The sequence below is a fragment of the Haloarcula onubensis genome, assembly GCF_031624605.1.
In the GTDB taxonomy this organism is placed as follows: Archaea; Halobacteriota; Halobacteria; order Halobacteriales; family Haloarculaceae; genus Haloarcula; species Haloarcula onubensis.
Window position 1 is genome coordinate 1 of record NZ_JAMQOS010000002.1, and the last position, 53,959, is coordinate 53,959.

Here is a 53,959-nt window from a genome sequence, read left to right on the forward strand (position 1 = left end):
GGCGCTGTGGCGGCACTACGGAGCGCAGCGAGGTATCCGCCACAGCGCCCGCGAGCAGCCGAGGGCTTGCTGGGTATGCGTAGTAGGGGCAGTGATGGAGACTGCTAGCGAGCAGCCGAGGGCTTGCTGGGTATGCGTAGTAGGGGCAGTGATGGAGACTGCTAGCGAGCAGCCGAGGGCTTTCTGGGTATGCGTAGTAGGGGCAGTGATGGAGACTGCTAGCGAGCAGCCGAGGGCACGACCAGCCACGTGACCCCCGACGAGCCCTAGGCACTCAAGCGGGTCCCGCCACACGCCATAGACATGGAGGTCCACAACGTCACCGCCGACGCAGAGACGTTCACGTGCAACGCCTACCTCGCGCTGGGCGAGCGACCCACGCTGGTCGACGCGGGCGGGTGGGAGGGCGTCGTCGACGCCGTCCGGGAACACACCGACACCGTCGACGCCGTCGTCCTGACCCACCAGCACGGCGACCACGTCCAGGAACTGGACCGCGTCCTCGACGCCTTCGACGCGGAGCTGTACGCCTACGGCGACCACCCGCGCCGGGACCACGCCATCGCTGACGGCGACGAGGTGTTGGTCGGGTCGGAGACCTGCGAGGTGGTGTACACGCCGGGTCACGCCGACGACCACGTCTCGCTGGTCTCCGACCGGTCGCTGTTCTCGGGCGACGTGGTCGTCCACGACGACGGCGCCTTCGAGGGGGGCTCGTTCGGCCGGACCGACCGCCCCGGCCAGTCCCGCGAGCGCGAGATAGAGAGCATCCGCCGGCTGCTCGACAGGCTGCCCGACGGCGTCGAGGGGATGTACTCGGGCCACGGCGGCGTCTTCCACGGCGACGTCCGCGGTATCGTCGAGAAAGCCCTGGAGCGGGCCGAACGGCGCGAGCCCAAGTATCAAGAGTGACAGCCGGCGCGTAACGCCTTAACGGGATGCCGCTGATGTCGAAGTATGCATCGGCGGACACTCGCCGGGGCGGGTCTGGGTGCCGCCGGACTCGTCCTGGCCGGCATCCAGCTCGTACACGCCGTACAGCAGACGGATATCCCGGTCGCAATCGCGGTCGACGGCCTCCCCTTTGCCGCGATGGGGGTGGCGCTCGTGTACGCCGGCTACTGGCTGGCCCGCGACGACGCCTTCGAGGCGACGGCGACGCGGGTCGTCGTCTGGGGCGCCGGCGCGACGGTCGCGTTCGCAGCCGTGGCCGCCCTCCTGCTCTTTAGCCAGCAGGTCACCATGGGGGGACTCGACCGGGCCGCCTTCCTCACCGTCGACGTCCTCACCGTCGGCGCGCTCACCGGCGTCCTCGTGGGGCTGTACGACGCCCAGAGCCGACAGCGACGGCGCGAACTCGAAGCCGAACGGGACCGCGTCGAAGCGTTCGGCCGGAAGGCCGCGGACGTGAACAACTACGGCCGGGCCATCGCCACGGCGGGCAGCGACGACGCCATCGCCGCATACATCACGGAGGCAATCAGCTCGCTGACCGGTATCTCGGAGACTGCGGTCCTGCGGGTCCGGGACGACGAGGCGGAACTGCTCTCGAACACGGTCCGGACCGCGGACGCCCAGACGGTCGCCGAACTCGCCAGAGCGGTCCGCGAGGAGCCACGCGGCGACGTGGTCGCCCACGAGCGCTCGCCGCCGGTCGCCCTCGGTGAGGGGGTCAGCGACGTGCTCACGGCCGTCGTCACCGAGGACGGCGAGACCACGACCGTCGTGGTCGCCGTCGACACGGGCGACGCGCCGACCGACGAGCAAGACCGGAAGCTCCTGGAACTGGTCGTCGCTCACGCGACGGTGCGGCTGGACAGACTGGCCACGCAGCAGGTGGCGTGAGAAAACCGCCGGAGCGGGTTATGCGGACCGCGCTTCCTTCGCCTTCGGGCGGAGCTTGCCGTAGCCACATTTCCGGCAGCGCTCGGCGCGCTGCGGGTTGCGGGCGTTACACCGCATACATATCTGCTTGTTCAGGATTCGGTCTGACGCTTGCTCGAAACTGGCCATGCCTGCCGGTTGCCCGTCTGGGCGTTTAAGCTTTGAGTTTCGGGTTGCGGTCGGCTTTTTGACGCTGGCGCCCCTCTATCGGATATGTACGACCGCGTCGCGGACCTCCCGCTCACCGTCGAGGACTGTACCTTCGAACTGCGCGAACGCGCCACCTCCAGCGGGTTCGACCGGGCGACGACCACCATCGCGCTGTCGGGCGACGGCGAGACGGGCCACGGTGAGGACGTGACCTACACGAACGCGGCCCACCACGCGCTGGTCGACCACGCCGTCGACCTCGCCGGCGAGTACACCGTCGACTCCTTTTCGGACGCCCTCGGCGACGCCGACATCTGGCCCGACCCGCCCGACGAGGAGCGCTTTCGGCACTACCGCCGGTGGGGGTTCGAGAGCGCGGCGCTCGATTTGGCGCTCAAGCAGGCCGACACCTCGCTGGGAGCGGCGCTCGATAGGGCCTACGACCCCGTCGACTTCGTGGTCTCGACGCGGCTGTCGAACCCACAGGACGACGACCCGCCGACGACAGACCGGCTCGACGAGCTCCTGCGGATTCACGACGACCTCGCGTTCAAACTCGACCCGACGCCCGAGTGGGACGACGAACTCCTCGAAACGCTCTCCGACTACGACGTGCGCGTGCTGGACCTGAAGGGGCTCTACGAGGGGACCGAGGTCGACGTCGAGGCCGACCCCGACTTTTACCGCCGGGTCGCCGACGCCGTCCCGGACGCCTTCCTGGAGGACCCGAAGCTCACCGGTGAGACCCGCCCCGTCTTCGACGGGCGCGAACAGCGGGTCACCTGGGACGCCCTCATCACCGGCGTCGAGAGCATCGAGTCGCTGCCCTTCGAACCCGCGTGGCTCAACATGAAACCCTCGCGCTGTGGCTCCGTCGAGTCCGTCCTCGACACCGTCGCCTACTGCGAGCGCGAGGGCATCCGGCTCTACGGCGGCGGCCAGTTCGAACTCGGCGTCGGCCGGGACCACATCCAGGCGCTGGCGTCGCTGTGCTACGCGGACTCGCCAAACGACGTGGCGCCGGGGGGCTACAACGACCCGGAGGCGGGCGTGGGGCTGCCGGCCAGCCCGCTCGCGCCGCCGGCCGACCCCACGGGTATCGGCGTCGGCTTCGGCCCTGAGAACTGATGGTGTAGCTACATTATCGCCGGCGTGGTACTCCCACGTATGTACTGTCCGTCCTGCAACAGGACAATCGAGGACGAACTCGAAGCCCACGCCAGACACGCCTGTCCGTACTGTGACGCGGGGTTGCTCGAACCGACGGCGCGCTAGTCCTCGACGAGGTAGTCGTCCTGGACCGCCACGACCTCCGTCGAGTCCGCACAGTCTGCGTACCGTTCGAGGGGTTCCTCGTTGAGTTCGAGGAAGGTGTGGCCCCACGAGAACTTCGCGAGGATGTCCTCGGCGTGGGCTCGTTCGCCGAGGATACAGAGCGCCCCGGCGAAGGCCTCGACCGTGTTGAGCTGGAACGGGGTGCCGTAGTTGACGGGGTTGCCCGCGACGAGGAAGGGGAGCGAGCGGTGGACACCCTGGAGGTCGAACGCCTCGCGCTCGGCGGTCTCCCACGAGCAGTCGAGCGCGACCAGGCGGTCGTGGCGGGCGCCCGACCCGACGGCGTCCGCCGGCGAGAGCGCCTGCTCCGCGAAGGGGTTACAGACGATGCCCGGCGGCGTCGAGCGGGTCGCTCGGTGGAGCTCGGCGAGGTCGAACCGGGCGAGCTTCCGGGCGCTACACTTCTTGGGGTCGTCGTCGCCCTCGTACCGGACGTGCAGTTCCACAGCGACCGTACCGTGGCGGTGGGCAAAAGGCGCTCGGTACACGCTGTGACCGCGCCGTAGCGGTGGTCCCGGGTTTTGTTCCTCGATTTCGCACCAGTGTTTAAGTAGTGACAGTTCGATTACCGGCCTGTGCTTTCCGAGGGGGCGACCGCTCCGGGGTTCGAGCTACCGGCGCTAGTCGACGGTGAGCGGCGCCGCGTCGCGCTCGACGAGTATCTCGGCGACGACGTCGTCATCCTCGCGTTCTACCCGGCCGATTTCAACCCCGCCTGCGACGAGGAGTCCTGTGACCTGGACGAACTCGACCTCTTTACGATGCAGAAGGACGTGACCATCCTCGGCATCAGCCCGGACTCGGTGTACAGCCACCGTGCCTTCGCCGAGTCCTACGACCTCAAGGTCCCGCTGCTGGCCGATACGGACGGCGAAGTCGCCGAGCGCTACGACATCGGCCTCGTCGACGACATCGGCCAGCGCCTCATAGAGCGGGCCGTCGCCGTCGTCGACCACGACGGCACCGTCACCTACGCCTGGAGTACCGACGACATGAGCGAGCTACCCCGGGTCGACGAACTCAAAGACGCGCTGGCCGAGACCGGGGGCGACGACACTGCCTTCGCCCGCTACCGGGTCGGTCACGCCCACTACACCGAGGGCCGTCGCGCGTTCACCTCCGCGATGGAGGCCTTCGAGAACACGGAGTGGGTGATGGCCCAGCACGACTTCCAGCAGGCCTGCGAGGAGTTCGAAGAGGCCGCCGACCGGTTCGACACCGCCCTGCGGTTCGTCGACGACGAGGCGCTGGCGCCCATCTACGAGGGGGCCAACGAGAAGGCCACCGCGCTGTGGCAGGCCGCCGACTGGCTGACTCGGGCGGCCAGCGCCTACTCCAGTGGTAGCGGTGCCAAGGGGCAGAAGCTGCGCGACGACGCCGAGGTGCCGCTGTCGACGGTCCGGGAGTACATCGAACCGCCGGACCCCGACGACCCGTGGCCGCCCGACGTGGCGGACCTGGAGAAGGCGGAGACGGAGGACTACAGCATCCTCCCGACGGACCCCGACGTGGGAGACGCCGCGCTGGACGTCGACATCGACGCGGAGGTCACGGACGAGGGGGCGACCGCGTCCGACCCGGCCCCGGGGCCGGCCGACTCCGGCGAGGACGGCGCCGCGAACGACGGCGAGGCTGGCCCCGCCACGGCGAGCGACGGCGACGGCGGTGCCGCCGACGCGGACTTCGACGACGCGGAACTGGCCGAGATTCAGGCCGAACTCGCCGCCAACAACCCGGAGTCGGAGCCCTCCGTGGAGGAGGTGACCGAGGAGTCGACCGCTATCGTCGAGGCGCCGCCGATGGGCGACTCCGACGGCGAGGGCGAACCGGCGGACGCCGACGTCCCCGAGGAGTCGACGTCCATCGTCGACCCCCCGTCGACGGATGCGTCCGAATCGGCCGACGATAGTAGTGACGACGGGGCTGGCGCTGTCGACGAGACCGCTACTGACGAGGGGGGCGCCGCCGACGAGACCGCTGTCGGTTCGGGAGACGGTCCGACCGAAGCGGACGCGTCCGGGACGGCCACGGCTGCCACCGACGAGGGAGTGGCCGACGGCGAGGAGGCGGCGGACGTGACGAGCGGCGGGGAACTGCCCGCATCGGCCGACGCGGAGACGGACACCGCCGCGGACGGGACCGACGGAGCGGACGAGCGCGACGGGACGGACGACGAGGACGGGACGGACCTCCAGTTCGAACTCGCGGAGCCGGACCCCGACCCCATCGACGCCGGTCCGCCGGCACCGCCGGTCGAGGAGGCCGACGGGGAGTCCGGTCTCGATGAGTGAGCCGCCGACGGCGCCGGCCGACCAGGCGCGGGCGTACTACCGCGCGCTCGACGAGGGCGACTACGACCTGCTCGGGGCCCTGCTGACCGAGGGGTTCGTCCACGACCGGCCCGACCGGACGCTCGACGGCCGGGCGCGGTTCGTCCGGTTCATGCGCGAGGAACGCCCCCAGACCGACACCACTCACCCCGTCGACGCGGTGTTCGAATCCGAGGGAACCGTCGCGGTGCGCGGACGCCTGCTCGACGCCGACGGCGACCCCATCGCCCGCTTCGTCGACGTCTTCGAGTTCGCCGCCGGGCGCATCGACCGCGTCGAGACGTACACCCGGTAAGCGGGAGAAGACATATACCCGGGCGTCCGCGACGGTAGGTACTGTATATCATGTGTATCGACAGCATACCACGGCCGGCTACCCGCGGGCGACCGGTCAGACGGCCGATTAGGGCCCGAGTAGCTATGCCCCCCAGACCGGAGTACTAAGTCCATGGTGAACGGGTCTGCGTCGCGACAGGAGTCCACGGGTGAGTTGCTTACCGGACGGTTCGAGCCGCGCTCGGGTGCGAAAGCGCTCGTGACCAGCGGCCACGCGGTACTGCTGGTCAGGGAGCGCCACAGCGACGGCACGCCGTTCTGGACGCTCCCCGGTGGTGGCGTCTGCGCTCACGAGAACCCCGTAGAGGGGCTGCGCCGGGAACTGGTCGAGGAACTCGGCTGTCGCTCGCGCGTCGACGACCCCGTCTCGACGTTCTGGTACGCCCACGACAGCCACGAGGCGACGGTGTCGATGTACACGGTCTTCGAGTGTTCGCTGCTCTCGGAGCCGGTGCCCAACCACGGCGAGGGCGTCTTCGAGGCGCGCTGGGTCGAGCCCGATTCGCTCCCGCCGGCGACGCTCCCACAGGTCCGCTATCTGTGTCAGGCGGCCGTCGATAGCGCGACCGGCAAGGACTAGCTACTCGCGGGCGAGTTCGCTCGCGTCCGGGCCTACTCGCGCTCGCCGGCCCCGACGGCGCTCTCGCCGATGGGCGCCGACCCCTCGATGACCTCCTGGCCGCCCATGTACGGCCGCAGTGCTTCGGGGACGGTGACGGACCCGTCCTCGTTCTGGTAGTACTCCAGAATGGCGACCATAACCCGGGGGACGGCCAGCCCGGAGCCGTTGAGCGTGTGGAGGTAGTCGGCCGACTCGTGCCGTTCGGGCCGGTAGCGCAGGCCTGCTCGCCGGGCCTGGAAGTCCTCGAAGTTCGACACCGAGGAGACTTCGAGCCACCGCCCGCCCACGTCGGGGCCCTCGTCCATGTCGTCGCCCGGCGCCCACACCTCGATGTCGTACTTCTTGGCCTGGGTAAAGCCCATGTCGCCGGTACACATGTGCAGCACCCGGTACGGGAGTTCGAGTTCGTCCAGCACGGCCGCGGCCTCCTCGAGCAGCGATTCGAGCCGGTCGTAGCTCTCCTCGGGCCTGACGAAGTTGACGAGTTCCACCTTGTGGAACTGGTGCACCCGGACGTACCCCCGCGTCTCCGTGCCGTGTTCGCCCGCCTCCCGGCGGAAGTTCGGCGAGAACGCCTGGTGTTTCACGGGGAGGTCGTCGTCCAGCAGAATCTCGTCGCGGTACATGTTCGTCACCGGCACCTCCGCCGTCGGCAGCAACCACAAATCGTCCTCGTCGATGTCGTCGTCCTGGCGCTTGCCCACCCGATAGGCGTCCTCGTCGAACTTCGGGAGCTGACCGGTCCCCTCCATCGACGCGGAGTTGACCGGGATGGGCGGCAGGATATCCTCGTAGCCCTGCTCGCGGTGGACGTCGAGCATGAACTGCACCAGCGCGTGCTCCAGGCGCGCGCCGTCGCCCTTGACGAACTGGAAGCCGCCGCCGCTGACCTTCGCGCCCCGCTCGAAGTCGAGGATGTCCAGTTCCTCGCCGAGGTCGTAGTGGGGGACGACGTCGTCGGGCAGTTCGCGCAGGTCCGAAAAGCCCTCGCGGTAGCGTTCGACGTTGTCGCTCTCGTCCTCGCCCGTCGGCACCGACTCGTGAGGGACGTTCGGAATCTCAAGCAGCGCGGCCTCGAGCCGGGACTCGAGTTCGTCGGCCCGGTCCTCGACGTCCTGTAGCTCCTCCTTGAGTTCGCTGGACCGTTCGATGGCCTCCTGTGCGGCCTCCTCGTCGCCCTCCTGCTTGAGTTTCCCAATCTTCGAGGACACCTCGTTTCGCTCCTGTCGCAGCCCGTCGCCTTTCGCCTTCAGCTCCCGCCACTCCTCGTCGATAGCCAGAATCTCGTCGAGGTCGACGTCCGTGACGCCCTTGCGCTCGATGGCATCCCGGACCGTCTCGGGATGCTCCCGGACGAACTGTCTCGATAACATGGTCGGCGGTTCTCGCGGGCGGGAATTATGCGTGTCGGTCCTCACAGCTATCGCTGTCTGAACTGTCGACTGTTTCGACTGCAACCAACACAGCCAGAAAGCCCCCGCTCCAGTCACTGGTGACGAGTCTCTCGACAGCCAGAAAGTCTGCCGGGGCTTTCTGACTGTACACGGATACCATCGCGCTCTCAGTGTCAGCAGTTCTGTCTCCTCCTAGCACAACCGTTTTCCACGCCGACGGCCACCTTCGAGTATGGCAATTGGCGACGTGTACGAGGCCGCGGAGTGCGAGGACGTCCACTACGTCGATACGGGGATGTACGACGTGGCCGAATACGGCTCGGTGTACGTCGTCGACGCCGAGCGGCCGGCGCTCGTCGATACGGGCATCGGTGCCAACTACGAGCGGGTTCTCGACGTGATGGCCGAGGTCGGCGTCGCTCCCGAGGACCTCGAGGCGATCGCCATCACGCACGTCCACCTCGACCACGCCGGGGGCGCGGGCTATCTGGTCGAGGAGTGCCCGTCGGCGACCGTCTACGTCCACGAAATCGGCGCGTCCCACCTGGTCGACCCGACGCGGCTCTGGGAGGGGACAAAGCAGGCCGTCGGCGACCAGGTGCAGTACTACGCCGAGCCGAAACCGGTCCCGGAAGACCGAATCGTCGAACTCACAGACGGTGACGAAATCGACCTGGGGGACCACACCCTCAGGGCCCACCACGCCCCGGGCCACGCTCCCCATCAGGTGGTCTTTCACGACCCCGCCATCGACGGGGTGTTCACGGCCGACGCGGCAGGCATCTTCACCCCGTCGACAGACGCGGTCAACGTCACCAGCCCGCCGGTGAACTTCGACCTCGACCAGGCGCTCGACGATGTCGAGACCATCCGCGAACTGGACCCCGAGACGCTGCTGTACGGCCACTTCGGTACCGAGCCCGCTGACGACCGGCTCGACGAGTACGCCGAGAAACTCGACGACTGGGTCACCGCCGTCCGCGAGAAACGGGCCGAACTCGACGACGACGACGCCGTCGTCCAGCACTTCGCCGAGACGGTCGAGACCCCCGACGTCTGGGGCGAGCACAAGGCCCGCGAGGAGGTCGCACTGAACGTCCGAGGCGTGCTCGTGATGCTCGACCGGGCCGACTGATACTGCCGGCTGTGACGAACTGAAGGAGTTCGCGGTGGCGAACGTCTTTCCGAACTCACAGCCGGCAGTATGGGACGCTGGCAATTTCTGCCACGCGTTCGCGAGAGAAACCGACAGGGACGCCACAGACTCCCTGTCGCGCGGTTTTCGCCCGGAGCAAGTAAGTGCGTTTATAAGGGCCGATACCGTTGTCCGGGATAGATGGACAGTGGCTGGTAGCTCTGGACTCCTGATTCCGCTGGTGGCCGGCATCATCGGACTGGGCGTGCTCGCACAGGTGCTCGCCGCCCGCCTGCAGGTCCCGAGTATCATCTTCTACCTGCTGGTGGGGGTCATCATCGGTCAACCGGGGCTGGGTATCGTCGGCCGGGGCACCTTCGGCAACGCGCTGCCCGGCATCGTCGGGCTGGCCGTCGCCATCATCGTCTTCGAAGGGGCCTATCACCTCCGGTTCGAGCGGATTCGCGAGGCCCCGGCCGCCACCTTCCGGTTGGTGACGCTGGGCGCGGCCATCGCGCTGGTCGGCACCGCCACGGCCGTCTACTTCGCCTTCGATTCGCCGGCGGTCACCTGGAAGCTCGCCTTCCTCATCGGCGCCCTGCTGGTCGCGACCGGACCGACGGTCATCACGCCCATCCTGAAGGTGGTCCCGGTGCGGGACCGCGTGGCGACGGCGCTGGAGACCGAGGGTATCGTCAACGACGTCACGGCGGCTATCATCGCCGTCGTCGTCTTCGAGACCCTCAACCCCGCCGCCGAGAGCGACGGGCTCCTGGTGGCCTTTGCCGAGCGACTGGGTATCGGACTGCTCGTCGGCCTCGTGGTCGCCGGCGCTCTCTACTACGCGCTGCGGTTCGTCGACCTCTCGCCGGGGGACGCGCCGCGTAACGCCCGCCTGCTGACGCTGGCCGGCGCGCTCGTCGCCTACGCCGCGGCCAACTCGCTGGCGACGGAGGCGGGCGTCGCCGCGGTGGCGACCGCCGGGATGGCGCTTGGCAACTCCGACCACCCCTACGAGGCCGACATCGAGTCGTTCAAGGGCGACATCACGCTGCTTGTCCTCTCGTTCGTCTTCATCGCGCTTGCGGCCCAGCTCAGCCTCCAGTCGCTCATCGACGTGGGAGTCGCGGGCCTCGTCGTCGTCCTCGCCGTGGCGCTGGTCATCCGCCCGCTGCTGGTGTTCGTCTCGACGGTCGGCGACCGGTTCACGCGCCCGGAGAAGCTCTTCATCAGCTTCGTCGGGCCCCGCGGTATCATCCCCGCGTCGGTCGCGACGCTGTTTGCCGTCGAGTTGCAAAACGAGGCCACCGTCCTCCGCGAGGAGGCGGCGGAGCTGAGCGGCGCCGAGGCGGCGCGGCTCACCGCCGAGGCCGGCGCCCTCTCCAGCCAGGCCGATATCCTGCTAGGCACCGTCTTCCTGGTCATCTTCGCCACCGCCATGCTGGAGGGCGGGCTGGCGCGGACGATTGCGGAGAAACTGGATGTGATACCAATGCGAGTCATCATCGTCGGCGGCGGAAAGGTGGGCCGGTCGCTCGCCACGCGCCTCGAAGACAGAGGCGAGAACGTCGTCATCATCGAGGAGAACGAATCGATAGTCGAACGCGCCCGCAACGACGGGTTCACCGTCGAAATCGGGGACGGAACGGACACTGACGTGCTCCGCTCGGCCGGGGCGGAGAACGCCAAGACGGTGGTCGCGGCCACCGGCGACGACGACGCGAACCTGCTGGTCTCACAGCTCGCGAGTTCGAAGTTCGACGTCGAGCGAATCATCGCCCGCGCGAACAACCCGGACAACGTCGAGGCCTTCGAGGACCTCGGGGTGCGGACCATCTCCTCGGCGATGGCGACGGCGTGGGCCATCGACAACCAGATAGAACGCCCCGCCATCGCCCACTGGATGACCGACGTGGGCCGTGTCGGAGACGTCCAGGAGGTCGAGGTGAAAAACCCGGCCCTCATCGGCAAGCCGGTCCGCGAGGTGGGGCCGATGCTGCCCGAGGCCTGTCTCATCGCGCTGGTCAGCGGCAACGGCCACACCGACGCCGAGGTGCCGACCGCCGACTACGTCCTCCAGGAGGGCGACATGGTGACGCTGCTGGGCCGGCGCGAGTCCGTGCGAGACGGGATGGAACTGGTCGCAGAGGAGTAGGGAGGGTCCGACTGTGGGGCGGCCCCTCGAAGCGACCCGTGCCGGCTAGCTCCTTTCTCACTCCCGGTGGAACTCGATAGCGGCGCCCTGGCCGAAGCCGACACACTCGGTCGCGAGTCCCAGGTCCGCGTCCCGCCGGTTCATCTCGTGGACCAGCGTCACGGGCAGCCGAGCGCCCGACGCGCCCAGCGGGTGCCCGATGGCGATGGCGCCGCCGTTGACGTTGAAGGCGTCGGCGTCGAAGCCGAGTTCGCGCCGGCAGTACACCGTCTGGGCGGCGAAGGCCTCGTTGAGTTCGACGAGGTCGTAGGCGTCGGTCTCGCGGCCGGTCCGCTCGGCGAGCGCCCGGACCGCCGGCACCGGGCCGATGCCCATCACCGTCGGGTCGACGCCGGCGACCTCGTGGGCGCCGATTTCGGCCAGCACGTCCAGGCCGTTCCGGTCGGCGAACTCGCGGCTGGTGACCACGAGTCCCGCCGCGCCGTCCGAGACCTGCGAGGCGTTGCCGGGGGTGACGGTGCCGTCCGATTTGAACACCGTCGGGAGCCCCGCGAGCGTCTCCAGGGAGGTGTCTCGGCGGATACCCTCGTCCTCGGTGACGGTGCCCTCGTCGGTCTCGATGGGGACGAGTTCGTCGTCGAACCGGCCCGAATCGGTCGCGTCGGCGGCCCGTTCGTGGCTCCGGAGCGCGTACTCGTCCTGTGTCTCCCTGTCGATGTCGTACTCCTCGGCGACCTTCTCGGCGGTCATCCCCATCTGTAGCTCGCCGATGTTGTACTCCTGTGCGAGCCGTGGGTGGACGTTGTGGGTGTTCTCGCCCATCGGGACCCGCGACATGGACTCGACGCCGCCGGCGACGAGCACGTCGCGCTGGCCCGCGGCGACGGCGTCGGCGGCCCGCATCAGCGCCTCCGCCGAGGAGGCACACCAGCGGTTGACCGTCGAGGCGGGGACGCCCTCGCCCAGGTCCGACAGCAGCGAGATGACGCGGGCGACGTTGTTGCCCTGTTCGCCCCGTTGCTGGGCACAGCCCCACAGCAGGTCGTCGACCGCGTCGGGGTCGATACCCGTCCGGGAGAGCAGTTCGTTCACGAGCGGAATCGAGAGGTCCTCGCTGCGGACGCCCGAAAGCGCCCCGTCTTCTTTGCCCTGGGGCGTCCGGACGGCGCCGACGATAACCGGTGTTGGCATGGCCGCGTCAACGACCGCTGTCGTGTTAAACCCTCACAAACTCACGGCCACGGACGAGGCGTTGTCGACTCTCAGGTTGGCTCGTCCACGTCGAATCCCGGCGGGAGCCCGGTGTGTTTGTACCCCGTCCACGCGTCGACGGCGAATCGGTAGACGGTCACGTCCTCGGTCTCCATCGCCGCCTCGATGACGTCCGGGCGCCAGGCCGCCTCCACCACCGGCAGGATGTCCTCCCACTCCTCGTCCGGGACGGCCTCGACGGTGCCCGACAGGAGGACGCTCTCCCAGCTAAAGGGGCTCTCGGCGGCGTAGGCGAGGAACCGGGCGCGGTCGGTCCCCTCGATGAGCCCGCGCTTGCGGCTGTCGGGGCCGCCGACGAACGTGAAATACAGCGTCGACTCGTCGTCGTACCCGAACGACATCGGAAGCAGGTAGGGGATATCGTCGGTCGGGAGGCCAAGCACCCCCATCTTCCGGTTCGTCAGGAAGGCCCGAATGGACTCGTCGTCCATCTCCGTCAGCTGTATCTCCTCAACTGTCATACGGCTGTAAGTTCGTGGCAGCGGCGAATAAGTCGTTCGGCGATTCCCGTCGCGCGAGAGCGTTCGGTTAGCTTCGAGGCACTTATGCCCGTCCCGAGGTAACCTGCGTGGGAATGAGCAATCCGGAACTGGACGTCGTGGAGTTCCTGCTGACGACGACTATCTACAGCGAGCGACGGGACCTCGACGCCGACGACCTGCCGCCGGCCTACCGGACGGTGTTCTGGAGCGAGGGGGACATCGAGCGCCCGCTGTCGGCGACCACGACGACGGCGCGGGAGGCGACCGGCGTCGAGCGGCCGTGGAACGCTGTCTCCGGGCTGATGTTCACCGACCGCGACGACTTCTCCGGGACTATCTCCTTTACCGACCAGAGCCTGGCCGAGGAGTGGTTCCTGGAGCGTGCCGACGCGGGCATCATCGAGGCGAACCCGGTGCTCGCGGCCGAGTACGGCGACGAGTTCGACGTCGACTACGACGCCGCCCGACAGGGCAACCGCCCGGCCCGGGCCGACCGCGCGTTCATCGACGCCCGCCTAGAGGAGGCCTTCGACAGCGACGACGAGGACGACGAGGAGATGCTCGACCTCGTGGACGTGCGGGCGCCCTCCGAGGTCGAGATGACGCTCAACGACCTCGTCTTGACGCCCGACCAGGAAGGCGAGATACAGAAGATAGTCAAGGCCATCGAACACCGCGACTACCTGGCCCGCATCGGACTGCGCGAAATCGGGAAGCTCCTCTTTGTCGGCCCGCCGGGCACCGGGAAGACGAGCGTCGCGCGGGCGCTGGCCCACGACCTCGACCTCCCCTTCGTCGAGGTGAAACTGTCGATGATTACGAGCCAGTATCTCGGCGAGACGGCCAAGAACGTCGAGAAGGTCTTCGAGGTCGCCAAGCGACTGTCGCCGTGTATTCTCTTCATGGACGAGTTCGACTTCGTCGCGAAGACCCGCTCGTCGGACGAACACGCCGCCATCAAGCGCGCGGTCAACACCCTGCTGAAGAGCATCGACGAGATTTCGCTGATTCAGGACGAGGTCCTGCTCATCGGCGCGACGAACCACCCCGACCAGCTAGACGCCGCGGCGTGGCGGCGCTTCGACGAAATCGTCAACTTCCCCAAGCCCGACCGGGACATGCGCGCGGACATCCTCCGCATCGTCACCCGGCAGATGGACATCACGGAGTTCGACCCGCAGGCGCTGGCCGAACTGACGGAGGGCCTGACCGGCAGCGACCTCCGACTCGTCCTGCGCGAGGCGGTGCTCGAGGCCCTGACCGAGGAGCGCACCACGCTCACCCAGCAGGACCTCGAAGACGCTATCAAGGACTTCGAGGAGCGTGACAACCTCAAGAACATGGACATGATAGACGGCGACCACGACGCGCTCGTCGCCGGCGGGGACTTCACCGAGGGCGACGGGGCGGCCTCCGACGGCGGCCACGACCACGCACACGACCACGACGACTGAGACGGCCGGCAGTGCGAGCGGCCTAGTTACTTCTGACGAGCACCACGTCGTAGGCGCCGTCGGTGGCGATGCGACCGCCGACGCTCGAGGCCGTCGTCAGCAGCCGACCGGCGTTGTCAGAGCCGATGAACACCATGTCGGCGTCGTTGCGCTTAGCGAATTTCCGGATGGGTTTCGCGATGCGGTTCCCGCTTACGCTCCGACTGCACCGCTCCCATTCGAAACCGGCGTCGGGTGCGACCGACGCCACCTGCTCGCGGAGCGTCGAGACGATTGTCCGGATGTCGAACGCCTCGCCGGCGTCGAGCCATCCCTGCTCGCGCGCGTATGCGGCGTTCCGGTCCGGGATGACAGTGATGACGAGGACCGACTCGTCGAGCGCTGCACCGAGTTCGTGGGCCCGGACGAGCGCGGTCTCGGCGTGTGCGGTGCCGTCGAACGGAACGACGAACGTCATACCGGTCACACGACGAGTACCGAGAAATATCCCCGGGCTCGTCGCGTGTCGCGTGCGCGCTCGGCTCAATCTACTGTTATATCGACGCCCGTCGATGTAGAACCATGACAGACGACGTGTTCACGGAACCCGACGACCCGACCGACGGCTGGATAGACGTCCGGATGACCGACCCCGACGCCGGCGAGTGGGACGTAGACGTGGTCGTCGCCGGTGGCCGGGTGGAGTTCGTCGACCTCCGAATCAGACCGGCCCTGCTCGCGGGCTTTATCGACTGTCTCGCGGCGGACCTGGGCGAGACGCGCGCTCGTGACATCCTCGCGACGGCGGCCCGCAGGCAGGGCGTCGAGCCGGCCGACCTGGCGACCGGGGAGTAGCGAGGCCGACCGTAGGTAGTCAGCGCAGTCGGGCACACGGCGCCCGACGACGGCCTCGAAAGAAGCGCCGAGCGAAGCGAAACGCGACACTTAGGGGCGTCGCCCCGTGAGTGTCACCCGATGGAGGTCACGCTGCTGGGGACCGGCGACACGACGGGCACGCCGACCGTCGGCTGTGACTGTGACACCTGCGAGCGCGCTCGCGACCCGGACGCGGAACTGCGCGAGCGCCTGGCCGAACGCGGCGTGGACGCGGCCGACGGCGTCGAGCGGTCGCGCTTCTCGGTGTATCTGGAGAACGACGCCACCGGCGAGACGCTGCTGGTCGACGTCAGCCCCGACTTTCGCCACCAGTTCCTGCGAGCGGGCGTCGCCTTGCCCGACGCGGCCATCGTCACACACGTCCACTTCGACCACCTCGACGGGCTGGGCAACGCCTACCGGCTGTTCGACGACCTGCCGGTGTACGCGGCCGACGAGACCGACCCCGTCACCGGCGAGAGCGTCGCCGAAGGTATCAGAAGCCGCTACGACTACCTCGACACCGTCTCGGTCTGCCCCCGGACGCCCTGCGAGCCCTTCGAGGTGGCGGGCTTCGAGGTGACGCTCGTCCCTGTGACCCATCCGCCGCTGCTGTGCTACGGGCTGTGCATCGAGGAGCCACAGAGCGGCGCCGTGCTCGCTATCTCGGGCGACACCTGCTACGAGGTACCCGAGCGCTCGCGCGACCTGCTCTCGGGCGCCGACCTCGCGCTCGTCGAGGGGCTCGTCCACGCCGAGGCCTGCGAGTTCCACCCGAAAGGCGGGGCCCACCACGACGACGAGGGCGTCCCGCGGACCTTCGGTACCAAGCACATGACCCTCTCGGGCGCCCGGGACTTCGCCGCGGACATCGACCCCGACGACCATCGTATCGTCCACACGGCCCACTATGTCCCGGCCGAGCGGGCCTTCGCCGACGACATCGCCGTCGACGGCGAGCGGTTCTCGCTGTGACGGTCACTCTCACGAACTGAGGCGGCCCGGGCACCTTTGTACGATGCGTGTGAAGACGGGGGCAATGGAACGGCGTGGAATCGCGGAGGCCGGCGGTGCGGCGCTCGCGAGCGCCCTGCTCGCAATCGGTGCGCTGTGGCTCGCCGTCGGCTACATCGACTGGGTACTGGTCGTCGGCCTCGCCGCCGGCGTCGCTATCGCCGCCGCGGCCAACTACCGGGCCCGGACCGGCCACGCCGACGCCGTCGCCACGGAGGCGCCCGAGGTGACCGCCGACAACTTCGAGAACTACACGCCGGTGAAAGCCGGCGACGGCGGCACCGAAGGGCTCGATGCCGAGCGCGACGACGAGTCGACGTAGTCAGCGAAAGCGGTCCAGCCCCGACTGGCGACGGCGGAAGCCGTCCGGGTCGGGGTCCCAGGGCGAGCGGGCCGCTCGCAGTTCGTCGGTGTCGACCCCCGGCGGCTCGTCCGCCTCGTAGCCCCCACAGTCCGTGCCACACTCCTCGCTCGCCCGGACGGGCCGGCCCTTCCACGCACACTGTGGAAGCCCGTCGTCGTCGGGCGAACACCGCGCACACGCCGGGTAGTCGAACGTCCGCCACCCCTTGGCGTAGGCCCGCTCGGCCAGTCGCGTCCGGGCGCTGGCCGTCTCGCTCGCCGTCACCGGCCGGACGTCGGTCCGGCCGGGGTGGCCCTCGATGCGTTCGATGCCGGGCCCGTCGACCGGGAGTCGGGTCGGCTCGCGGACCACCTCGCGCTCGCCGCTGTCGGGGTCGAACCGCCAGACACCGACCCCCTCGGGGATGCGGTTGAGGTGGGCCCGGGTGACGTAGTCGGCCGTCGCCAGCACCACCTCGTCGACCAGCGCCAGCGACACGTCGGTCCGTAACTGGGCTTCGAGGTCCCCCGGCCGGTCCAAGTCGGGCTTGTTCTCGACGGCCGTGATGCGGTCGACCCAGTCGGGATAGCGGGCGGTCTGGCGGACGTACGTCCGGCCGCCCCGTCGCTCGCGCTCGAAGAAGCCCCGCTCGACGGCGAGTGTCCGGGCCCGCTCGGCCCGGTCTGGGTGGCAGTCGAAGGCGTCTTTCCAGTAGCGGGCCCGACCCGTCCCCACGTCGGCCTCGATGGCCGCCGTCGGGATGCGCTCGGGCGTGATGGCGGCCCGGGCCGGGATATCGCCTTCGACGACGACGGTGTCGAGGATGCGACGCCCGTGGACGTGGCCGCCGAGCTGGCGGCTCACCAGCCGGTCAGCCCCTTCGAGGTGGGCACACAACGCCAGCTCGAACCCGAACTCACGCACATCGGGAGAGAGGGACGGACTGGACAAAAACCGTGTGTTCGTCGGGCGTGTGTCGGTCGTCGCCGAACGCGTTTTCAGCGCGTGAACACGCTAACGGCGGTTTATGCGCGGGGGGACCCGACTGCTGCACGAACGGGGTGTGTCGATGTGACGGGTGGGAGTTCGGGCGCTGGAGCGCCGTATCACGTACTGGTAGTGGACGACAACCGAGCGCTGGCGTCGGTCGTCGCGGAGTCGCTGGAACACGTCGACAGCGAGTTTCGGACCGCATACACCACCGAGCCAGCGGACGCGCTAGCGCGACTGCGCCGGGGCCGCGTCGACTGTCTCGTCACCGACTACGAGATGCCCGACGTCGACGGGCTGGCGCTGGTCGACCGGGACGGGACGGATACACCGTTCGTCGTCTTCACGCAGCGCCGCGACGAGCAGGTCGCGAACGCCGCCGCCGACCGCGGCGGCGCCTACCTCCGGAAGGGCGCCGGCCGCGAGCAGTACCGCCGTCTGGCGGCGCTGGTCCGTGAGCAACTCGGTAACTAACCGGCCCGAAGGTCCTGACCGCGGGTCGAAACAGTAGGTTTATCAGTCGCACGTGGCGAATCTCCACCAAGATTACTCCCGAGATGACATCACACAACCAACCGGAGGTGAACATCGGACTCGTCGGCCACGTCGACCACGGGAAGACCACCCTGGTACAGGCGCTGTCCGGCGAATGGACCGACCAGCACTCCGAGGAGATGAAGCGCGGAATCTCTATCCGGCTCGGCTACGCCGACGCCACCTTCCGTCGCTGTCCCGAGGAGGACGAACCCGAGGCCTTCACCGTCGAGGAACACTGCGAGGCCCACGACGTCGACACCGACCACCTCCGGACGGTGTCGTTCGTCGACGCTCCCGGTCACGAGACGCTGATGGCGACGATGCTGTCGGGCGCGGCCATCATGGACGGCGCCGTCCTCGTGGTGTCGGCGACCGAACCCGTCCCGCAGGCCCAGACCGAGGAACACCTCTCGGCGCTCGATATCATCGGCATCGACAACATCGTCATCGCCCAGAACAAGGTCGACCTCGTCGACGAGGAGCGAGCGATGCAGAACTACGAGCAGATACAGGAGTTCGTCGAGGGGACCGTCGCCGAGGGCGCCCCCGTCGTCCCCATCAGCGCGGGCCAGGAGGCCAACATCGACCTGCTCATCGACGCCATCGAGCGGGAGATTCCGACGCCGGAACGGGACCCCGACGCGGACGCACGCATGATGGTCGCCCGGTCGTTCGACATCAACCGCCCCGGCACCACGTGGGAGGACCTGCTGGGCGGCGTGCTGGGTGGCTCGCTCGTCGCCGGCAAACTGGACGTCGAGGACGAACTCGAACTCCGGCCCGGCCGCGAGGTCGAGGAGGGCGGCCAGACGGAGTGGCGCCCGGTCGAGACCGACGTGCGCTCGCTGCAGGCCGGCGGCGACTTCGTCGACGAGGTCACGCCCGGCGGCCTGCTCGGCGTCGGCACCGGACTGGACCCCGCCATCACGAAGGGCGACGCGCTGGCCGGCCAGGTCGCCGGCCCGCCCGGCAGCCTGCCGCCGACCCACGAGCAGTTCGTCATGGACGTCGACCTGCTCGACCGCATCGTCGGCGACGACGGCGGTGAGGTCGACGAGATATCCACCGGCGAGCCGCTCATGTTGACTATCGGCACTGCCACCACCGTCGGCTCCGTCACCAGCGCCCGCGGGGGCGAGTGCGAGGTCGCGCTCAAACGGCCGGTGTGTGCCGAAGCCGGCGCGAAGATAGCGATAAATCGGCGTGTCGGGACCCGGTGGCGCCTCATCGGCGTCGGCACACTGCGTGAATGATAGTGCTGGATACGAACGCACTCATGATGCCGGTCGAATGCGAGGTCCGCCTCTTCGAGGAGATAGAACGGCTGCTGACCGACGCCGGCGACTACCTCGTCCCCGAGGCCGTCCGGAACGAACTCGACAAACTGGCCGACGGCGCCGGGACGGAAGCGACCGCGGCCGCCGTCGGTCGGGACCTGCTCGACCGGTGTACGCTCGCGCCGACCGACGCCGACTACGCCGACGACGCCGTCCTCGAACTCGCCGCGCGCGAGAACGTGACACACGCCGTGACGAACGATAAACCCCTCAAACGCCGCCTGCTCGACGCGGGGATTCCAGTAATTAGTTTAAGGGGCCGGAACAAACTGGGTATCACTCAACCATAACATGTACAAACGGGTACGCCTACGCGATACAGTCGAAGTGCCGCCGCGCCACCTCGCGGACGTGAGTCCGGGGATGGTCAAGAAGCTCCTGCAGGACAAACTGGAGGGCCGGATGGACGAGGACGTCGGTAGCGTCGTCTCCGTCATCGAGGTCCACGACATCGGTGACGGCGCGGTGCTCCCGAACAAGCCCGGCGTCTACTACGAGGCCGAGTTCGACGCGCTCACCTTCGACCCCCAGATGCAGGAAGTCGTCGACGGCGAGGTCGTCGAGGTCGTCAACTTCGGCGCGTTCGTCGGCATCGGCCCCGTCGACGGCCTGCTACACGTCTCTCAGATTTCCGACGAGTACCTGGCCTACGACGAGGAGAACCAGCAACTGGCCTCCCGCGAGTCCAACCGCACGCTCGGTGTCGGCGACCCGGTCCGGGCCCGCATCGTCACCAAGAGCATCGACGAGCGCAACCCCCGTGACTCCAAGATAGGCCTCACCGCGAAGCAGGTCGGTCTGGGCAAGCACGGCTGGCTCAAGGAGGAGCGCAAGAAACGCGAGGGCACCGCGGAAGTCGGTGATAGCTGATGGCCGACCGACTCGTCTGTCGCGACTGTCACCGCGTCCAGGGCGCCGAAATCGAGAGCCAGTGTGAGGCCTGTGGCGGGACCTCCCTCACGGAAGACTGGGCCGGCTACGTCGTCATCGCCCACCCCGAGGAGTCGGACATCGCCGCCGAGATGGAAGTGACGAAACCGGGCCGCTACGCGCTGAAAGTCCGCTAACGTGGCCGACGTTTTACTGGACCTCCCCCGAGACCTCCGGAGCGACCTCAAGGCGCCGATGGGCGCCATCTACACCGACACAGCGGCGCTGCTCGCCGACGCCGGCGCCCCGCTCGTGGCCGTCGGTGACATGGTCACCTACCACCTGCTGGAAGCGGGCCGGGTCCCCGACCTCGCGCTGGTCGACGAGCAGACCAAGCGCTCGGCCGTCGACGAGACGGTGACCGCGGCCATCACCGGATTCGACCGGACCGTCGCCGTCGACAACCCCGCCGGGACGCTCACCCGCGAACTCCTGGCCGCGATGCGGGACGGACTCGCCAGCGACGCGACGACGCTCGTCGACGTCGCGGGCGAGGAGGACCTGGCCGCGCTGCCCGCCGTGCTCATGGTCCCGGAGTCGGCCAGCGTGGTCTACGGCCAGCCGAACGAGGGGATGGTGCTCGTGACGCCTGCGAGCGAGGTCCGGGAGCGCGCACGGTCGATTCTGACGCGGATGGACGGGGATTCCGACGTGGTTTTCGAACTCGTTGAGCGTGTCGAGTGACGCGACGACGCGGACACAGACACCGTTACGGGTGACTGACGACACTGTTGCGAACAGCCGAAAAGCCCCGGGCGGCTACGGTCCCGCGAGGGACCGGAGGTCCCTCGTCTTGACGAGCGGCGAAGCCGCGAGTCAGAGCCGAGAGCGCGGGGATTTGCTGGCAGTGAGCGGTGCTGTGCGCTCCGATTGCTAGCGGGGATTTCCAACTGTCCACAGAGAGCCCACCAACTGCACAGCCCGTTTCGAACCCGGAGACTGAATCGACTACTGCGGTCGCGGGACCGAGAGGTTCTGCATCTCGACGCCGCAGCGGTCACAGCTGACCGACGAGAGCTCGCTACAGAGGCGCTTACCGCAGTCCGGGCACTCGAAGAGCCGTTCGTCGTCGTCGCAGGGGGCGGGGTCTGACCACCGTGGCATATTATCCACATATGCCCATCCCGACAGCTTAAACCTTGTTACCACTCCGCAACGATGGACGTTCGTCCAGGAAAACTGGACGAACGGTCACCGAAGTGTGCGGGCCTGTCATTGCACAATCAGGTCGGGCCTGTAAGTGAACGTCCTGCCCAAGTCCAGTCACGTTAGCACGTGTACGTGCCTGCCCAACGTCCAGTCACGCCAGCACGTGTACGTGCCTGCCCAACGTCCAGTCACGCCAGCACGTGAACGTGCCTGACCAGCGACCGGTGGACGCGCCGTTCGAAGCGGTCGGCGACGGTCCAGTCGGCCTCGCGGGCCAGCGCCGACCAGTCGCGGTCGGCGACCAGCACGCAGCGGGGCGCGAGACGGCGGGACTCGGCGAGCGCACCGGAGACGAGGGGGGCGAGGTCGCCCTCGATGCGGGACTGTCGGCCGTAGGGGGCGTCGAAGACGACGGCGTCGGCGGCGTCGTCGGCCAGCGGCAGTCGAGCGGCGTCCGCGCGGACGAGCCCCCAGTCGCCGGGGTCGGGATACCGGTCGGGGGCGGGATGGCCCGCGCCGTCGAGGACGTGCCGGAGGTTCCGGCGGGTGCCCCGGACCATCTTCGCCTGTGCGTCGCTCCCGACCACGCGGGCGCCGACGAGGCCGGCCTCCAGCAGCAGGCCGCCGGTGCCACACATCGGGTCGACGACGGTCCTGTCGGGGCGGGCGCCGGCGATGTTCACCAGCGCCCGCGCTTCGAGCGGGGCCATGCTGCCGGGCTGGAAGAAGGGACGGTCGGTCGGCTGACGGCCGCCGAAGTCCCGCAGCGAGTCGACGACCGCCCAGCCGAGCGCACAGCAGGCCTCGCCCGGCGCGTCGTCGCCGGTCTCCTCGTCGCCCGCGGGGTCGGAAAAGTACGCGTACAGCGTGTGGTCCGGAGCGTCGAGGTCGACGGCGAAGCCGCGGTCGGTGAGGACGCCGCCCAGCGCGCGCTCGGCCCGCTGGGTGTCGACCTGCGTGCTCGCTCGGACGTCGACGGCCCGCACCGCGACGGTCCCCTCGCGGTCGAGACTGGCCGCCTCGAGGACGGCCCGCGCGCTCTCGATGTCGGGGTCGCCGGTCCCGACGAGTTCGCAGGCCCGGTGGGTGTAGGCGAGGTGGCGGGCGCGGTCGGTGACGCCGCGGGCGGCGGCGAGGCCGGGCGCGAGGGGGGACACGTCGCTGGCCGCGCTCGCGGCCTCGCGGCGCGCGAACGGGTCGTCCTGGCCGCCGAGTTCGAGGACGTACACGCTCGCTCACTGTTCCCGGGGCGGTATCAGCGTGCCGGTCCGCTGCGGTCGCTCCGAACCCGGAGACGGCGACCCGGCCCGCCGACCGGCCGTCCCGCGGGGTCCGCCGGAGCCGACCGGGCGATACCACCGGCGACTCGGCGTGACGAGCCGTATTTAAAACGATTTATAGTCGAGATGCTGATAGTTTTTACCCGTTGACTGTCAGTCCATGCCATGAACCTTTATAAAGGTTAAATACGTGTTTTAAGTCGAGATATGGTTGACCCCAAGGAGACCATCAACATCGAAAACGTCGTCGCCTCGACCGGTATCGGCCAGGAGCTCGACTTACAGAGCGTGGCGATGGACCTCGAGGGTGCCGACTACGACCCTGAGCAGTTCCCCGGACTCGTCTACCGCACGCAGGACCCCAAGTCCGCGGCGCTGATCTTCCGTTCGGGCAAGATCGTCTGTACCGGCGCGAAGTCGACAGACGACGTCCACCAGAGCCTGCGCATCGTCTTCGATAAGCTCCGCGAGCTACAGATTCAGGTCGACGACGACCCCGAAATCGTCGTCCAGAACATCGTCACGAGCGCGGACCTCGGCCGGAACCTCAACCTCAACGCCATCGCCATCGGGCTGGGGCTGGAGAACATCGAGTACGAGCCCGAGCAGTTCCCGGGTCTCGTCTACCGACTCGACGAGCCCGACGTGGTGGCGCTCCTCTTCGGTTCCGGGAAGCTCGTCATCACGGGCGGCAAGAAGCCCGACGACGCCAAGGAGGCCGTCGACAAGATAGTCTCCCGGCTCGAAGAGCTCGGGCTGCTGGACTGACGGTCCGGAGCGCCGAGCGACCGCACCGCGGAGCACAACGCACAAACGCTGGCACGCCCAACTGTCGGGTATGCTCCAGGCCGGAACGCCGAGTCTGACGGGCGGTGGCGTCCTCGCAGTCATCGTCACGCTGTTGCTGACGTGGCTGTTCTACGCCGTCACGCTCCATCTGGCGGCGACCTTTTTCATCGGTGACGCGCCGACACAGCTGGCGGCGAAAGCCGCTCTCGTCCCCGCCGTTGTCTCGATGCTGCTCCAGCAGTGGGGCGTCGCCTCGGGGCTGGTCTCGCCCAGCCTCGGCGTCCTGGTGGTCGTCGTGGCGACGCTCGTCGCCGACGGCATCGCTATCAGCCTCTCCTACCGGCTCTCGACGAGTTCGACGGCGCCGCTCGTGGCGCTGCATCTGGCCTTCGCCGCGGTGCTTGGCTTCGCGTTGAACAACATCTTCGGCCTCCTCTGATGGACGGGAACGACCGCGCTATCGTCTCGTTTACCGGGCTGGCCCACGCGCTCGTCCACACCTACGAGCTCTCTATCCCCATCTTCGTCGTCGTCTGGCTCGCCGAGTTCCCCGTGACGACCGCCACGCTGGGCACCGTCGTCGCCGTCGGCTACGGCCTCTTTGGTGCGGGCGCCCTCCCCGGCGGCGTCCTCACCGACCGCTACGGTTCGAACACGCTCGTCACCGCCTGTCTCGTGGGGATGGGCGCCTCGTTCCTGCTGCTTTCGGTCGCGCCGACCGTCCCAGTCATCGCCGTCGCGCTGGGGCTGTGGGGCCTCTCGGCCAGCGTCTACCACCCCGCCGGGCTGGCGCTCATCTCGACGGGCGTCGAGGCCCGGGGCAGCGGCTTCGCCTACCACGGGATGGCCGGCAACGCCGGTATCGCCTTCGGCCCGCTCGTGACCGCGCTGCTCCTCCTCGTCGCCGACTGGCGGGTCGTTGCCGCCGCGCTGGTCCTGCCGGCCGTCGCCGCCGTCGCCTACGCCCGCACCGCCGAGTTCGACGAGACGGCCGCCGTGAGTGCGGACGGCGGGGTAGAGGCCACTGACGACGGCCCGCCCGCTTCCCTCCGCGAGTTCCTCGCCGACAGCCGGGCGCTGTTTACCACCGGCTTCGCGCTCGCGATGCTCGTGGTGATGGCTAACGGCCTGTTCTACCGCGGCACCCTGACCTTCCTCCCGGACGTACTCGGTCGGTTCCTCCCTCCAGTGGGAGACGTCCTCGGCCTCTTTGCCGACAGCCCGCTCGCCGCGGAGTTCGACCTCGCCTTCTACCTCTATGCGGCCCTGCTGACCGTCGGTATCGGCGGCCAGTACGTCGGCGGGAAGCTCACCGACCGCATCGACACGGCGACGGGACTGGCCGCGGCATTCGCCGGCCTGGCGGTGGTCGCCGTGGCGTTCGTCCCCGCCGCCAGGGCCGGCATCGCCCCGCTGCTGGTTGTCAGCGCCGCGCTCGGTTTCCTCCTCTTCATGCTCCAGCCACTCTACCAGGCCACCATCGCCGAGTACAGCCCGCCCGGTGACCGCGGCCTCTCCTATGGCTACACCTACCTGTGTTCTTTCGGCGTCGGCGCGGCCGGCGCGGCCATCTCGGGCTACCTGCTGTCGGCCGTCGGCGTCTCCGGCACGTTCCTGGGGCTCGCGGTGTTCCCGGTGCTGGGACTGGGCTTCGCGCTGGCGCTGTGGCGCCTGGGCGGGGACGAGTGACCCGCGCTACCGACCCGCACGCAGGTACGAGACGCTCCCGACGACGGTCACGAGGACGACAACAGTGAGAGCGAGCACGCCCGCGAGGACGTTCAGCGCCATCACGGCGAAACTCGCCACCACGAGACTCAGGAACGCCCAGCCGCCCAGCAGGAGCACCAGGATATCGATTCGCTGGCGGAGAGCGGCGTCTACCATACGTCCCGATGCGCACCACGGGAGATAGCTATATCGGCGACAAACGGCCTGTCGCGGGCGTCGATGGCGTCGCGACGACTCGGGGAGGCAGGGCCACCGGAGCCAGCATACCGCGCTTCGCTACGCCCAGCGCGGTTTCACTTTACGCCAACGGTGCGCGACGAACGGTGCGCAGCACCGTGAGTCAGTGAGTGTGAACGGTGTTTTTAGCGTAGATTTTTGCAACGGGGGGTTCCCGCAGCGCCGACGGCGAGAGGCCCCCCGAAGTAACAAGGGACTATTCGACTAAACGTTCGATTTCCGTCACCAGCACGTCGCTCGCGCCCACGTCCTTGAGGTCGTTGATGGTCTCGAAGACGTCGCTGTCGTCGACGACGGCGTGGACGGCCACGTCGTCGCTGCCGGCGATGTCCATCACCGTCGGGCCACCCATCCCCGGGAGTACGTCTTTGACCTCGTCGAGCGCGCTCTCGGGGGCGTTCATCATCAGATAGCGTTTCCCCTCCGCCGAGAGCACGGAGTGCAGCGCCATCCGCACCTGCTCGACCTTCTCGTCGTCGGCCACGTCCTCGCGGGCGAAGAGTCGAACCGAGGAGGACAGCACCTCGTCGATGATTCCCAACCTGTTCATCCGCAGGGTCGTCCCCGTCGAGGTGATGTCGATGATGCCGTCTGCGATGTCGACGTGGGGCGTGAGTTCTGTCGCGCCGGAGACCTCCGCGATATCGACGGAGACGTCGAGGTCGGCGAAGTACCGCCGGGCGATGTTGGGAAACTCCGTGGCGACGGTGCCGCCGTCGAGGTCGTAGACGGTCTCGATGTCGCCGTCCTCGGGCGCGGCCAGCACGAGCCGACAGCTCCCGAACTCGAGGTCGAGTAGCTCCGCCAGGTTACTGACCTCGGACTCGCGGACCTGGTCCAGTCCGGTGATGCCGATATCGGCCGCGCCGTCGGAGACGTATTCGGGGATGTCCGCGGCCCGCGCGTACAGCACCGTCACCTCCGGGTCGACAGTGTCGGCGTATAGCTGGCGGTCGGCTCCGTCGACGATGTGGAGGCCGGCCCGTTCGAGCAGGTCTTCGGCCGGTTCGTGCAGGCGGCCCTTGTTGGGGACGGCGATTCGCATACTGGAGAGTCGACGGCGCGGGCCTACTGTCTTTCCCTCTAGTAGGGGTCAGCGAGGCGAGTCTGTTGGCTCCCCGTCGAACAGCCAGACCGAACCGGAAGCCGTCTGCAGCCGCCTTTCGCTGTACGCTGTGCAGTCTCGACGGTTTATGTCTGCCCGGTGCTGCTGCTACTACGAGAGCGTATCCATGGATACACGACCGTTCACGGCCGACGACGCCGAGGCCGTCGACGAGGTGCATCGGCGCGCGTTCGACGGACGGACCGAAGAGTCACGCATCGTCCAGCGAGTACACGACGCGGACGAGGCCGTCGTCTCGCTCGTGGCAGTCGAGAACGACCGCGTCGTGGGCCACGTCCTGTTTTCTCCAGTTTCCGTGAGAACTCACGGAGAGCCTGTCGAACTTGTCGGGCTCGCACCGGTCGGCGTCCTCCCGGAACACCAGAACGAGGGCGTCGGCTCGGCGCTGGTTCGACGGGGGCTACTGGCGTGTCGTGAGAGCGCTGTGGACGCGGTGGTGGTTCTGGGCGACCCGGCGTACTACTCCCGCTTTGGCTTCGAACAGGCGAGCGAGTACGGGCTCGGTAACGAGTATGGTGCTGACGACGGGTTCAGGGTCAAACTGTTGACTGACGGAGCTCTAGACGACGTGGACGGAACCGTCAGCTATCGCCCGGAGTTCCGACAGTAGCCCGGTCTGGGCGTCGCGTTTTCGCTCACGCGTACCGCGAGGTGGGTGCTGCCCGTCCTCATTCCCTCCGCGGCAACAGTAGAAACAGCACACCGGCCACCAGCGTCAGCCCGGCCATCAGGTAAAACGAGAGGTCGAAGAGGCCGCGGTCGGCGAACAGGCCGACGACCACCGACCCGAACGAACCCACGGCGAAAAACCCCGTCCGGAGCAGTCCCCAGCCGGTCCCCTCGACGGCGTCGGGCAGCAGGTCGACGATGTAGGCGTTCGTCAGCGGCCCCGAACTCATCCGGAACCCGATTGCGACCGCGGCCAGCCCCAGCAGGAGCCGTCCCTCCAGCGTCGGGACGAGCGCGAGCGGGACGGCGCTGGCGACGCAGACGCCGACGAGCACCGCCGGCGAGCCGTACGCGTCCGCCAGCCGCCCCGTCACCGCCTGCGAGACGGCGCCGCCGACGAACAGCCCCGAGAGGATGGCGCCGGCGGTCCCCTGCGTGAAATCGCGCGTGGAGACGAGGTAGGTCGTCAGGAAGGCCGTCACGGCCTGGAACACGAGCAGCATGACCATCGCGCCAAGCACCGCGAGCGCGAGCCGGCGGTCCCCGAGGCTTGCGAGGACTTTCCGGAGGTCGGCCTGCAGCGAGCGGTCGTCGGTGGCCCTCTCGCGGTCGGAGACGCTGACGTAGAGCGCGGCGGCGACGAGCGCGAACAGGGGCGCGACGGCGGCTAGCCCGACGCGCCAGCCGTAGCGAACAGTGACGACGGCGGCCACCAGGGGGAGCACGGCGGAGCCGATAGAGCCGGCGGCCATCACCGTGCCGAAGGCGACCCCCTCGCGGGCGTCGAAGGTCCGTGAGAGCAGGGTGCCCCGCGGCGGGCCGTACAGCCCCGTCCCGAGGCCGAAGCCGGCGGTCGCGAGGACAAAGAGCGCGTAGGTCGGCGAGACCAGATAGCCGACCAGTCCGGCGCCCGACAGCAGCGCCGACCCGACGAGCAGCGTCCGCTCGCCGACGCGGTCGATGTAGACCCCCGTCGGGAACTGCATCGCCGCGTAGGTGAGCCAGAGGACGGTGACGGCGACGCCGGCCCGGGTGTTCGAGATGCCAAACTCCGCGCGAATCGTCGGGAGGACGGCGGGGACGACGAAGCGCATCCCCAGCACGAGGAACCAGCCCGCGGCGACGGCCCCGAGCAGGCGGTAGGGGTTGCCCGCCCGGGACGCGGCGACGACGCCCCGGAATCGGTCGGTGACACCCATCGGATACCGGACAGAGGCGTTCGACCGGAAAGACGCTGACGGAAGGGACAACGCGGCCGGGCGGAGGCGAGCCGGCGGAACGGACCCGGCCCAACTAAGAGCGGGCGTTCCCAACCCCGTCCCATGACCGACCTCCTCGTTGCCGGCGGCCAGGTCCTCCGGCCCGACATGACCGTCGAGCGCGCTGACGTACTCGTCGACCAGGACAGCGGCGACATCGTCGCCGTCGACGACCCCGGCGAACTGGGCGGCGACGGCGAACTGGACGCCAGCGGCGGGCTCGTGATTCCGGGGCTCGTCAACGCCCACACGCACGTCGCGATGACGCTCCTCAGAGGCTACGCCGACGACAAGCCGCTGGACGCGTGGCTCCAGGAGGATATCTGGCCCGTCGAGTCCGAGTTGACCCCCGAGGACGTGCGCGTCGGCGCCGAACTCGGCCTCGTCGAGATGATTCGGTCGGGAACGACCGCCCTCTCGGACATGTACTTCCACGTCGACGAGATAGCGACGGCCGTCGGGGACGCGGGCCTGCGGGCCGTGCTGGGTCACACCGCCGTCACCGTCGCCAAGGACGACGAGGGCGCTCGCGCTGACATGCAGGCCAGTCTCGACACGGCGCTGGAACTCGACGGCGCCGCCGACGGCCGCATCCGGACGACGTTCCAGCCCCACAGCCTGACGACGGTGGGCGAGGAGTACCTGCGCGAGTTCGTCCCCGAAGCCGCCGCGGAAGGCCTGCCGATACACCTGCACGCCAACGAGACGACCGACGAGGTCGCCCCCATCGTCGACGAGAACGGGATGCGACCGCTCGAATACGCCGAGGACGTGGGGCTGCTGGGCCCGGACACATTCGCCGCACACTGCGTCCACGTCGACGAGACGGAAATCGACCTGCTCGCGGAGACGGGGACCGGCGTGGTCCACTGTCCGGCCTCGAACATGAAACTCGCCAGCGGGATGGCGCCGGTCCAGGCGATGCTCGACGCCGGCGTCACCGTCGGCCTGGGCACCGACGGCGCGGCCTCGAACAACGACCTCGACATGTTCGACGAACTGCGCGACGCCGCCATGGTCGGGAAACTCGCCACGGGGGACGCGAGCGCGGTGCCCGCCGCCGCGGCCGTCGAGATGGCCACCGCGAACGGCGCCGACTTGCTGGGCTTTGACTCCGGACGGGTCGCGGCCGGCGCGAACGCCGACCTCGCCGTCGTTGACCTCGACGCCGCCCACCTGACGCCGGCCCACGACCTCGTCTCGCATCTGGCCTACGCGGTCCGTGGCAGCGACGTGCGCCACACGGTCTGTGACGGGCGGGTACTCATGCGGGACCGCGAGGTCACCGTTGTCGACGCGGCGGCGGTCCGCGAGCGCGCGGGCGAGCACGCCGCGGCACTGGTCGGCCGGGCGAGTGAGAATTAAACGCTCAGAGAAAGTTATAAACGCTCCAAACGTCGCTGCACCCGTCATATCACGGCGGAGAACCACCTGAACGGACTGAACGGGATGGGGGGTTTAATCAGATATCCCGCAAGGGTGGATGTGTGATACATACCAGATTGTTCGCAGTTATGGCCACAGTGGGGTTGGTCCTGTTCGCGCTGGGACCGGGGGCGGCGACCGCCGCGGCCGACGGCGCCGGTAACGACGCGCTCGACGACTCGCTCGACGTCTCGGTCAGTCAGGCGGGCAACGCCGGCCCCGTCGTGACGGTGACGGACAACGACACCGCCGTCGAGAACGCCACCGTGACCGTCGAGGCCCTCGACAACGGCACGTACGCGGCTGTCGGCGAGGACTACGCGACCGACGCGAACGGGACGGTCACACTGCCCGAACCCGAGGAGAACGTCTCCGTCGAGGTGACCGCGACCGCCGGCGACGCGACCGGTTCGACGACGGCCGACCTGACCGTCGCGGGCGACTCCGAGGACGGGTCCGCGAACTTCGGCCTGCGCGTCTCGTCGTTCGTCGATTCGCTGCTGTCGGGCAACGCGACCGCCATCGGCCAGCAGGTCGCCCAGTTCGTGACCGAGCACAACCCGGGCAACGCACCGCCCTGGGCCGGCCCGCCGGCGGATGACGACGACAAGCGTGGCCCGCCCGCACACGCCGGACAGGACGACGACAACGAGACCGACGACAGGCGTGGCCCGCCCGCACACGCCGGACAGGACGACGACAACGAGACCGACGACAGGCGCGGCCCGCCCGCACACGCCGGGCAGGACGACGACAGCGAGGAGACGAATGAGACGGCCGAGGATAGCGAGGAGACGAACGAGACGGCCGAGGACAGCGAGGAGACGAACGAGACGGCCGAGGACAGCGAAGAGACGAACGAGACGGCCGAGGACAGCGAGGAGAGCGACGACGCCGAGGACGACAGCAACGGCCCGCCGGCCCACGCTCGCGGCGGCGGTAACTGAGCGGCTTCGGTAGCGTTTTACGAACGCTGTGTCTCCCCTCGGGCATGACAGCGCCCATTTCGGACCGACTGGCGGACGCCGACGCGGCCCGCGAGTCGGGCCGCCGGAAGATGGACTGGGCAGCCCAGCACATGCCCATCTGCGACGCGCTCCGCGAGGAGTTCGAAGCCGACCAGCCCTTCGCGGGCGAGCGCATCGGCATGGCGATGCACGTCGAAGCGAAGACGGCCATCCTCGCGGAGGTTCTGGCCGCCGGCGGCGCGGAGGTGGCCATCACCGGCTGTAACCCCCTCTCGACCCACGACGACGTCAGCGCCGCTCTCGACGCCGTCGACGGGGTCACCTCCTACGCCGAGCGCGGTGTCGACGACGAGGCATACTACGCCGCCATCGAGGCCGTCATCGACCACCAGCCCACCGTCACGGTCGACGACGGGATGGACCTCGTCGCGGCCATCCACGAGGACTACCCCGAACTCATCGACACCATCGTCGGCGGGGCCGAAGAGACCACGACGGGCGTCCACCGCCTGCGCGCGATGGACGCCGACGGCCAGTTGGAGTACCCCGTCTTCGCCGTCAACGACACGCCGATGAAGCGCCTGTTCGACAACGTCCACGGCACCGGCGAGTCCTCGCTCGCCTCCATCGCCATGACGACGAACCTCTCCTGGGCCGGCAAGACCGTCGTCGTCGCCGGCTACGGCCACTGCGGGAAAGGCGTCGCGAAGAAGGCCAGCGGCCAGAACGCCGACGTGGTCGTCACCGAGGTCGAACCCCGCCGCGCGCTGGAAGCGCACATGGAGGGGTACGACGTGCTTCCGATGGCCGAGGCGGCCGCCGAAGGCGACGTGTTCATCACGACGACCGGCAACCGCGACGTCGTCGTCGAGGAGCACTTCGAACGGATGCAGGACGGCGTGTTGCTCGCCAACGCCGGGCACTTCGACGTGGAAATCGACCTCGACGCCCTCGCCGACCTCGCGGTCGACAGCTACGAAGCGCGCGACGGCGTCCAGGCCTACGAGATGGCAGACGGCCGCCGGCTGAACGTGCTCGCGGAGGGCCGACTCGTCAACCTGGCGACCCCCATCGCGCTCGGCCACCCGGTCGAAGTGATGGACCAGAGCTTCGGCGTGCAGGCGGTCTGCGTGCGCGAGATGGTCGAGAACGGCGAGGCCTACGGGCCCGGCGTCCACGACGTGCCCGACCGGCTGGACAGGGAGGTCGCGGAGATTAAACTGGACGCCGAGGGCGTCGAGTTCGACGCGCTGACCGAGACGCAGGCCGAGTATATGGACTCCTGGCAGCACGGGACATGACATCCTCCACGCCGTGAACGGAGAGGGAGCAAAGCTCCCTCAAGCAGTCGGGCTACGCCCGACGACGGCGCGGTTTCCTCCGTGGGAGTCTCAGTCGGTCTAAGATTTTCAGGAGGCAATATTCCCGCCCTTGCGAACGGTACTCGGGTCTGTGCGCTGTTCTTTCGAGGCCACGAGCTTGCGAGCAGGTAGGACGACCCGAGGAAGCCGAGAGTGAGCCGACGACCTTCTACCCAGACCTTATACCGCCACAAATAACGCCCTACGGGCCGATAATCGTGGGTTACGACGCCAGAGGCGGCTTCTTGGAACGCCCGCTCGAAACCTATCGGCTGGTAGGACTGTCTTGTAGAGAGTAGTATTTGCCATCGGCGGGACGGCAATTTTATTCGGGCCGGCCCGCAACGGCGTCCCATGCAGCCGCTTCATGCCCGGTATCCGTTCCTTGCCGCCGCTCGCGAGGCCGTCGAGACAGCGGCGGTCGACCTGGGGGATGTCGTCGCGACAGACGACGCGGTGACGGACCGGGCCGTGGCGCGGGTCGAACACGCCATCACGGACGGCAGCGTCGGTGAGCCACACCGCCGCACGCGCGTCGAGTTGCTCTCCTATCCGGTGGCGCGCGTGCTCGTCTCGCTGGTCGACACGCACGTCTGTACCCGCAAGTACGCTCAGGCCGAGGCCGAGACGGCCCAGGAGCGGTTCTCACAGGAGTTCGCCGCGACGACGGAGTTCAAGTCCACCAGCACCGAGCGCGTGACGCTCGACCAGTTGCTCGCCGAGTTCGACCTCGCGACGGCGGTCACGGACGCCGACGACGGGTACCGGGTCGAGGTGGGGACCTACCTCGACCTGGCGGCCGACCAGCGGGGCGACCGCTGGCGGCTGGTCAACCGGCCGCTGGCCGACGGTCGAGTGCGCATCGCCGCCGACGAACTCCACGTCCTGCTGAAACAGGCCATCCGACACCGGGTCGCCGAGGGGCTCCCTTTCCAGGTGCCCGACGCCATCGCGGCCGAACTCGACGACGAGGTCGAACACCTGACCGAGGTGCTCGCGGAGCTGGACCTCACCAGGGAGATAGACACCGTCGTTCCGGAACTGTTCCCGCCGTGTATGCAGGCGCTGCTGGACCAGGTCCAGAAGGGCGAACACCTGGAACACCACTCCCGATTCGCCATCGCCGCCTTCCTGACGAGCATCGGGATGACGACCGACGAAATCGTGGACCTGTTCCAGGTGAACCCCGGGTTCGGCGAGGAGGCGACCCGCTATCAGGTCGACCACATCCGCGGCGACACGAGCCCGACGGAGTACTCGACGCCGGCCTGCTCGACGATGCAGTCCTACGGCGACTGCGTCAACATGGACGACCTCTGTGAGCGCATCTCGCACCCGATGGCCTACTACGAGAAAAGAATCGACGACGCCGACGACGACGAACTGGACGACTGGCGCGACGAGAACGCCGAGGGCGACGACGAGGCGGCCGAGGCCTAGAAGTCCTGTCGTTCCAGCCAGATGCCCGCCCCGAGCATCACGACGACGAACAGCCCGATTGCACCGACCAGCGCCGTCCCGCCCCGCGGGCTGAGCCCCCCGTTCGTCGAGTAGGTCGTGGCGACGTACACCGTCGCGGCCACGAACGTGACGAAGGCGATGGCGGAGACGACGACCTGCAAGATGGCCTCCCGCTCGATTTCCATGCTCCGCGGTTTCCTCGGGGCGGGCAAAAGGGTGTCGAAGCGCTCTAGACGCAGTTTCTGTCGCTGATGTGACCGCATCTGGCCGGTCGAATCGACGAGCGCGTCGTCGACTCCCCGTCCCGGCCGAGAGATTTAGGGCCGTTCGGACCCTACGTTTCTACTGGACACACCGTGGAAAACAGCCGTGTCCGCCCGCTATGACACTGATTACCCCCTCGGACGACACCGAGCCGACTGCACTGGCACCCGACCCCGACCGCCTCGACGCGCGCTCCCGCCGCGCCTGGACCGAGCGGATGCTGGTCGACCGCCGTCCGGACGACACCTACGCCGTCACCACCGAGAGCGGCCACACCTACCGCGTCGACCTGCGTACGCACGACTGTAGCTGTCCCGACCACCGCATCCGCGGCGAGCAGTGCAAACACCTGCGGCGGGTCGCCATCGAGATAACCGCCCGCCGGGTCGCGCCGCCGGGCCGCGAGCGGGCGCGCTGTGACCTGTGTGGCAGTGTCACGTTCGTCGGCCGGGACGCGTCGCCGCCACACCGCTGTCGGCACTGCGAACTCGTCCCCGGCGACGTCGTGCTGGACCGCGAGACGGGCGACAGGCTCGTCGTCGCCCGGGTGACCGACGAGCGGGCCGACGAGTGGGTCATCCGGGCGACCGGCGAGACCGTCGCCGAGTACGAGCGCAACGACGGCTATCCGACCGACGACCCCGTCGTCGAGGCGACGTATCTGAGCGCCCGTCGCCGGTCGTCGCCGCGTCGCTACGCCTTCCCGCGGTCGCGTCTGGAGCGGACGGACGAGCAACTGGTCGAGTGAGCGGAGACGCCGCCGTCGGCCGCGTAGCGGCCCCCAGGACGGTCGCTACGCGCGGCGTGCCCCGACGGCGGCGTTCCGTTCTGGCGCCGCTATCACGGATAAACTCCCGCACGGGCCACCGTGACTCACTCCAGCATCTCGGCGGCCTCCGCTTTCGAGAGGTCGCCCCGTTCGAACGCCGAGAGGACGTCGAGGACGGCCTGGTCCGGGCCGCTGTCCTCCCCGACTTCGTCGAGCGTTACCTTCCGCGTGTTGCCGACGAACTCCTCGAAGTCGGTCCCGTCGGCGATGGCGGTCTCCTTCTTGACGCGGTAGTTGCCGCCGTCGGTCGTGTAGAGGTCGCCCGGGTGGAAGAAGTACCAGTCCTCGCGGTCGAAGCGGGCGGCGACGCGGGGTTTCGCGCCGAAGTTTCGCGCGAAAAAGAGCAGGGCCTCAATCTCCTCGCCGTCGAGATAGATGGGGTCGCCGGCGCTGGATTTGGCCTCGATAGCGTAGAACGTCTCCCCGTCGCCGGTCAGCACGTCGGGGAGTTCCCGCTCGGTGGCGCTGCCGCTGGCGGGCGCCCGCATGACCGCGAAGCCGGCCTCGTCGAGTGCGTTGACCAGCTCCCGCTCGCGGCGGTCCCCCTTCGCGTTCGAGTTTGCCATTGCCACTCGTTTCGCCGTGGCACGTAAAAATGCCCGTCGGTCAGTCGCCGGGGACGGCGCGGCCTAGCCTGTGGCGGTCCGGTCGGCGCGACCGACCCGCCTGCGCCGCCGCGCTGGTACGGGGACCGGCAGTACAATCAAGGAATCGGCGGTCCAAGCTCCTCGCGTTCCTCCATGGCACGACTGTCGACGCCGCTCACTGACCTACTCGACCTCGACGTTCCCATCGTCCAGGCGCCGGTCGGCAGCGCGACCTGTCCCGCGCTGGCCGCCGCCGTCGCGGACGCCGGCGCGCTGGGGATGCTCGCGGTCACGTGGCGCGACGAGGCGGCGACCCGCGAGGCCGTCGCCGAGACCGACCGCCGCACGGACGGCGCCTTCGGGGTCAACGTCGTCGTCGACCCGGACGCGAAGACCGTCCCGACGGAGACGCACGTCGATATCTGCCTCGAGGAGGGGGTCGACGTGTTCTCGTTTTCCTTCGGCGACGCCGCGCCCTTCGTCGAGCGGATACACGCCCGCGGCGGGGTCGTCATCCAGACCGTGGGCAGCGCTGGGGCGGCGAGCGCGGCGGTCGACGCGGGCGTCGACGTCGTCGTGGCACAGGGCTGGGAGGCGGGCGGCCACGTCCAGAGCGAGGTCGCGACGCTACCGCTGGTGCCCCGCGTCGTCGACGCCGTCCCGGACACGCCCGTCGTGGCCGCCGGCGGTATCGCGGACGGACGCGGGATTGGCGCCGTCCTGACGCTCGGTGCAGCCGGCGCGTGGCTCGGGACGCGGTTCCTCGCGACGACGGAGGCCCGCGTCCACCGGCTGTACCGACAGCGGCTCCTCGACGCCGCCGAGACGGAGACGGTCTACGCGACGCTCTTCGACGAAGGCTGGCCGGAGACGCCACACCGGGTCGTCGAAAACGAGACAGTCAGGGCGTGGCAGGCGTCGGGCGACGGCGAGACGGACCACCCGGGTGCGGGCGACGTCGTGGCGGAGACGCCCGACGGGACGCCCGTTCGACGGTACGAGGATTCGCTGGCGGTGCCCGAGATGCGGGGGGACGTCACCGAGTTGCCGCTGTACGCCGGACAGAGCGTCGGCGGAACACAGACGGTGCAACCGGCGGGTGACCTCGTGACAGAACTCGCCGACGAGGCGCTCGACGCGCTCGAACGGCCCCGGTGAAAACGGCCGTCTCGATGGCGGCGTGCGCTCAGTCGTCGCCGCGTTCGCTCTCGCCCAGTTCGGCACGGGACTCCAGTTCCCGGATAATCCGCTCGGTCTCGCCGCCGTCGCTGCGAATCGCCTCCGCGTAGCGCTGGTACTCCTCGCGGGAGACCGTCACCGTCCGTTTCGTCCCCTGGCGGGTCAGCTCCAGCCTGACCATCCCCTGTGGGTTGTTCCGTGTGCGGAAACTCGCCATCGCGGTGAAGACGAACCAGAACGCCAGACAGGTGCCGAGGAAGTAGGCCATCGAGGTCTCGAACGCGAGCGTCTCCGCGCCGGTCGTCCACCGCTCGGGGTAGGCGACCTGAAAGAGGCCGACACCGACCAGACACAGCGCCGCACCGACGACGACGCCGACGTTCTCCCGTCGCGAGGAGGGCAACACGGCGACGACGCCCAGGAACATCGCGGGGATGCCCAGCCCGCCCAGCGTGCCGGCGAGTTTCTCCGCGGCCCGGAGGTCGCTCGCGCCCAGCCAGCCGCCGACGGGCGTCGTCACGACCAGCAGGCCGAGGACGACCGCCAGCGCGCCCAGCCCGCCGAGCGTGGCCCCGGCGAAGACGCGCCGCGGGTCCCGCCCCTCGAAGCGGCGGCGACTGTACGCGTCTCCGAGGTTCTCCATGCCTGGCCGTTGTATCCCATCCCACAAAACGCTACGTCAGACGGGCGTCGGACCCCGGAGCGCGCGGCCGGCGGCCACACAGAGGCTCCCCAGGTGGTCGCTGTCGACCCGTTCCAGCGTCGCCTCGGGGAGCCGGCGGGCCAGCGCCGCGCCGGTCTCGGGCGCGACGTTCCGGTCGCGCCGGCCCTGGAAGACGGTGACCGGGACCGACACGTCCCGGAGGTCGACGGGCCACGGTTCGGCGAGCAGGCCGAGTTCCCGGACGACGGCGCTCGGCCCGCGAGCCGTCGCCGCCAACACGTCCGCTTTCACGAGCCGTGCCACCTCGTCGGTCGAGAGGGCTTCGGTCTCGGGCGGACGCTGGGCCACGAGGTCCAGCGCCGCGTCGGGGTCCCGCCGAGCGAGCGCCCACCGCTGGAGGCGGACGAGCGGCGAGCACAGCCACGGGACGTGTCGCGCCAGCGCCCCCATCGCCCGCTGTGCTCGTCCCGTCTCGCCCACGCCCGGCGGTCCCGCCCCGCTGACGAGCGTCACCGACTCGACGGCGGCCAGCCGGTGACAGGCCAGGGCGTACGGCGCGCCGCCGGAGAATCCGAGGACTCCGGCTCGGTCGGCGTCGAGGTGCGAGAGCAACGCGGCGGCGTCGTCGGGCCAGTCGTCGATACCGACGGCGGCGCCGTCGGAGTCACCGATGCCCGGCCGGTCGGGGGCGATGACACGGATGCCCCGTTCGGTCGCGGGCGCGTCGAGCAGGCGCCCGAGCAGCCGCGAGCCGGGCGTCCCGTGACAGAAGAGGACGGGCCGCCCGGTCGGGTCGCCGTAGGTCGCGTAGGCGAGGCGTCGCTGGCCGACGGTGACGTACTGGGCGGTGTCGGTCGACTCCTCGGCAGTCGCTGCGGCGGGGACCATGTTCGGGCTACCGGACGGCGGCGGAAAAAGGCTGAGCCTCGCTGGTGCGGCCTAGTCGCTCTGGATGCGCGGCGCGAGCATGTAGGTGACGCGGCCCTGGCCCTCGGCGAAGTCGAAGTGCATCTTGACGGGGAACTCCTCGCCCAGTTCCATCTCGACCTCCGCATCCTTGGGGATGGCCTTGTTCATGTTCTTCAGGTAGTCCAGCGAGAACAGGGAGTGAGCGTCGCCCGGGGTGAGGTCGATGAGGTCCTCCTGGGTGAGTTCGAGGTGGACGTCGTCGGTGTCGCCCTCGGCGTCGACGTAGAACAGTTCGTCGGCGGCGTCGACGCCCAGCGCGATGTGGTCGCTGACCATGTCCGCGGCGGTGACGGCGCGGTTGATATCTTTCCCCTCGATGACGATGTGGGCGGAGAGGTCGAGGTCGGGGAGGTCGGGTTCCTGGCGGATGGAGTCGGGGTCGATGAGCGCGAGCGTGTACTCCAGGCCGTCGATGGCGATGTGGAGCTTGCGCGTCTCCTCGTCGAGTTCCAGGTGGACGAGCTGGCCCGAGTCGGCCATCCCGGCGATGTCCTCCAGCCGCGAGAGGTTGACGCCGATGAGGCCGCCGTCGGTCTCGTAGGACTCGAAGGCCGCCGCGTCGAGTCGCAGGTCGACCATGCCGACGTTGGCCGGGTCCACCGCCCGAATCTCCAGGCCGTCGTCTTCGAGGTGGATCTTGCACTCGTCCACCAGCACGCTCACTGAGTCGAGAGCCGCCTTGAGCGTGTCCGCACTCACGATGGCGTTGAACATCTTGAACCGGGCTACGCCCCCATGCATTAAAAAGTCCCTCATTGAATCCGCGTGCGCGCGAGGGGCTCGCGGCCGCCGCCGACGCGGCGAAACCGGGATACGACGGCCCGGTTGCACACGCAGGCACCGCCCGTATCCGACCGGCTCGACAAACGAGAGTGATATGAACGACGAAGCAGCCGGCGGGGAGCGCCGCCGATGGAGCCGGCGAGCGGTGTTGCGGTCAGTCACTGCCGGCGTCGGCGTCGTCGGCACGGCCGGCGTCGTAGCGGGCCAGACGGGAACCGACGGCGCCGCCCAGGGCGGGCAACGCAAGGCCGTCATCCCGGAACAGCAACAGTACGGCCAGTCGGTGACGGGCTTTTTCCTCCACATCGGGGCCGAGGTCGACCCGACGGAGGCCAGCGTCTCCGACCGGTGTGACTTCGTGGACTGGGCCGACGACGAGACCCTGGCCTACGACGCCCAGCTCATCGACCGGAAGGCCGACCCCGAGACGCAGTCGATAACGCTGTATCTCGACGAGCGGGCCGACCCCGGGACGCTGTTTATCATCAACGACCGCGAGCAGTGCGAGAGTGGCTATCTGGGCATCTACCTCGAACAGACCGGCGTCAACCTCGCACAGCTCCGGAGCCGCGATTTCACGCCCAACGCCGAGAACCAGGACGGTGGGGCCTCGGGCGGGGGCGGCCCGGGGATGGGCGTCGCGAGCGGCCTGGCCGGGCTGCTGGGAGCCGGGTGGCTGTTCGGGCGGCGGGGAGAGTGAGGCCAGTGTCGTCGGCCGTGCTTGCGGCCTGTGCCCGTTTGTACGCACGCGGCGACACGGGCTGCTCCGGCCGGCGGCGAGTCGGCACCCATTTGAGCGTCCGCGGCCTCCGAGCGTGTATGAACGGTTCTTCGCGCGAGCAGCGAGAGGTGCGCTGAGATGGCCGGCAAGGACGAGTACTACAACAAGGCCAAACAGCAGGGCTACCGCGCCCGCTCGGCGTACAAGCTCAAACAGTTAGACGAGACGGCCGGGCTGCTCGGCCAGGGCCGCACCGTCGTCGACCTCGGCGCGGCCCCCGGCGGGTGGCTGCAGGTGGCCGCGGAGGCAGTGGGCGAGCGGGGCACCGTCGTCGGCGTCGACCGCCAGCGTATCGACCCGCTGTCGGACCCGGAGCCGACCGTCGAGTACGTCCGCGGGGACATGACCGACGACAGCACCAGAGACGAGATTCGCGAGGTGGTCGGCGGGAGCGACGGGCGGGGCGGCCCCGTCGACGTGGTCGTCTCGGACATGGCGCCGAACATGAGCGGCGACTACGACCTGGACCACGCCCGGTCCGTGCATCTGGTCCGCCAGGCCCTCGCGGTGGCGACCGACCTGCTGGACTCGGGCGGGGACTTCTGTGCGAAGGTGTTCGACGGCCAGGACTTACAGGACCTCAAGGCCGACATCGAACCGGAGTTCGAGTACGTCCGCGAGGTCCGACCGGACGCCTCGCGCGATTCGTCCTCGGAGCTGTATCTCGTCGCGAAACACCGCCTCACCGGGCCGGTGCGAGCGGGCGACGTGGTCGAGGTGACCATCGAGGACATGGGCGAGGAGGGCGACGGCATCGCGAAGGTCGACGGCTTCACCGTCTTCGTCAGCGGCGTCGACCAGGGCGAGACTCTCGACGTGCGAATCGACGACGTGAAACCGCGGTTCGCGTTCGGTCAGCCGGCCGAGTGACCGAGCAGCGAGCTCCCGATTGCTGTCTCGCTCTCCACGGCTCGCTTCGCTCGCCGTCGTCGGGCGGCCGTGCCGCCCGACTGCCCGAGGGACCTCCGGTCCCTCGCTGCTCATCGTCTCGCTACTACTCGCGGGTCGCTTCGCTCCCCGCTCGCAATCCGAGACAGCTCCTTTCAGTCGATGTCTCGCTTACCACGGCGTCGGCCGGGCCGCCTGCTCGCGTCCGCGGGCGAACGCGACGATGGCGTAGACGAGGGGGGTATCGACCAGCGCGATGGCGAGTTTCAACAGGTACTGACCGACGACGAGCACGAGCGCGCCGGCCAGGGGTGTGCCCTGAAAGAGAACGAAGCCGACGCCGACGAAGATGACCGTGTCTAGAAGCTGGCTGGTGGCCGTCGAGCCGACGTTGCGCAGCCAGAGGTGGTCACCGCCCGTGGCGTCGCCCAGCGCGTGAAAGATGAACACGTCTAAGTTCTGGCTGACGACGTACGCCGACAGGCTGGCGACGACGATGCCAGTGCTCGCGGCCAGCACCGAGCGGAACGCCGACGGGTCGACCGGCTGGGCGGCCGGCGGGAGGCCCGGAGCGAGGACGGTGCTCCAGACCAGCGCCAGCAAGACGAAGTTCATCGCGAAGCCGACGTTGACGACGACCGTCGCGGCCCGACGGCCGTACAGTTCGGCGTAGCAATCCGAGGCGAAGAACGTCAGGGCGTACGCTAACGCCGCCCCCGGCAGGACCAGCGTGTCGCCGGCCACCGGGAGCGAGACGGGCAGCGGGAACGCGAGTAGCTTCGAGGCGGTGACCTGCGCGACCACCAGTGCGGTGATAAACAGTGCCACCAGCCCGATTCGCAGGGGGTCCTCGCCGCTACTGCTCATCGTCCAGCCGTCCCTGCCGCTCGTCGATGTCGTCCAGCATGTCCAGCGTCTTGCGGATAGAGGCCCGGATGGCCTCGCTGCGGTTGACGAACTTCCCGTCCTCGCCGACGTGGTCGTCTAGGTCCGCCAGCAACTCGGCGGGCACTTCCACGCTTATCTTGGGCATAGTCGGGGAATATCGCCGGCGGGCTTAAATCGCCCGCATCCGGCTAATCGGCCGGCTCGCCCTGCCGTTTGGGCGTCCGGCGCCCGCCCAGGGTGTACACCCAGAGGATGGCCAGCCCGAACAGATACGCCAGCGAGACCGGGATGCCGACGAGGAACATGGTGAAGATGCCCTGCGGGGAGAGAATCGCCGAAAGGGTGACGATGCCGATGACGACCTCGCGCCACCGTTCGTACATCAGCGAGAAGGGGACGATGCCGCCGCGGTGGAACAGGAACATCGTGATGGGAATCTCGGCGAGCAGGCCGATGCCGACCGTGAGGAAGAACACGAGCCAGCCGAAGCTGCTGATGCGATAGGAGATTATCATGTTGGCCTGCAACTGGTCGCGAGCGATGGCCGAAATCGTGACGGGAGCGACGTAGAGAAAGCCCACGAGGCTGCCGACGACGAGCGCGCCAAAGAGGGAGCCGCCCCAGACGAGCAGAATCTTCCGGTCGCCGACGACGAGCCCGCGGTCTTTCATCGCCGGCCACGCGAAGTACGCCACCAGCGGAATCACGGAGACGGCGCCGACGATGGTCGAGAACTTCACGATGAAGACGAGGTGTTCGACCGGGTGCAGGGTGACGATGCTGACGCCCGACTGCATCCCCTCGGGGAGGCGGCTGACGAACACCCGCTGGATAGTCCCGATACCGCCCGAATACAGGAAGATGAAGACGCCGGCCAGCACGGCCCCGAACAGGCCCATTATCCAGAACGCCTTCGAGAGCAGCGAGTCGAGGATGAAGCGGATGTCGTAGTAGTAGCCGCCGATGTCGTCCTCGGTGGTCTCCTCTTCGGTGAAGGCGTCGGCCATGCCGGCGGTGGTCGAGGCGAAGACGTTGCCGCCGTCCTCGGACTGGTCGCTCGCTGCGGCCGCGCCCCCCTCGACGCTGTCCGCGCCGGCGTCGGGCCCGCCGTCCTCGTGGACGGCGTCCCAGCGGTCGAGGACGGCCTGGGCCTTCTCCTGGTCGCCCGCCGAGAGCGCGCTGTCGGCGTGGCCAAGCGCCGCTTCCTCGGTCATGACCTCGAAGGCTTCCTCGGGCGCGACCCTGACGGCGCCGGCGTCCAGTTCGCCGATGTCGATGGCGGTCGGGTCGCCGTGGCGCCGGCCGGCGGGGACGGCGCTCTCGGAGAGGGCCTGCAGGACGTGGTAGTAGAGCGCGCCCGCCGCGGCCACGAGCCCGACGACGGCGCCGATGGCGAGTGCGGTCTCGGTCGTCGAGAGGCCCAGCAGGGCGGGCCGGGCGAGGTTGCCCGCCAGGCTGTCGGAGTACGGTGCGGCGGCGGCGTCGACGGCCCGGAGGGCGCTGAACGCTGCCGTGGTCAACAAGAGGTACACCGCGCCGCCGCCGACGACGGCCGCCCCGAGGACGGTGTTCCACTGCTCGCGGGCGACCCGGCGGGTGCTGATGAGGTCGCCCGACCGCCTGACCGTCACGGCGAGTTTCGAGAGCGCGAGGCTGATGCCGTAGAGGCCACACAGCGGCAGGGCCCACATAATCTGGGTGAAGGGGTCCGGCGGTGAGAACAGCGCCCCGAAGCCGAAGATAGCGACGACGGCGATTCGCCACTTCTCGCGAAACGTCTCGTAGGGGACGATACCCGTATAGGAGAGTACCGTCATCAGCAGGGGCAACTGGGCCGCCAGGCCGAAGGAGACGGCCAGCAGGAAGACGAACTGGAACCACTTGACGATGGAGTACTGCGGGGTGAACCCGGCGTCGAGGGCGTTGCCGGCGAGGAACTGAAACATTATCGGGAAAAAGAGCTCGTAGGCGTAGGCGACGCCGACGGCGAACAGCCCGAGCGCGACGAGGACGAACAGCGCGCCCTTCCAGGCGGGGACGTGCTCGGCGGGCCACCAGCCCCGGCGCCGAAGGCCGTCGCGGCCGAAGAAGACCAGCAGGGGCACCGACATGAGAATCCCGATGACGGCCCCTATCTTCACCTGCAGCAGGATGACGTCGAAGGGGGTGACGGCGACGATGCTCGTCGCCTGCTGGGTCGTCAGGTCCATCTGGGAGTACAGCAGGTCCGCCCGCAGGCGCTCCCAGACTCCGTACTGGAGCGCCAGGATTGTTCCTATCATGCCGACGACGAAGACGATAAAGACCTTCTGGAGGTTCGACTGGGCCGCCGAGAGCATCTCCCCCAGCGTCTCACGGCCGCTCTGGACCGTGCGGACGGTGTCCTCGTCGATGGCGCTCGACATCTCTCGTGAGGGTAGCCGACTGACCGTTATCAATTTGTTCATGACCCGCGCCCGCCTCCGCTCGAAAAGAAAGTTTACAACGACCTCCTTCCAAGCCCGTCACAGATGGCCGACGGGACCGACGGGGACGACCGTGACTGGGAGGTGCCACGCCGCGAGAGCGACGTCTACCCGAGTCTGGAGATGCCCGGCTCCCCGACGCCGGCGGGCGACGCGGGGTCGACCGCCGGTACCCCGAGCGCCGAGGGCGCGTCGACGGCCACGTCCGGCGAGGAGTTCAGCGGCGCGCCGGACGACGAGGAGATGCCACTGGCCGACCACGTCGAGGAGATGGCGACGCGGCTGTTCATCGTCCTCGCGGTGATGGCCGGCGTCGGCGTCGTCACCCTCCCGTACTCGGACGAACTCATCAACTTCCTCTGGTACTCCTTCCTCGACGGGCCGGCGGAGAACTGCGCCCGCATCGCCGTCGACGCCGCCCAGACCGGCCAGGCGGCGGGTCCGGCCGGCGCGGACTGCCCCCACGTCTACAGCCCGCTCGCGCTCATCCTCGCGCGGCTGAAAGTCGCCTCGCTCGTGGGGCTGGTCGTCGGGCTCCCCGTCTTCGTCTACGAGACGTACCTGTTCATGCGCCCGGGGCTGTACCCCAGCGAGCGGCGCTACTATCTGGCCGCGGTGCCGACGAGCCTGGTGCTCGCGGCCGTCGGCGTCGCCTTCGCGTACTTCCTCGTCCTGCGGGCGATGTTCGACTACTTCATCACTTACTCCGACCGCGCCGCCGAACTCGCCTTCGGGCTGAGCGAGACGTTCAACCTCATCATCCTGATGTTGGGCTTTTTCGCCATCGTCTTCCAGATTCCACTCTTTGTGATGCTGGCCATCATGATGGGCATCGTGACCCGTCGGTGGCTGGTCCAGCGCCGGCTCTACTTCTGGGCCGCCTTCGCCGGCATCGCCTTCGTCTTCAGCCCCGACCCGACCGGGATGGCGCCGCTGATGGTCGCGGTGACGATGATAGGGCTCTTCGAGGGGACCTTGCTCCTGCTGAAGTGGACCGGCACCAGTTCGCCGGTGCCGACGGGCGAGGACCTGGCGGACCGTCGGCCCTACGCCTACCTCCTCTTTGCGCTCGTGGGCTACGTCCTCAGCCCGCTGCCGGTGCCGACGGGCTACTACGGCGCCCTGCCGACCGCGGTGACGGGCCCGCTCGCCGAAATCGGCTTCGCCCCCTCGATACTGGTCGGCGGCGGCATCATCCTCGCCTTCGAACTGACGGCCTACCTCAACAAGAACTACTACGGGAGCCCGAAACTGTGGCGCGGCCTCCGTCGGGTCCGGTTGCCGGTCTGGGTGGTCGCCATCGTCGTCGGCTACCTCTCGACGCCGGACCCCACGCTGTTCCGGCTCATCGACCAGTTCGGCCTGCCGCTTGCCGCGGCCGCCGGGGTCGCCGTCGCCCTGCTGTTGGTCTTCGAGGGCGGACTACTCGTCGCTCGACGTGGTGCGAGTGCGGACGAGGGGGACGGCGGCAAATGACGACGCTACTGTTGGCCCGCCACGGCGAGACGGCCTGGAACCGCGAGGGACGGGTCCAGGGGTGGGCGCCGACGGAACTGACCGACACCGGGCGCGACCAGGCCGAGGCGCTGGGCGCGTGGCTCTCCGAGGCGTACGACGTGGACCGCGTCGTCGCCTCGGACTTGCGGCGGACCCGTGAGACCACCGCCCGCCTCCGCGAGGCCGGGGCGGACCTGCCCGACCCGACCCTCGACCGGGCGTGGCGCGAACGCGCCTTCGGCGTCTACCAGGGCTTTCTCGCCGAGGAGCTGTTCGAGCGCGAACCCGGCCACGAGCCCGGCGACAGCGTCTCCGCGCTCGCGGCCGCCCCCGAGGGAGCCGAGGCCATCGACCAGTTCTGCGCCCGCGTCGAGTCGGCCTGGAGCGGACTCCGCGAGCGCGTCGACGACGGCGAGACCGCCCTGCTGGTGACCCACGGCGGCGTGGTCAAGGTGGTGCTGTCGCTCGTCGCCGAGCGCTCGCGGGCCGCGGCGCTGACCGCCCACTCCCCGCCGAACTGCTCCGTGGCCGAGGTCCGACTGGACGGTGACGGGGCGGAACTGGTGGCCGAGGGCGTCACGGTGTGGGACCAGGACGGCTTCTAGAACAGTGTGGCGGCTGTGAACAGTCAGAACGCCACCGAGAACTGGTTACACTGGTACGAGGCGAAAGCGCACGGCTTCAGCCGTGGGAGGAGGTCAATCCCCGCCCGGATACTCCTGCCCGAACACGTCCGCCACCACGTCCTCGCCCTGCTGCTCGTCTTCGGGGCTGACACTCCCGGTCCGATAGCCGTGCAGGTCCAGCGTCACGTGGTCGAAGCCACAGTCGCCGATGTGGTCCCGCGCGGCGCGGACGAAGTCGGGGTCGAGCGCCGTCGCAAGTTCGTCCTCGCCGACCTCGATACGGGCCAGGCCGTCGTGGTCGCGGACCCGGAACTGCTCGAAGCCCCACGTCCGGAGCAGGCGTTCGGCCTTCTCGACGCGGGAGAGGCGCTCCTCGGTCACGTCCAGCCCCGTCGGGATGCGCGAGGAGAGACACGCCATCGAGGGCTTGTCGGCCACGGAGAGGTCGTACTCGCGGGCGATAGCGCGGACCTGGGCCTTCTCGATACCGTGTTCAAGCAGCGGCGAGTAGGCGTCCAGTTCCTCGACGGCGCGCAGGCCCGGTCGGTGCCCCTCGCCCACGTCGGAGGCGTTGGTGCCGTCACAGACCACGTCGATACCGAGTTCGCGGGCGCGGTCGAACATCGCGCCTAGGCGCATCGAGCGACAGTGATAGCAGCGCTGCTCGTCGTTCTCGACGAAGTCGGGACTACTGAGTTCGGAGAACTCCACGAGTTCGTGGCGGATGCCGATTTCGTCGGCGACCCGCACCGCGTCGTCGAGTTCCGCCGCGGGAAGCGTCTCCGACTTGGCGGTGCAGGCGACGGCGTCGTCGCCGAGGGCGTCGTGGGCCAGCGCCGCGACGACGCTGGAGTCGACGCCCCCGGAGAAGGCGACGAGGAGGCCGTCGCGCTGGGCGAGGTCATCGCGAACGGCGGCGACGGTCTCGGCGAGGGCGGACATACCCGTAATTCCGGCCGGACGGGCAAAACGGCTTCGCGTCCGGGGTCCGGGTCGCTGACCTGCGTCTTGCACGCGTCACACTCGGGATTTTTATCTGTGCGGTGTGAAAGAAAGGTGTATGCGGGGTCACTGTTACGCGGTAGCAAGCGGGAAAGGCGGCGTCGGCAAGACGACGACGGCGGTCAACACGGCGGCGGCGCTCGCGGCGCGGGGCCGCGACGTGGTCCTGGTCGACGCCGACCTGGCGATGACGAACCTCGGGCGGGTCGTCGGCACCGACCACGAGCCGACCGTACACGACGTGCTGGCCGGACACGCGGCGCTCGAAGCCGCGATACACACCGACGGCGACGTCGCCGTCCTGCCCGGCGCCGACGATATCGACCGCTTCCGGGACGCCGACCCGGCCGGGCTGGGAGGCGTCATCAAGCGACTGCAGACGGCCTTCGACGTCGTCGTCGTCGACACCGGGGCCGGCGTGGACCACGAGACGATGGTGGCCTGCGGGCTGGCCGACGACGTGGTGCTCGTGACGACGCCCGACGAGATGGCGATGACGGACACGGGAAAGAGCCGGGCGATGGTCGAGAAAGTCGGCGGGCGCGTCCGCGGTGTGGTCGTCACGCGGGCCGACGAGTCGACCGCGAGCGGTGTCGCCGACGACCTGGGGACGGACCTGCTGGGGGCCGTGCCCGACGCCCCGGCGGTCGTGGGCGACGAGCCGGTCGTCGAGACGGCGCCGGACTCCGCCGTCGCGGCCGCCTACGACGCGGTGACGGACTCGCTTGCGGCCGACGCCGCGTGGGCCGCGCCGGCCGACGGGGGCGCGGTCGGCGACGACTGACTACGCCTCCGAGATGGCGTAGACGGTGTCGCTGTAGTTGCCGACGTAGACGACGCCGTCGACGACCGTCGGCGGCGTCCGAATCAGGTTGCCCGTGTCGACGGTCCAGCGCTCGGTGCCGTCGCTGGCGTCCACCGCGCGGACGACTCCGTCGCCACAGCCCGCGTAGACGGTGCCGTCGACGACGCTGAGTTCGGCCATCAGCCAGTCGCCGGGTCGGTACCGCCACCGTTCGCCCGCGGTCGCGGCGTCGAGCGCGAAGATGTCCTCGTGCGTGGTCCCGAGGTACGCGGTGCCGTCGGCGACCGCGACCGTCGGCCCCCGGGGCGTGAAGCTCTGGTAGCGCCAGCGTTCGGCCCCGTCGCCGGCTTCGAGCGCGTACATCGTCCCTTCGGTCCGGTTCGTCGCACTGACGTAGACGACGCCGTTGGCCACCGTTGGCGCGTTGAAGATGTAGCGCCCGGTCCCGAACTCCCACCGCTGGCTCCCGTCGGCGGCGTCTATCGCGTACGCCCGCTGGTCGAGGCTGCCGGCGTAGACGGTGCCGTCGGCGACCGCCGGCGAGGCCTGCACGCGGCCCCGGGTCCGGAAGCGCCACCGCTCTGTCCCGTCGGCGGCGTCGATGGCGTAGACGTGGGTGTCGTCGCTGCCGACGTAGACGGTGCCGTCGAGGACCGCCGGGGAGGACTGGACGGCGCCGTCGGTGGCGAAGCGCCACTGCTCGGTCCCGTCGGCGGCGTCGACGGCGTAGACGTGGCCGTCGTTGCTGCCGACGTAGACGGTGCCGTCGAGGACCGCCGGGGAGGACTGGACGGCGCCGTCGGTGGCGAAGCGCCACTGCTCGGTCCCGCCGGCGGCGTCGATGGCGTAGACGTTCCGGTCGTGGCTGCCGACGTAGACGGTGTCGTCGACGACCGCCGGCGACGTGCTGATGACGTTGCTGGCCCGGAACTGCCACAGCGTCCCGACGTTCTCCGTGGGCCCCGTCTCCTCGGGTGCCGACCGGGTGTTGGCGGGGTCGGCGCCGAACATCGGCCAGCCGCCTATCGACGCCTCGGGCGGGTCGGGCTCCGGGTCCTCCGACGGCGTCTCGGTCGGTTCCGGTTCGGTCGGCGGCTCGGTCCTCGCCGGCGTGGCGGTCCCGGCGTCGGTCGACGCTTCGGTCCCGGTCGGCGTGCCCGTCTCTGTCGTGTTACAGCCCGCCAGCCCCGCCGCGCCGGTGACCCCAAGCGACAGCAGGTACTCGCGTCTCGTCGGTCGGTACTGCATGGACGCTCTCGGATGGGCGACGGCTTAAATTATCTGGCCGTGAGCCGGTACTACCGGCCTGAGACGGCCACGGCGGCGGACACGTCTCCTCCACGGGAGGTTTTTTCTCGTCGGCCGCGAATGGGCCGACAGATGGAGCTCGAATCGGTGCCTGGCGTCGGGGCGAAGACGGCCGAGGCGCTGCGCGAACTCGACGACCCCGAGCGGGCCTTAAGCGAGGGCGACGTAGCCGCGCTCTCGCGGGCGCCGGGCATCAGCGAGGGCCGGGCCGCCCACATCGCTCGCGGCGCGATTCGGGCCGAGCACGACGACCCCGGCGGCTTCGCCGCCACACCGCGGGCCAGGGAGCTGTACGAGGCGGGCCTCTCCTTGCTCCAGGAGCGCACCGTCACCGACTACGGCGCGAAGCGACTGGAGACGCTGTATCCCAGCGGCGTCCGGAGCCGCATCGAGGAGGTCCGGGCGTTCACCGAACGGGCGCTCGCTCGCGAGCCGACACCCGCGGTCCGCGAGGCGCTCGCCGGCGTTGCCCCGCTGACCGAGCCCGGCGACGTGCGGGTCCGGGACCGCTGTCTGGCGACCGGGGACGCCGAGACGTACGCCGCCGCACAGTCGGCGATTCCCGAGGTGAGCGTCGAACTCGTCGACGACGCCCGTCAGCTCGCCGAGCTCGCTCGGTCCTACGCGACCGTGGTGGTGCTGGACGAGGCCTTCGCCGGCGTCGACGTGGAGGGCGACGTGCGGGTCGAACCGAACGCTCTGGACGAACCGGCCTCGGTCGTCCCCGAGCGCGTCCTGACCTTCTTCGCCCGGAACCGCGACGCGGTGCGGGCCGCCGTCGAAGTCCACCGCGCGGCCGACCTGGAGGCCCCCTGTGACCTCGACGCGCTCGCCGACGCGCTGGCCCAACTCGACGACGACGGGAGCGTGCGGGGCGACGAGGAACTCGACCGGCTCTCGACGGCCGTCGACGACCTCGACGCGGCCGTGGCCGCCGCCGAGAGTACCGCCAACGACCACCTCCGAGAGGCCATCGAGGAGCGGGACGTCACCATCGAAGGAACCGATTTGCTGTCGCTGGTCGAACGTGGCGCGGGCGTCGACTCGCTGCTGGACCGCGAGCTTTCCGACGAGTACGCCGCCGCGGTCGACCGGGCGCGGGACCACCTCGTCGACACGCTCCAGTTGCGCGACACGGAGTCGATGGCCCGCCGGGCGTTCCCCGACGAGCCGACCTACCCGGTCGAACACGAAGAGCGGGTCGTCTCCCGGCTTCGAGAGGAGCTGACAGCGACGCGGGACCGCCGGGCGACACAGCGAAAGCGTGCCATCGCGGACGACCTCGCCGCGCTGCGGCCCGCCGCCGAGGCGCTCGTCGACGCCGCGCTCGAACTCGACGTGGAACTCGCCGTGGCCCGCTTCGCCGCCGACTTCGACTGTACGATGCCCGACCTGACCGACGAGCCGGGCTTCGCTATCGAGGGCGGCCGGTCGCCACTGCTCGACGTCCCCTTCGAGGCCGTCGAACCCATCGACTACCGCGTCGGCGGCGTGACGGTCCTCTCCGGGGTCAACAGCGGGGGCAAGACCTCCACGCTGGACCTGGTGGCGCTGGTGACGACGTTGGCTCACATGGGACTGCCCGTCCCCGCCGAGTCGGCCCGCGTCGGCCGTATCGCCGAACTCCACTACCACGCCAAGACACAGGGGACCCTCGACGCGGGCGCCTTCGAGACCACCCTCAGGGACTTTGGCGACCTGGTGACCGATATCTCGGCCGACCGCCCCGTCCTCGTCCTCGTCGACGAACTCGAATCCATCACCGAGCCCGGCGCCGCCGCGACCATCATCGCCGGCATCCTCGAATCGCTCGCCGGGCGAGAGGCCGCCGGCGTCTTCGTCTCCCACCTGGCCGAGGACATCGTCGCGGCCGCCGAGGCCGACCTCTCCGTCGACGGCATCCGGGCCGAGGGGCTGGTCGACGGCGAGTTACGGGTCAACCGGTCGCCGGTGAAGGGCGAACTGGCCCGCTCGACCCCGGAGCTCATCGTCGAGAAACTCGCCGAGGACGGCGACGGCTTCTACGCCGGGCTGTTAGAGAAGTTCGAATAGCGGTGTGGCCGGGCAGCCGGTCGCTGTCGCTGTTCCCGGTCCGCCTGCCGCCCCGTAGTTCCACTTTCACTATCAGTGGCAAATGGTTAAGTGGGCAGCGAAGCTCGGTGAAAGTGATGAGCGACAATCCTGAGGAGGACATGCTCGGCTGGGACGAGTCCGTCTTCAGGGACGAACACGTCTTCGAGATAGACTGGCTGCCGGAGACGTTCAAACACCGCGAGACCCAGATGGAGACGCTGAAGTACGCGCTGCGGCCCGCCGTCCGGGGGTCCCGCCCGCTGAACGTCATCGCCCGCGGGCCGCCCGGCACCGGGAAGACCACCGCCACGCAGATTCTCTTCGACGAGTTGACCGCCCAGACGGACGTGCAAGCCGTCCGGGTCAACTGCCAGGTCGACTCGACGCGCTACGCGGTCTTCTCGCGGCTCTTTGCCGCTATCTTCGACTACGAACCCCCCTCCTCGGGCATCTCCTTCAAGAAGCTCTTCTCTCAGATAACCGACAAACTGGTCGAGGAAGACGAGGTGCTTGTCGTGGCACTGGACGACGTGAACTACCTGTTTTACGAATCGGAGGCCAGCGACACGCTGTACTCCCTGCTCAGGGCACACGAGGCCCACTCGGGCGCCCGCGTCGGCGTCATCTGTGTCTCCTCGGACCTCGAACTCGACGTCATCGAAGAACTCGATACGCGGGTCCAGTCCGTCTTCCGGCCCGAGGAGGTCTACTTCAACAAGTACGGCCAGGCCGAAACCGTCGACATCCTCGACGAGCGCGTCGAGCGCGGGTTCAACGAGGGCGTCGTCGGGCCGAGCGTGCTCGACCGCGTGGCCGAACTCACCGAGCAACAGGGCGGCGACCTGCGGGTGGGTATCGACCTCCTGCGGCGGGCCGGGATGAACGCCGAGATGCGCGCCTCCCGGAGCGTCGAACTGGAAGACGTCGAGTCGGCCTACGACAAGTCCAAATACGTCCACCTCTCGCGCCGGTTGCGGGAACTGTCGGACTCGGAGCGGGCCCTCGTGGAGGTCATCGCCGACCACGACGGGAAACGCGCCGGCGACATCTACGAGGCGTTCAACGACGAGAGCGGTCTGGGCTACACCCGCTACTCCGAGATAATCAACAAGCTCGACCAGCTGGGCATCATCGACGCCGACTACACCGAGGTGGAGGGACGGGGCCGCTCCCGACAGCTGACGCTCAACTACGACGCCGACGCGGTGTTAGAGCGGCTGTAAGGGTGCAGGGGCCACGAAGGCTTAAGTACTATTCCGCGGCCAGGCCTGGCCCAGCATGGACCGCAGAGCGTATCTCACGGCGCTGGGGGCCGCCGCGGCGGCCGTCAGCGGCTGTAGCGAGGGGGACGGCACAGGGACGGCGAACCAGACCAAGACCGCCGACGGGACGCCCACCGTGACCGAGCAGGCGACTCCGGCGACCGAACAGCCCGAGCCGACGCCGAGCGTGACCGACGCGGGGCTGTTGCTGGACCGCGGGGCGTTCGACGGCCTCGGCGACATCGACAGCGTCGGTCAGGGCGGCCTTCTCGTCGTCGGGGTCGAGTACGACCTCCCCGTCGACGACGGCAGCGCCCGCGGTCTCGCGGAGGCCGGGGTCCGCGACAGCGACGGCACCGAACTGTCGACCGACACGGAGGACGTAGACGCCGTCGTGACCGACGACAGCGAGTATCACAGCGACCGCTCCTGGTTCGCCTTCGACACCGCCTCGTGGGACCAGGGCAGCTACACGGCCGAGGTGCTCGTCAACGCCGAGGGGTACGGCACGTCGGCGTCGACTGAGGTGCCCGTCGACATCGTCGAGCCGCTGGGCCCCGACGAAGTCGAGATGTACCTCGCGGAGTTCCCGGACGACGCCGTCGCCCGCGAGGAGTTCACCTGGACGCTGGGCTTCCGGAATCTGAGTGACCGGGACAGCAGCGTCGTCACCGATACCGTGACGTTCGACCACGCCGGGGACGAGCCGATAACGATTTCGAGCGCGACCCGCGAGAACGTCCCAGCGAACGACGAGACGCTGGTCGAGAGCGACATCAGGGTCCCGTACTCGGGCGCGTACACCTATCGGCTCCCGGCGGTCGGCGCTGAAGTCGGCTTCACCGTCGGCTACCCGGAGGAGTGAGCTAGTCCAGCTGTTCGAAAGTCTTCTCTGCCCACCGGACGGCGTAGTCGGCGCCGTGGTCGCCGTAGGCCGCGGTGTCCAGTGCCGCGAAGGGCGAGGGTAGTTCCAGCCCGTGTTTGACCGCACTACAGGCCAGTTCCGCGGCGGCGGCGAAGTCGGTCTGGCCCCGCGCCAGCTCGGTCGAGAGCCCGCCGACACGGGAGCGGAGCCGCTC

59 protein-coding genes (1 of these 59 cut by a window edge) are annotated in these 53,959 nt (G+C 69.0%); 36 read left to right on the plus strand and 23 right to left on the minus strand.

The window, feature by feature from the left end; translation table 11 throughout:
- The first annotated feature begins 303 nt into the window (after positions 1–303).
- Both NDI86_RS06730 and NDI86_RS06735 read left to right on the plus strand, forming a co-directional pair.
- Entirely contained in the window at positions 304–912 is a 609-nt protein-coding gene (locus NDI86_RS06730) for an MBL fold metallo-hydrolase (protein WP_310899649.1), read from the plus strand.
- A gap of 45 nt (positions 913–957) precedes the next feature.
- Complete coding sequence (locus NDI86_RS06735; RefSeq protein WP_310899650.1) at positions 958–1,845, plus strand: hypothetical protein; 888 nt, start codon at positions 958–960, stop codon at positions 1,843–1,845.
- An 18-nt stretch (positions 1,846–1,863) separates the two neighbouring features.
- On the opposite strand, the gene NDI86_RS06740 is transcribed toward NDI86_RS06735, so the two are convergent.
- Positions 1,864–2,013: a 50S ribosomal protein L40e gene (locus tag NDI86_RS06740; protein WP_310899651.1), complete on the minus strand. Its 150-nt coding sequence runs from the start codon at positions 2,011–2,013 to the stop codon at positions 1,864–1,866.
- 84 nt (positions 2,014–2,097) lie between these two features.
- On the opposite strand from NDI86_RS06740, the gene NDI86_RS06745 reads away from it, so the two are divergent.
- Entirely contained in the window at positions 2,098–3,162 is a 1,065-nt protein-coding gene (locus NDI86_RS06745; RefSeq protein ID WP_310899652.1) for an enolase-like domain-containing protein, read from the plus strand.
- A 143-nt stretch (positions 3,163–3,305) separates the two neighbouring features.
- On the opposite strand, the gene NDI86_RS06750 is transcribed toward NDI86_RS06745, so the two are convergent.
- Positions 3,306–3,815 (minus strand): DUF367 family protein, encoded by a 510-nt coding sequence (locus NDI86_RS06750; protein ID WP_310899653.1) that lies wholly within the window; start codon positions 3,813–3,815, stop codon positions 3,306–3,308.
- Between the two features lie 129 nt (positions 3,816–3,944).
- Here NDI86_RS06750 and NDI86_RS06755 point away from each other — a divergent pair, with 129 nt between their 5' ends.
- The 3 genes from NDI86_RS06755 (at position 3,945) to NDI86_RS06765 (ending at position 6,615) form a co-directional block, all read left to right on the plus strand.
- Positions 3,945–5,660: a redoxin domain-containing protein gene (locus NDI86_RS06755; protein ID WP_310899654.1), complete on the plus strand. Its 1,716-nt coding sequence runs from the start codon at positions 3,945–3,947 to the stop codon at positions 5,658–5,660.
- Positions 5,653–5,994 (plus strand): nuclear transport factor 2 family protein, encoded by a 342-nt coding sequence (locus tag NDI86_RS06760; protein WP_310899655.1) that lies wholly within the window; start codon positions 5,653–5,655, stop codon positions 5,992–5,994. The genes NDI86_RS06755 and NDI86_RS06760 overlap by 8 nt, the downstream gene beginning before the upstream one ends.
- A gap of 153 nt (positions 5,995–6,147) precedes the next feature.
- Positions 6,148–6,615 carry an NUDIX hydrolase gene (locus NDI86_RS06765; protein WP_310899656.1) on the plus strand — a complete coding sequence of 156 codons (468 nt, stop codon included), beginning with the start codon at positions 6,148–6,150 and terminating at the stop codon, positions 6,613–6,615.
- Positions 6,616–6,647: 32 nt separating this feature from the next.
- Here NDI86_RS06765 and serS read toward each other — a convergent pair whose 3' ends face one another.
- A complete protein-coding gene (gene serS / locus NDI86_RS06770; protein WP_310899657.1) occupies positions 6,648–8,030 on the minus strand; it encodes a serine--tRNA ligase in 1,383 nt (460 codons plus the stop codon).
- A 253-nt stretch (positions 8,031–8,283) separates the two neighbouring features.
- Between serS and NDI86_RS06775 the strand changes: the two genes are divergently transcribed.
- Positions 8,284–9,186 carry an MBL fold metallo-hydrolase gene (locus NDI86_RS06775; protein WP_310899658.1) on the plus strand — a complete coding sequence of 301 codons (903 nt, stop codon included), beginning with the start codon at positions 8,284–8,286 and terminating at the stop codon, positions 9,184–9,186.
- Between the two features lie 208 nt (positions 9,187–9,394).
- A complete protein-coding gene (locus tag NDI86_RS06780; RefSeq protein ID WP_310899659.1) occupies positions 9,395–11,341 on the plus strand; it encodes a cation:proton antiporter domain-containing protein in 1,947 nt (648 codons plus the stop codon).
- Between the two features lie 57 nt (positions 11,342–11,398).
- Here the strand turns inward: NDI86_RS06780 and NDI86_RS06785 are convergent, their stop codons facing one another.
- Positions 11,399–12,532 carry a thiolase family protein gene (locus NDI86_RS06785; RefSeq protein WP_310899660.1) on the minus strand — a complete coding sequence of 378 codons (1,134 nt, stop codon included), beginning with the start codon at positions 12,530–12,532 and terminating at the stop codon, positions 11,399–11,401.
- Between the two features lie 71 nt (positions 12,533–12,603).
- Positions 12,604–13,074, minus strand: coding sequence for a pyridoxamine 5'-phosphate oxidase family protein (locus NDI86_RS06790; RefSeq protein ID WP_310899661.1), 471 nt, complete (start codon positions 13,072–13,074; stop codon positions 12,604–12,606).
- A gap of 113 nt (positions 13,075–13,187) precedes the next feature.
- Between NDI86_RS06790 and NDI86_RS06795 the strand changes: the two genes are divergently transcribed.
- Positions 13,188–14,549, plus strand: coding sequence for an ATP-binding protein (locus NDI86_RS06795; protein WP_310899662.1), 1,362 nt, complete (start codon positions 13,188–13,190; stop codon positions 14,547–14,549).
- A gap of 22 nt (positions 14,550–14,571) precedes the next feature.
- Here NDI86_RS06795 and NDI86_RS06800 read toward each other — a convergent pair whose 3' ends face one another.
- A complete protein-coding gene (locus NDI86_RS06800; RefSeq protein WP_310899663.1) occupies positions 14,572–15,006 on the minus strand; it encodes a universal stress protein in 435 nt (144 codons plus the stop codon).
- A gap of 104 nt (positions 15,007–15,110) precedes the next feature.
- Between NDI86_RS06800 and NDI86_RS06805 the strand changes: the two genes are divergently transcribed.
- The 3 genes from NDI86_RS06805 to NDI86_RS06815 all read left to right on the plus strand — a co-directional run bounded on the left by NDI86_RS06805 (position 15,111) and on the right by NDI86_RS06815 (position 16,740).
- Positions 15,111–15,383, plus strand: coding sequence for a hypothetical protein (locus NDI86_RS06805; protein ID WP_310899664.1), 273 nt, complete (start codon positions 15,111–15,113; stop codon positions 15,381–15,383).
- Positions 15,384–15,503: 120 nt separating this feature from the next.
- Complete coding sequence (locus NDI86_RS06810; protein WP_310899665.1) at positions 15,504–16,379, plus strand: MBL fold metallo-hydrolase; 876 nt, start codon at positions 15,504–15,506, stop codon at positions 16,377–16,379.
- A gap of 64 nt (positions 16,380–16,443) precedes the next feature.
- Positions 16,444–16,740, plus strand: a complete 297-nt coding sequence (locus tag NDI86_RS06815; protein ID WP_310899666.1) for a hypothetical protein — start codon at positions 16,444–16,446, stop codon at positions 16,738–16,740.
- Here the strand turns inward: NDI86_RS06815 and NDI86_RS06820 are convergent, their stop codons facing one another.
- Positions 16,741–17,685, minus strand: a complete 945-nt coding sequence (locus NDI86_RS06820) for a DUF5787 family protein (RefSeq protein ID WP_310899667.1) — start codon at positions 17,683–17,685, stop codon at positions 16,741–16,743. It lies immediately after the preceding gene.
- A 195-nt stretch (positions 17,686–17,880) separates the two neighbouring features.
- Here NDI86_RS06820 and NDI86_RS06825 point away from each other — a divergent pair, with 195 nt between their 5' ends.
- The 6 genes from NDI86_RS06825 (at position 17,881) to NDI86_RS06850 (ending at position 21,239) form a co-directional block, all read left to right on the plus strand.
- Entirely contained in the window at positions 17,881–18,225 is a 345-nt protein-coding gene (locus tag NDI86_RS06825; protein WP_310899668.1) for a response regulator, read from the plus strand.
- Positions 18,226–18,308: 83 nt separating this feature from the next.
- Entirely contained in the window at positions 18,309–19,541 is a 1,233-nt protein-coding gene (locus NDI86_RS06830) for a translation initiation factor IF-2 subunit gamma (protein WP_310899669.1), read from the plus strand.
- A complete protein-coding gene (locus NDI86_RS06835) occupies positions 19,538–19,915 on the plus strand; it encodes a twitching motility protein PilT (RefSeq protein ID WP_310899670.1) in 378 nt (125 codons plus the stop codon). The genes NDI86_RS06830 and NDI86_RS06835 overlap by 4 nt, the downstream gene beginning before the upstream one ends.
- 1 nt (position 19,916) lies before the next feature.
- Positions 19,917–20,495, plus strand: coding sequence for a DNA-directed RNA polymerase (locus tag NDI86_RS06840; RefSeq protein ID WP_310899671.1), 579 nt, complete (start codon positions 19,917–19,919; stop codon positions 20,493–20,495).
- Positions 20,495–20,692 carry a transcription elongation factor subunit Spt4 gene (gene spt4 / locus NDI86_RS06845; RefSeq protein WP_310899672.1) on the plus strand — a complete coding sequence of 66 codons (198 nt, stop codon included), beginning with the start codon at positions 20,495–20,497 and terminating at the stop codon, positions 20,690–20,692. The genes NDI86_RS06840 and spt4 overlap by 1 nt, the downstream gene beginning before the upstream one ends.
- 1 nt (position 20,693) lies before the next feature.
- Positions 20,694–21,239: a GTP-dependent dephospho-CoA kinase family protein gene (locus NDI86_RS06850; RefSeq protein ID WP_310899673.1), complete on the plus strand. Its 546-nt coding sequence runs from the start codon at positions 20,694–20,696 to the stop codon at positions 21,237–21,239.
- A gap of 264 nt (positions 21,240–21,503) precedes the next feature.
- Here NDI86_RS06850 and NDI86_RS06855 read toward each other — a convergent pair whose 3' ends face one another.
- The gene (locus tag NDI86_RS06855; RefSeq protein WP_310899674.1) at positions 21,504–21,659 is read right to left on the minus strand and encodes a rubrerythrin-like domain-containing protein; all 156 of its coding nucleotides are present in this window, start codon (positions 21,657–21,659) and stop codon (positions 21,504–21,506) included.
- A 233-nt stretch (positions 21,660–21,892) separates the two neighbouring features.
- A complete protein-coding gene (locus NDI86_RS06860; RefSeq protein ID WP_310899675.1) occupies positions 21,893–22,933 on the minus strand; it encodes a TIGR01177 family methyltransferase in 1,041 nt (346 codons plus the stop codon).
- A 258-nt stretch (positions 22,934–23,191) separates the two neighbouring features.
- Between NDI86_RS06860 and NDI86_RS06865 the strand changes: the two genes are divergently transcribed.
- From NDI86_RS06865 to NDI86_RS06875, 3 genes are all read left to right on the plus strand, one after another.
- Positions 23,192–23,752 carry a TATA-box-binding protein gene (locus tag NDI86_RS06865; RefSeq protein WP_262179453.1) on the plus strand — a complete coding sequence of 187 codons (561 nt, stop codon included), beginning with the start codon at positions 23,192–23,194 and terminating at the stop codon, positions 23,750–23,752.
- 70 nt (positions 23,753–23,822) lie between these two features.
- A complete protein-coding gene (locus NDI86_RS06870; RefSeq protein WP_310899676.1) occupies positions 23,823–24,212 on the plus strand; it encodes a DUF7473 family protein in 390 nt (129 codons plus the stop codon).
- The gene (locus NDI86_RS06875) at positions 24,212–25,462 is read left to right on the plus strand and encodes an MFS transporter (protein ID WP_310899677.1); all 1,251 of its coding nucleotides are present in this window, start codon (positions 24,212–24,214) and stop codon (positions 25,460–25,462) included. The genes NDI86_RS06870 and NDI86_RS06875 overlap by 1 nt, the downstream gene beginning before the upstream one ends.
- 6 nt (positions 25,463–25,468) lie before the next feature.
- Here the strand turns inward: NDI86_RS06875 and NDI86_RS06880 are convergent, their stop codons facing one another.
- Together NDI86_RS06880 and hisG are read right to left on the minus strand one after the other, a co-directional pair.
- The gene (locus NDI86_RS06880) at positions 25,469–25,660 is read right to left on the minus strand and encodes a hypothetical protein (protein ID WP_310899678.1); all 192 of its coding nucleotides are present in this window, start codon (positions 25,658–25,660) and stop codon (positions 25,469–25,471) included.
- A 277-nt stretch (positions 25,661–25,937) separates the two neighbouring features.
- Positions 25,938–26,786, minus strand: a complete 849-nt coding sequence (gene hisG / locus NDI86_RS06885; RefSeq protein ID WP_310899679.1) for an ATP phosphoribosyltransferase — start codon at positions 26,784–26,786, stop codon at positions 25,938–25,940.
- 187 nt (positions 26,787–26,973) lie between these two features.
- On the opposite strand from hisG, the gene NDI86_RS06890 reads away from it, so the two are divergent.
- Complete coding sequence (locus NDI86_RS06890) at positions 26,974–27,477, plus strand: GNAT family N-acetyltransferase (protein ID WP_310899680.1); 504 nt, start codon at positions 26,974–26,976, stop codon at positions 27,475–27,477.
- A 58-nt stretch (positions 27,478–27,535) separates the two neighbouring features.
- Here NDI86_RS06890 and NDI86_RS06895 read toward each other — a convergent pair whose 3' ends face one another.
- On the minus strand, positions 27,536–28,735 hold the full coding sequence (locus tag NDI86_RS06895; RefSeq protein WP_310899681.1) for an MFS transporter: 1,200 nt from the start codon (positions 28,733–28,735) through the stop codon (positions 27,536–27,538).
- Between the two features lie 123 nt (positions 28,736–28,858).
- Here NDI86_RS06895 and NDI86_RS06900 point away from each other — a divergent pair, with 123 nt between their 5' ends.
- From NDI86_RS06900 to priL, 4 genes are all read left to right on the plus strand, one after another.
- A complete protein-coding gene (locus tag NDI86_RS06900; RefSeq protein ID WP_310899682.1) occupies positions 28,859–30,160 on the plus strand; it encodes an amidohydrolase in 1,302 nt (433 codons plus the stop codon).
- Positions 30,161–30,309: 149 nt separating this feature from the next.
- Complete coding sequence (locus tag NDI86_RS06905; RefSeq protein WP_310899683.1) at positions 30,310–31,167, plus strand: hypothetical protein; 858 nt, start codon at positions 30,310–30,312, stop codon at positions 31,165–31,167.
- Between the two features lie 44 nt (positions 31,168–31,211).
- Positions 31,212–32,489: an adenosylhomocysteinase gene (locus tag NDI86_RS06910; RefSeq protein WP_310899684.1), complete on the plus strand. Its 1,278-nt coding sequence runs from the start codon at positions 31,212–31,214 to the stop codon at positions 32,487–32,489.
- Between the two features lie 414 nt (positions 32,490–32,903).
- Positions 32,904–33,989: a DNA primase regulatory subunit PriL gene (gene priL / locus NDI86_RS06915; RefSeq protein ID WP_310899685.1), complete on the plus strand. Its 1,086-nt coding sequence runs from the start codon at positions 32,904–32,906 to the stop codon at positions 33,987–33,989.
- Here the strand turns inward: priL and NDI86_RS06920 are convergent.
- Positions 33,986–34,195: a DUF7472 family protein gene (locus tag NDI86_RS06920; RefSeq protein WP_310899686.1), complete on the minus strand. Its 210-nt coding sequence runs from the start codon at positions 34,193–34,195 to the stop codon at positions 33,986–33,988. The genes priL and NDI86_RS06920 overlap by 4 nt on opposite strands.
- A gap of 197 nt (positions 34,196–34,392) precedes the next feature.
- Here NDI86_RS06920 and NDI86_RS06925 point away from each other — a divergent pair, with 197 nt between their 5' ends.
- Positions 34,393–35,022: an SWIM zinc finger family protein gene (locus NDI86_RS06925; RefSeq protein ID WP_310899687.1), complete on the plus strand. Its 630-nt coding sequence runs from the start codon at positions 34,393–34,395 to the stop codon at positions 35,020–35,022.
- 125 nt (positions 35,023–35,147) lie between these two features.
- Here the strand turns inward: NDI86_RS06925 and hjc are convergent, their stop codons facing one another.
- On the minus strand, positions 35,148–35,669 hold the full coding sequence (gene hjc / locus NDI86_RS06930) for a Holliday junction resolvase Hjc (RefSeq protein ID WP_310899688.1): 522 nt from the start codon (positions 35,667–35,669) through the stop codon (positions 35,148–35,150).
- A gap of 144 nt (positions 35,670–35,813) precedes the next feature.
- Between hjc and NDI86_RS06935 the strand changes: the two genes are divergently transcribed.
- Positions 35,814–36,848 carry an NAD(P)H-dependent flavin oxidoreductase gene (locus NDI86_RS06935; protein WP_310900165.1) on the plus strand — a complete coding sequence of 345 codons (1,035 nt, stop codon included), beginning with the start codon at positions 35,814–35,816 and terminating at the stop codon, positions 36,846–36,848.
- Positions 36,849–36,876: 28 nt separating this feature from the next.
- On the opposite strand, the gene NDI86_RS06940 is transcribed toward NDI86_RS06935, so the two are convergent.
- The 3 genes from NDI86_RS06940 to NDI86_RS06950 are packed head-to-tail and all read right to left on the minus strand — an operon-like array spanning position 36,877 to position 39,216.
- Positions 36,877–37,512: a cell division protein CdpA domain-containing protein gene (locus NDI86_RS06940; RefSeq protein ID WP_310899689.1), complete on the minus strand. Its 636-nt coding sequence runs from the start codon at positions 37,510–37,512 to the stop codon at positions 36,877–36,879.
- Positions 37,513–37,548: 36 nt separating this feature from the next.
- Positions 37,549–38,421: an alpha/beta fold hydrolase gene (locus NDI86_RS06945; RefSeq protein WP_310899690.1), complete on the minus strand. Its 873-nt coding sequence runs from the start codon at positions 38,419–38,421 to the stop codon at positions 37,549–37,551.
- 51 nt (positions 38,422–38,472) lie between these two features.
- Positions 38,473–39,216, minus strand: a complete 744-nt coding sequence (locus tag NDI86_RS06950) for a DNA polymerase sliding clamp (protein WP_310899691.1) — start codon at positions 39,214–39,216, stop codon at positions 38,473–38,475.
- A gap of 163 nt (positions 39,217–39,379) precedes the next feature.
- Here NDI86_RS06950 and NDI86_RS06955 point away from each other — a divergent pair, with 163 nt between their 5' ends.
- Both NDI86_RS06955 and NDI86_RS06960 read left to right on the plus strand, forming a co-directional pair.
- On the plus strand, positions 39,380–39,985 hold the full coding sequence (locus NDI86_RS06955) for a hypothetical protein (protein ID WP_310899692.1): 606 nt from the start codon (positions 39,380–39,382) through the stop codon (positions 39,983–39,985).
- Positions 39,986–40,144: 159 nt separating this feature from the next.
- Positions 40,145–40,936, plus strand: coding sequence for a 23S rRNA (uridine(2552)-2'-O)-methyltransferase (locus tag NDI86_RS06960; protein ID WP_310899693.1), 792 nt, complete (start codon positions 40,145–40,147; stop codon positions 40,934–40,936).
- Positions 40,937–41,125: 189 nt separating this feature from the next.
- Here the strand turns inward: NDI86_RS06960 and NDI86_RS06965 are convergent, their stop codons facing one another.
- Genes NDI86_RS06965 through NDI86_RS06975 form a run of 3 tightly spaced genes read right to left on the minus strand, consistent with a single transcriptional unit; the run spans position 41,126 to position 44,247 of the window.
- Positions 41,126–41,821 carry a queuosine precursor transporter gene (locus tag NDI86_RS06965; RefSeq protein WP_310899694.1) on the minus strand — a complete coding sequence of 232 codons (696 nt, stop codon included), beginning with the start codon at positions 41,819–41,821 and terminating at the stop codon, positions 41,126–41,128.
- Entirely contained in the window at positions 41,811–41,987 is a 177-nt protein-coding gene (locus tag NDI86_RS06970; protein ID WP_276249392.1) for a ribbon-helix-helix domain-containing protein, read from the minus strand. Before NDI86_RS06970 ends, NDI86_RS06965 begins: the two co-directional genes overlap by 11 nt.
- 43 nt (positions 41,988–42,030) lie before the next feature.
- Complete coding sequence (locus tag NDI86_RS06975; protein ID WP_310899695.1) at positions 42,031–44,247, minus strand: twin-arginine translocase subunit TatC; 2,217 nt, start codon at positions 44,245–44,247, stop codon at positions 42,031–42,033.
- A gap of 105 nt (positions 44,248–44,352) precedes the next feature.
- Between NDI86_RS06975 and tatC the strand changes: the two genes are divergently transcribed.
- The gene (gene tatC, locus NDI86_RS06980) at positions 44,353–45,783 is read left to right on the plus strand and encodes a twin-arginine translocase subunit TatC (protein WP_310899696.1); all 1,431 of its coding nucleotides are present in this window, start codon (positions 44,353–44,355) and stop codon (positions 45,781–45,783) included.
- Entirely contained in the window at positions 45,780–46,409 is a 630-nt protein-coding gene (locus NDI86_RS06985; protein ID WP_310899697.1) for a histidine phosphatase family protein, read from the plus strand. The genes tatC and NDI86_RS06985 overlap by 4 nt, the downstream gene beginning before the upstream one ends.
- Before the next feature lie 93 nt (positions 46,410–46,502).
- Here NDI86_RS06985 and larE read toward each other — a convergent pair whose 3' ends face one another.
- Positions 46,503–47,372: an ATP-dependent sacrificial sulfur transferase LarE gene (gene larE / locus NDI86_RS06990; protein WP_310899698.1), complete on the minus strand. Its 870-nt coding sequence runs from the start codon at positions 47,370–47,372 to the stop codon at positions 46,503–46,505.
- A 118-nt stretch (positions 47,373–47,490) separates the two neighbouring features.
- On the opposite strand from larE, the gene NDI86_RS06995 reads away from it, so the two are divergent.
- A complete protein-coding gene (locus NDI86_RS06995; protein WP_310899699.1) occupies positions 47,491–48,216 on the plus strand; it encodes a MinD/ParA family ATP-binding protein in 726 nt (241 codons plus the stop codon).
- Here NDI86_RS06995 and NDI86_RS07000 read toward each other — a convergent pair whose 3' ends face one another.
- Entirely contained in the window at positions 48,217–49,485 is a 1,269-nt protein-coding gene (locus tag NDI86_RS07000) for an outer membrane protein assembly factor BamB family protein (RefSeq protein WP_310899700.1), read from the minus strand.
- 132 nt (positions 49,486–49,617) lie between these two features.
- On the opposite strand from NDI86_RS07000, the gene NDI86_RS07005 reads away from it, so the two are divergent.
- The 3 genes from NDI86_RS07005 to NDI86_RS07015 all read left to right on the plus strand — a co-directional run bounded on the left by NDI86_RS07005 (position 49,618) and on the right by NDI86_RS07015 (position 53,745).
- Entirely contained in the window at positions 49,618–51,597 is a 1,980-nt protein-coding gene (locus NDI86_RS07005; protein ID WP_310899701.1) for a MutS-related protein, read from the plus strand.
- Between the two features lie 116 nt (positions 51,598–51,713).
- Complete coding sequence (locus tag NDI86_RS07010; protein WP_310899702.1) at positions 51,714–52,841, plus strand: ORC1-type DNA replication protein; 1,128 nt, start codon at positions 51,714–51,716, stop codon at positions 52,839–52,841.
- A 55-nt stretch (positions 52,842–52,896) separates the two neighbouring features.
- Positions 52,897–53,745, plus strand: coding sequence for a hypothetical protein (locus tag NDI86_RS07015; protein ID WP_310899703.1), 849 nt, complete (start codon positions 52,897–52,899; stop codon positions 53,743–53,745).
- A 1-nt stretch (position 53,746) separates the two neighbouring features.
- Here NDI86_RS07015 and NDI86_RS07020 read toward each other — a convergent pair whose 3' ends face one another.
- Positions 53,747–53,959, minus strand: the 3' end of a protein-coding gene (locus NDI86_RS07020; RefSeq protein WP_310899704.1) for a DUF7089 family protein. The gene runs 573 nt beyond the window's last position; 213 of the gene's 786 nt are visible here — the last part of the coding sequence; its start codon lies off the right edge, out of view; it ends in the stop codon at positions 53,747–53,749.

Coding starts and splice junctions, on each gene's coding strand:
- NDI86_RS06975 (WP_310899695.1), bottom strand. CDS start 44,247: ATGTCGAGCGCCATCGACGAGGACACCGTCCGCACGGTCCAGAGCGGC.
- NDI86_RS06925 (WP_310899687.1), top strand. CDS start 34,393: ATGACACTGATTACCCCCTCGGACGACACCGAGCCGACTGCACTGGCA.
- NDI86_RS06805 (WP_310899664.1), top strand. CDS start 15,111: ATGACAGACGACGTGTTCACGGAACCCGACGACCCGACCGACGGCTGG.
- hjc (WP_310899688.1), bottom strand. CDS start 35,669: ATGGCAAACTCGAACGCGAAGGGGGACCGCCGCGAGCGGGAGCTGGTC.
- NDI86_RS06985 (WP_310899697.1), top strand. CDS start 45,780: ATGACGACGCTACTGTTGGCCCGCCACGGCGAGACGGCCTGGAACCGC.
- NDI86_RS07010 (WP_310899702.1), top strand. CDS start 51,714: ATGAGCGACAATCCTGAGGAGGACATGCTCGGCTGGGACGAGTCCGTC.
- NDI86_RS06870 (WP_310899676.1), top strand. CDS start 23,823: ATGCTCCAGGCCGGAACGCCGAGTCTGACGGGCGGTGGCGTCCTCGCA.
- NDI86_RS06970 (WP_276249392.1), bottom strand. CDS start 41,987: ATGCCCAAGATAAGCGTGGAAGTGCCCGCCGAGTTGCTGGCGGACCTA.
- NDI86_RS06880 (WP_310899678.1), bottom strand. CDS start 25,660: ATGGTAGACGCCGCTCTCCGCCAGCGAATCGATATCCTGGTGCTCCTG.
- NDI86_RS06995 (WP_310899699.1), top strand. CDS start 47,491: ATGCGGGGTCACTGTTACGCGGTAGCAAGCGGGAAAGGCGGCGTCGGC.
- NDI86_RS06795 (WP_310899662.1), top strand. CDS start 13,188: ATGAGCAATCCGGAACTGGACGTCGTGGAGTTCCTGCTGACGACGACT.
- NDI86_RS06785 (WP_310899660.1), bottom strand. CDS start 12,532: ATGCCAACACCGGTTATCGTCGGCGCCGTCCGGACGCCCCAGGGCAAA.
- hisG (WP_310899679.1), bottom strand. CDS start 26,786: ATGCGAATCGCCGTCCCCAACAAGGGCCGCCTGCACGAACCGGCCGAA.
- NDI86_RS06835 (WP_310899670.1), top strand. CDS start 19,538: ATGATAGTGCTGGATACGAACGCACTCATGATGCCGGTCGAATGCGAG.
- NDI86_RS06905 (WP_310899683.1), top strand. CDS start 30,310: ATGGCCACAGTGGGGTTGGTCCTGTTCGCGCTGGGACCGGGGGCGGCG.
- spt4 (WP_310899672.1), top strand. CDS start 20,495: ATGGCCGACCGACTCGTCTGTCGCGACTGTCACCGCGTCCAGGGCGCC.
- NDI86_RS06800 (WP_310899663.1), bottom strand. CDS start 15,006: ATGACGTTCGTCGTTCCGTTCGACGGCACCGCACACGCCGAGACCGCG.
- NDI86_RS06815 (WP_310899666.1), top strand. CDS start 16,444: ATGGAACGGCGTGGAATCGCGGAGGCCGGCGGTGCGGCGCTCGCGAGC.
- NDI86_RS06790 (WP_310899661.1), bottom strand. CDS start 13,074: ATGACAGTTGAGGAGATACAGCTGACGGAGATGGACGACGAGTCCATT.
- NDI86_RS07005 (WP_310899701.1), top strand. CDS start 49,618: ATGGAGCTCGAATCGGTGCCTGGCGTCGGGGCGAAGACGGCCGAGGCG.
- NDI86_RS06895 (WP_310899681.1), bottom strand. CDS start 28,735: ATGGGTGTCACCGACCGATTCCGGGGCGTCGTCGCCGCGTCCCGGGCG.
- NDI86_RS06960 (WP_310899693.1), top strand. CDS start 40,145: ATGGCCGGCAAGGACGAGTACTACAACAAGGCCAAACAGCAGGGCTAC.
- NDI86_RS06745 (WP_310899652.1), top strand. CDS start 2,098: ATGTACGACCGCGTCGCGGACCTCCCGCTCACCGTCGAGGACTGTACC.
- NDI86_RS06965 (WP_310899694.1), bottom strand. CDS start 41,821: ATGAGCAGTAGCGGCGAGGACCCCCTGCGAATCGGGCTGGTGGCACTG.
- serS (WP_310899657.1), bottom strand. CDS start 8,030: ATGTTATCGAGACAGTTCGTCCGGGAGCATCCCGAGACGGTCCGGGAT.
- NDI86_RS06775 (WP_310899658.1), top strand. CDS start 8,284: ATGGCAATTGGCGACGTGTACGAGGCCGCGGAGTGCGAGGACGTCCAC.
- NDI86_RS06890 (WP_310899680.1), top strand. CDS start 26,974: ATGGATACACGACCGTTCACGGCCGACGACGCCGAGGCCGTCGACGAG.
- NDI86_RS06760 (WP_310899655.1), top strand. CDS start 5,653: ATGAGTGAGCCGCCGACGGCGCCGGCCGACCAGGCGCGGGCGTACTAC.
- NDI86_RS06830 (WP_310899669.1), top strand. CDS start 18,309: ATGACATCACACAACCAACCGGAGGTGAACATCGGACTCGTCGGCCAC.
- NDI86_RS06910 (WP_310899684.1), top strand. CDS start 31,212: ATGACAGCGCCCATTTCGGACCGACTGGCGGACGCCGACGCGGCCCGC.
- NDI86_RS06730 (WP_310899649.1), top strand. CDS start 304: ATGGAGGTCCACAACGTCACCGCCGACGCAGAGACGTTCACGTGCAAC.
- NDI86_RS06840 (WP_310899671.1), top strand. CDS start 19,917: ATGTACAAACGGGTACGCCTACGCGATACAGTCGAAGTGCCGCCGCGC.
- NDI86_RS06765 (WP_310899656.1), top strand. CDS start 6,148: ATGGTGAACGGGTCTGCGTCGCGACAGGAGTCCACGGGTGAGTTGCTT.
- NDI86_RS06920 (WP_310899686.1), bottom strand. CDS start 34,195: ATGGAAATCGAGCGGGAGGCCATCTTGCAGGTCGTCGTCTCCGCCATC.
- NDI86_RS06940 (WP_310899689.1), bottom strand. CDS start 37,512: ATGGAGAACCTCGGAGACGCGTACAGTCGCCGCCGCTTCGAGGGGCGG.
- NDI86_RS06955 (WP_310899692.1), top strand. CDS start 39,380: ATGAACGACGAAGCAGCCGGCGGGGAGCGCCGCCGATGGAGCCGGCGA.
- NDI86_RS06865 (WP_262179453.1), top strand. CDS start 23,192: ATGGTTGACCCCAAGGAGACCATCAACATCGAAAACGTCGTCGCCTCG.
- NDI86_RS06945 (WP_310899690.1), bottom strand. CDS start 38,421: ATGGTCCCCGCCGCAGCGACTGCCGAGGAGTCGACCGACACCGCCCAG.
- NDI86_RS06810 (WP_310899665.1), top strand. CDS start 15,504: ATGGAGGTCACGCTGCTGGGGACCGGCGACACGACGGGCACGCCGACC.
- larE (WP_310899698.1), bottom strand. CDS start 47,372: ATGTCCGCCCTCGCCGAGACCGTCGCCGCCGTTCGCGATGACCTCGCC.
- NDI86_RS06735 (WP_310899650.1), top strand. CDS start 958: ATGCATCGGCGGACACTCGCCGGGGCGGGTCTGGGTGCCGCCGGACTC.
- NDI86_RS06900 (WP_310899682.1), top strand. CDS start 28,859: ATGACCGACCTCCTCGTTGCCGGCGGCCAGGTCCTCCGGCCCGACATG.
- NDI86_RS06950 (WP_310899691.1), bottom strand. CDS start 39,216: ATGTTCAACGCCATCGTGAGTGCGGACACGCTCAAGGCGGCTCTCGAC.
- NDI86_RS06855 (WP_310899674.1), bottom strand. CDS start 21,659: ATGCCACGGTGGTCAGACCCCGCCCCCTGCGACGACGACGAACGGCTC.
- priL (WP_310899685.1), top strand. CDS start 32,904: ATGCAGCCGCTTCATGCCCGGTATCCGTTCCTTGCCGCCGCTCGCGAG.
- NDI86_RS07000 (WP_310899700.1), bottom strand. CDS start 49,485: ATGCAGTACCGACCGACGAGACGCGAGTACCTGCTGTCGCTTGGGGTC.
- NDI86_RS07015 (WP_310899703.1), top strand. CDS start 52,897: ATGGACCGCAGAGCGTATCTCACGGCGCTGGGGGCCGCCGCGGCGGCC.
- tatC (WP_310899696.1), top strand. CDS start 44,353: ATGGCCGACGGGACCGACGGGGACGACCGTGACTGGGAGGTGCCACGC.
- NDI86_RS06875 (WP_310899677.1), top strand. CDS start 24,212: ATGGACGGGAACGACCGCGCTATCGTCTCGTTTACCGGGCTGGCCCAC.
- NDI86_RS06740 (WP_310899651.1), bottom strand. CDS start 2,013: ATGGCCAGTTTCGAGCAAGCGTCAGACCGAATCCTGAACAAGCAGATA.